The organism is Vibrio sp. B172a, assembly GCF_030248355.1.
Taxonomy (GTDB): Bacteria; Pseudomonadota; Gammaproteobacteria; order Enterobacterales; family Vibrionaceae; genus Vibrio; species Vibrio owensii.
Map to the genome: position 1 here is coordinate 57,672 of NZ_JAHGAC010000003.1, position 57,671 is coordinate 115,342.

Here is a 57,671-nt window from a genome sequence, read left to right on the forward strand (position 1 = left end):
GAAAGCGGGTAAAATCCTAATGCCTCTTCTATTCCTTATCCTGATCGTTGTATCAGTGAAAGGTTTGATGCTACCGGGCGCAATGGCAGGTCTTGAGTTCCTATTCATGCCAGACTTCTCGAAAGTAGACAGCAATGTTGTTCTAGCGGCGCTAGGTCAGGCATTCTTCTCTCTAAGTCTAGGTATGGGTTGTATGATGACTTACGGTTCTTACCTGAAGAAGAAAGAGAACCTAGTTCAAACAACCGGTATGGTTACTGCAATGGACACAGGTGTTGCAATCCTAGCGGGTGTAGCAATGTTCCCAGCAATGTTCGCATTCGGTATGGAGCCAGCAGCAGGTCCAGGTCTGGTATTCGTAGTTGTACCTCAACTGTTTGCTGAAATGGGCGGCGTAATTGGTCTTCTATTTGCTCTGATGTTCTTCATCGGTCTAACAGTAGCAGCATTGACGTCTTCAGTATCTCTACTAGAGGTAGTGGTTTCTTACCTAATCGATGAGAAAGGTCTGAAGCGTTCAACAGCGGTTATCTCTGCAAGTGTTGTAATGGCGACACTGTGTGTGTTCGCATCGCTATCACTTGGTGGTGTTGGTCCAACACTATTCGGTACGGGCGCATTTGATATCTTCGACCTACTAACGGATAAGATCTTCCTAGCAGTTGGCGGTATGTTGGTATGTATCTTCGCAGGTTGGCGTCTAAACCGTGCTGACCTAGAGAAAGAAATCACTAACGACGGCAAAGTATCTTTCCCACTGTTTGGTCTTTGGTACAACCTAGTGAAATACGTAATCCCAGTTGCTATCGCAATCGTAGCCTTCATGGGTATCAAGTCTGGTTTCGACAGCGGTAAAGGCGAAATCATGCTACTAGGTATTGGTATCATCGCAGTCGCTGGTATCTTCTCTAGAAAGCTATAAAAATCTAGATTAAACAAACGATAGAAAGTGGGAGTCCTAACAGGCTCCCGCTTTTTTATATTTATCATTTATAAGAATGAGTTAATTCATATTAATTATGGGTATTAATTGTGAGATCACTCGCAAAGCGATTTAGATCACAAAAAAATGTATTAAAGTTGCAGTTGTTCGTTCCGATAATCCTTACAAAGCATGTGTAAATGTGTGGATAAACCAAGTTAAAAAACAGAAGACAAGGGTAAGGAAGGTTATTAGTGACAATGTCTGTTCGTAAAAAACTGTACGCGAGTTTCGGTGCCATTTTGGCAATCATGCTAGTGATGATAGGGATTATTACATTAGAAGTGTTGAACTCGCACAAAGTAGCTGATGAGGTGAGAACGGACGATGTTCCTGAAACCGTTAACTACTTAATCTTGATTGATGAAGCAGGTGACGTGTACCGCGATGCTTTAGGTAGCATCGTCAATGTTGCGGCTGCTCAAGCGGATTACCAATCCAACAAGCTAGAGTTCGCAGCCGCAATTGAAGAAGTGAAGCGTCTTGAGACGGTTGGTGGGGAAGATTACCGTAACATCGAGAAGATGGAACGTTACATGGCGAACTTCACCCAAGATTTTGAATCTCAGGTGCTAACCAACCTTGGTTTGGAAAACGTTGAAGAGAACGTTGCGCGCCTTCGCTCTCTTTATGACGCTAACCTAGCGCCGATTGAATCTATCCTTGATGCAGCATCAACGGATGGTCGCCAAAGTACCAGTGAAGCGCTACTGGATCTTTCTGATTCATTCAACAGCATTGAGCTGACGATTTATGTACTTGGCTCGATTGCGCTTATTGCAACCGCGGTTATTGCGTACTTGTTGTCTAACTCGATTACTCTTCGTTTGAGTAAGTTGGACGAGTTGGCGCAACGTGTCGCTGAAGGTGATTTAACGGTTGAACCGATTGAAGATAAATCGGGTGACGAGTTGGCTAACTTAGCCACCTCTTTGAATAAGATGCAGGCGTCTTTGACCAGTCTTATCGGTTCGATTTCACTCGTGTCGGAAGAAGTGAAATCGGTTACCGGTGAATTGTCCGTTGTGAGCCAAGATATTGTGTCGGGTGCAAGTAGCCAATCTGATAAAGCAAACTTGATTGCGACTGCGGCAGAAGAGTTGAGCTTGACCATTTCTCAAGTTGCCGAGCAAGGTGCAGCGACGTTTGAAGAAGCACGCAAGTCGGAATCAACTGCTGAACAAGGTCGCACTGTGATTGTAGAGATGGTGGAAAGCATTCAGCAAGTATCACAGCAAATGTCGGATATGTCGGTGCAGATGAATAGCCTAGGCTCTCATGGTGAGAAGATCGGCGCGGTTATCAAAGTGATTGAAGACATTGCCGAGCAGACAAACTTGTTGGCATTGAACGCGGCAATCGAAGCAGCACGTGCAGGTGAGTTTGGTCGTGGCTTTGCTGTGGTTGCCGATGAAGTACGCGCTCTGGCTGAACGCACAACGAAGGCAACACAAGAGGTCGGTGAGATCATTCAAGCGATTCAAGTCGGTACTCAAGAGGCAGTGACTTACACGGAAGATGGCTGTCGTTTGGTTGAGATTGGCGTGAGCCAAAGCTCGGGTGCGGTGAACTCATTGGAAGAAATCGTTTCTGGTGCGGCGCATGTTCAAAGCATGGTGAACTCAATTGCGACGGCAGCGGAAGAGCAAACTGCAGTGACGAAAGAAATTGCTGCTGACATTACCTCGATCAGCGATATCTCAAACCGTTCATTGCAATTGGCGAATGACAGCTCGCAAAGTGTTGAAGGTCTGAACCGTAAAGTTCAAGAATTGGAAGCGCTGGTGGGTAAGTTTAAGCTCGCCTAATTGCTTAGAATCGGTATACTTCTGGCTCCAAACGTGGAGCCAGTTTTTTATGTTCGACATTCTACACACCCATCCAGATTTTCTGATCATCAATAAACATCCCAACGTCTCAGTACATAAGGACGATGGTGATACTATGTTGCTGCAAGAAGTAGCGAAACAGAGTGGTGATGAGCAGTTGTATCTTATCCACCGCCTCGACAAAATGACGTCTGGAATTTTGCTTTTGGGTCGCAATGCGAAAGCCGCAAGTGCGTTATCGCAAGCATTCGCAGATCGTGAAGTCGAGAAGTTCTACCTTGCGATTGGCTCGAAAAAGCCTAAGAAGAAGCAAGGGCTGGTAGTGGGTGACATGGAGCGCTCTCGTCGTTCCTCATGGAAACTGGTCAACAGCAAAACGAATCCCGCGATTACACAATTCTTCTCCCTCGCTGCAGAGCCGGGAGAGCGCCTGTTTTTATGCAAACCGCATACTGGAAAAACACACCAAATTCGCGTGGCATTAAAATCCGTTGGTTCGGGTATTGTTGGCGATCCTATTTATAATGCTGGCAATGAAGCCGACCGTGGCTACTTGCATGCATTTTCGCTGTGTTTCCCATATCAAGATGAGACACATTGCTTTGTTTGCGATCCTCGCGAACACAAAGTGCTTGGCAGTAAATGGCACAATGAAACGGTATCCCAAGGTATCGACACTTGGCTCTCTCCGTGGGAGCTGAACTGGCCTACGATTAAATAACCATCACAAAGAAAACGAATAAGAGAATTCGATGCAAGCATCACAACTTCCGCTGTTTTTTCAGCATCTAGAAGCCGAGCTAACACAAGCTCCCAATGAAATCCGCCGACTGTTTCACGGTCGTGGTCGCCGCTTCGAAGGTTTAGAGCAAATCACGTGTGATTGGTTACAAGGTCAGTTGATCATCAACCTATTTAAAGAAGTGGATGAGACGTTTCTTAGCGAGTTAAAAGCAGGATTGAACGCGTTAGCTGAATCTACTCTGTGGGCAGAGAAACAGGGGCGTACGATCGTAATTCAACATCGCTACGCTGACGGCGCGCCTTCTGAAGTTCTGTTGGGTGAGCTAGATGCTCGACCTGTGGTTGAAGAAAGCGGCTTGAAGTACCAGCTAGACATCGGTCGTAACCAGAACTTCGGTCTGTTCCTTGATATGCGCTACGGTCGTGATTGGGTTCGTGAAAATGCGAAGCACAAAAACGTACTTAACTTGTTTGCTTACACGTGTGGCTTCTCGGTTGCGGCAATTGCTGGTGGCGCAGATAAAGTGGTTAACGTGGATATGGCGAGAGCATCGCTATCTAAAGGCCGTGAGAACCATAAGCTGAATGGTCATAACATCAACCAAGTGAGCTTTATGGGGCACGACATCTTTAAGTCGTGGGGCAAGATCAAGAAGTCAGGTCAGTACGATATGATCATCATTGATCCGCCGTCATTCCAGAAAGGCAGTTTCGCGTTAACCAAAGACTACAAAAAGATTCTACGCCGTTTGCCAGATTTATTGGCAGAAGGTGGTCAGGTGTTAGCGTGTGTTAACTCGCCATCAGTGACCAGTGACTTCTTGATTGGAAGCATGAAGGAAGAAGCGCCAGAGCTAACATTCCGCGAGCGTTTGGATAACCCGCCAGAGTTTATGGATGTAGATAGCGAAGCTGCACTGAAGGTTTTGTTGTTTAGTTAAGGTAAATGGCTTTCCCATTACCGGCTTATTTGATTGAGAAGTTAAATAATGATTTTGACTTCTCAATCTAAATTAAATAACACTTGTCATATATGATTAGAATAATTATGATTTGTGTCTAAGTATTTATATTCACCCAATATTCATACATTTGAAATATTAAATTTAAATATGAGCGTTTCATTGTTATTTTAAAATGAAACGGGAAGCTATTTTCAATTTTATTAGTGACTAATGTTAAGTTGTGGAATTAATCTCTTTTACTTTTATCTCTATTTTTAATTAATAGAAATTGAAGTTTGTTATAAAATTAGAGGTTAATAACATGGTAATAAAAAAACTCCCACTTCAATTGTTGGCTATCACTCTAGCTTGTTCGTTTTCGGCTCCTTCATTAGCAACAAGTTACTCCGCACTTGTTTGTATTGAGAAAGAGCGCATTTCGACACTGAACTTAGGGTGGGTTAATGATGGTCAGCCGGGCGGTGTAGATGGCGGTAATGTTATTATGGTAAAAACGTCGTCAGGTGAAAAAATTCCCGCACATCATGCTTTCAACATGAACAGTTATCCTGGCAAAGGTATCTTAAGTGTATTGAAAGATGCAGCTACGAATCGAAATAAAGTGACGTTCATAGATAACTTAAGTGGAAACTGTAAGACATTTGATGAAGTCATTGTGCATTATAAAGGTGGTTCTTGTAGCCAATGGGATTGTTAATAAATAACTTAGATTAATTATAAAATAGCCTACAAATGTAGGCTATTTTGATTTTTTAAATCTGTACTTCAAGAGCGGATTCAATTGTCGAAGAACAGGCGAGTACATAGCCTTGCTCAATTTCTTCTGGGGTCAATGTCTCTAGGCTGGTTGAAGAAACGCTACCTTTGCGAACCTTACACTTACAAGAGCCACAAATGCCGCTTCGACAAGCGACGATCAACGGTAATCCAGCGCCTTCTAACACATCAGCAAGGACTTGGCCTTTTTGCGCATCAATCGTTTGAGCAAAATCTGGTACTGACACAATGGCCTTTTCATCTGACACTTCAGCTTCTTCGCAGGCAGCAGGAGTAAAGCTTTCTTGGAAGAAGTTCGCCATATCAAAGCCAAGGTCACTCAGGTAGCTTTGGACATCAAGCATAAACTGATTTGGACCGCATAGGTAAACCGTGCGCTGTTTAAAGTCGGGCACCAGTTCTTTTAACCACTCGGTATTCAAACGACCTTCTGGATAAAGCGTTTCACCACGGTTTTTCAGCAGCAATTTCAAATTGAAATCTGGATAAACCGAATGGTAGGTCTCCAGCAAATCAAAGTAGATGGTTTCCGGCTTAGAACGGGCAATGTGTAGGAACTCAATATCAACACCAGCGTCGTTGCCTAGCCATTCTTTTGCCATCGCGAATACAGGCGTAATGCCACAGCCCGCACTAATGAGCAGTGCTTTCTTTCTACCGTTGACCTCGATTGGTGGATGGTCAATGCAGTTGAAATCACCCGTAGGAGGAAGCGCTTGAACTGTATCGCCAATGAGAAGCTTATCGATGATGTAGTTGGAGACTTTGCCGCCTTCGACACGTTTGATCGTCAGTTGCAGGCAATCGTCACCGGAAAGAGAGCTGAGAGAGTAAGCACGAAACTCCATCTTGCCATCGATTTCAACGCCAAGGTTGATGAACTGACCGGCTTTAAATTCAAACAAGAGCGACTCTGACAGGTCTGCCAACTTGAGGCTCACTGCATCAGCAGTTTCATGGTATTTGTCTACACAGCGTAACGTGACAGGTTGACTGCCTTGCCATTCAAAAAACATAACAATCTCTTTGGTTGTCGAGTACTCAATAGATAAAAGCGCCCCCAATTAAGGAGGCGCGTGATAAGCAAGGTGATTACGCTGCTAGGATGGTTTTAAGATCATCCTGAACATTACCAATGCTACGCATATCGAATTTCTCTTGGATAATCGCAATCAAGTTTGGCGTCAGGAATGCAGGCGCTGTTGGACCCGTGTAAATGCCTTTCACACCAAGAGCGAATAGCGTAAGTAGGATCACAATCGCTTTTTGCTCGAACCAAGACAGAACAAGCGTTAGAGGTAGCTCGTTGATGTCGCAATCGAACTCTTTCGCAAGTGCCAGTGCAAGCTGGATTGCTGAGTACGCATCGTTACATTGGCCCACATCCAATAGGCGAGGGATGCCATTGATGTCGCCAAATGTGTTCTTGTTGAAGCGGTATTTACCACAAGCCAGCGTTAGGATTAGCGTATCTTCTGGTGCTTCCGCGGTGAAGTCGGTGTAGTAGCTACGTTCTGCTTTGTCGCCATCACAACCACCAACTAAGAAGAAGTGTTTGATGTTGCCTTGCTTCACTTGGTCGATAACCGCTGGTGCTGCGTTCATTAGTGCGTTGCGACCGAAACCAACCGTGATGTTGTGTTCGATTTCGTCATGCTGGAAGCCTTCTTGCGCTAATGCACATTCAACGACTTGGCTAAAATCATCACCTTCTAGGTGAGCGACACCCGGCCAGCCAACAATGCTACGAGTGAATAGACGGTCTGCGTATTGGCCAACGTTCGGGTTCAATAGGCAGTTTGATGTCATCACAATCGCGCCAGGGAAGTTAGCGAACTCTTTCTGTTGGTTCTGCCAAGCGCTACCGTAGTTACCCACTAGGTGAGGGTATTTCTTCAGCTCTGGGTAACCGTGTGCAGGCAGCATTTCACCGTTGGTGTAAACGTTAATGCCTTTGCCTTCAGTCTGTTGCAGGATTTTTTCTAGGTCGTGAAGGTCATGGCCAGAAACAAGAATACATTTGCCTTTCACTGGCTTAACGTTAACAGTGGTTGGCTCTGGGTGACCGAACGTTGCTGTTTCACCATGATCCAGCATTTCCATCACTTTGTAGTTCATAAGACCGATGCGCATTGAGCAGTCTAATAGCTCGCCTAGATCTTCTGGGTCTGTGCCTAACCAAGCCATGATTTCGTGGTATTCGGCGAAGATGTCATTGTTGGTTTGCTCAAGTACTCGTGCGTGCTCCATGTACGCTGCAGCACCTTTTAGACCGTACAGGCAAAGTAGGCGTAGGCCGATAACGTCTTCGTGTACTTGGTCTTTACCACGGTTTACTGCCACTTGAGGAGCAAATGCTAGGATTTCTTCTGCGCTGTTTGGCAGTTCGAAGTTCGCAACGTTAGGAACGTTCAATACGACTTCGTCAGCAAGTGTTGCGGCAGACATGACTTGGTCTTTTAGCAGTGCTTTGTATGTTGCTGCCTGAGAAGTTAGCTCAAGGATACGCTCAGGATCGAAGTTTACGTTAGTCAACGTAGAGAAGAATGCTCTTGGAGCCCATTGGTTGATTTCATCATTGATGATGTCGAATTCAAGCGCGCGTGCTGCCCAAAAAGAAACCCCTTGCAGAGTGTAAACCAACACGTCTTGTAGATCGGATACCTCTGAAGTTTTGCCACACATACCTTGTGCGAAAGAACAGCCTTTTACAGCTGGGGTTTGGATTGTCTGTTCACATTGAATACAGAACATATTGGGTTCTCCAGTGATTGTAGTAATAGTCGTTTTGTTTTTCCTTTTAGAGCAGAATGCGTGCCAATTATTATCTTATTGATTTTAAATGATTTTATTGCTTTTGAAGTGCGTGGTTGATGTGATTGTGACAACACGAATGATGTGCAAATGACAACGAAAATACAGATGTGATGAGAAAAACAACGCGTAGATAAACGCTTGAACTGTCGAAAGTGGAAGTGCTTGTTAAACAGAAGAAAAGTTAATGCGGTTGTATGGAGGCTAGAGATTCCCGATTGCACTCCTTCGTCGGCTCGCTCTGCTTCGGGCTAGTAGTCATTCCGGACGAGCCTAAGCGAGCCATCCGGAATCTATCTTTTTAAGACGTAAGTTTCTGTCCTTTCAAGAGAAAAGAGCGAAGTAGGGACTTCTATTTGCTAATGCCGAGCTTTTTACCCATGCGATACAAGTTGCCTCGATCCATTTGTAAAAACTCCGCTGCTTTTGCCCAAACACCGCCAGTTTGGCTCAAAGCGTGTTCAATCAAGTCACGTTGGTAGCTCTCAACTAACTCGCGCATTGGCTGACTCTCTTTCGGCAAGTAATGCGATGTGTTTTTTACATCATCCAGTGCCAATGAAGTATCAAAGTGATTGAGCATGATAGTGCTCGCGCCTTGTTGAATGGCATGTAACGCTGCTCGCGTTAAGGTGTGTTCAAGTTCCCGAACGTTACCATGCCAAGGCAGAGATTCTAGTTGAGTCAGTACCTTAGGGTGAACATGAAGGTTTGGTGCGTTAAATTGCTGACGTACTTTTTCTAACAAATACCCCGCAAGAACTGGAATGTCGCCATCACGTGCACGCAGTGGTGGTACTTTGATTGGGAATACGTTTAAACGATGGAACAGATCCGCACGGAATGTGCCATCTTCCACTTCTTTTTCTAACTGTCGGTTGGTGGCGGCGATGATGCGCACGTTAACCATCAAATGCTGATCGCTACCTACACGTTGCAACTCACCTTGTTGGATAACTCGCAGCAGTTTTGCTTGTAAAATCAATGGCAATTCACCGACTTCATCTAAGAAAATTGTACCGCCATCAGCCAGTTCGAACTTACCTGCACGATGACTATTGGCTCCGGTAAAAGCGCCCTTTACGTGGCCAAACAGTTCGCTCTCCGCCAGACCTTCGGGTAGGGCGGCGCAGTTTACGTAAATCATTGGTTTATCATTACGATGAGATTGAGCATGGACAGAGTGAGCAACAAGCTCTTTACCCGTCCCCGTTTCTCCCGTTACCAATACTGCGTAATCCGACTGAGCAACGGTCGCAATGTTGTTTCGTAATTGATTGATTTGTGGGCTTAAGCCAACCATGTCACCGTGTTGTGAGCGTGCCTGTTGGATCAGGGTTTGCGTGACGCTCTTTTGCTTCTGGTTCTGTGCTTTAAGGGCTTTTAATTGCGCAATGTTACGCAGTGTTGCCGCCGTTAGTGCTGCGAATGTTTCGATTGCGACCGGGTCGATATGGTCAAACGCGCCAACTGCAAGTGCATCCATGGTTAATGCGCCGACAAGCTGCCCCTCAACGTACAAGCTAAAGCCCATGCAGTCATGGACGTCAATGCATTGATCTTCGGTTAACAGTGTTCCATCAAATGGATCGGGCAGGGCGCAGTCGGCATCAAAGCGAACAGGCTCGCGACTATGAATGATGGCATCCAAACGCGGGTGAGCTTTAGGAAAGTAACGGCGACCGAGTACTGAGCTCGACAAACCTTTTACTGCGACTGGCGTTAGGAAGCCATCTTCATCAAAGATAAACAGACAGCTCGCATCGCAAGGGAAGACTTGTGCCACTCCGTCAATCAGGTTTTGGTATTGCTGCTCATGAGAGCGATTTGAGCTCAGATTGAGTGCGATATTGAGAAGTACATGGTCGACAGTAGGAGTCATAACAAGCCCGGAGTTATCTTGAATGGGCTCATGCTAGCAACTTGATGTCATTTGAACATCGAAAGGTGTGAGAGATTGATGTTCCATTGACGACGATCAAGTGACACAACAGAACTGTGATACAAACAAGTGCAACTGATTGAGCTTAAGATCTAGGAATGAGGGATTCAGCCTCCGCAAACAATATTATTCGAAATTGAATTTTTTCCGTTGACCTTAAGTTAACTTGAGCTTTTATCCTCCACCTGTAATTCACGTCAGGAGGACAGGTTATGCATAATAACTACATTAAAGAATTGGCCGTAAAGAGCTACCAAGAGGACCTACAAAAAGAGTATTACCGTGCTAAGCAGCGAACGTGGCATTTTCCGAGTTTTGTCTCTGGAATTGTGGTGACGCTGGTGGTGAGTGGGATGTTTTACTGAGGTGGGAATGAAAAGAGATTCCCGACTGCGGTTTTTCGTCGCAATCAGGAATCTCTCTTGAAGTTTTGTTTACGGCTTCAGCGTATGAAACCCAGAGTAAATACGCGTAAATGTAGTAAACCAACACGCTGCACCAAAGATGTACGCAATGATGGCAAAATGTTGTGGGAACAAACAGAACAGCACGAAGCAACCTATGGTCTCTGTGCCTTCTGTCAGGCCGCTCATGTAGTACAGAGATTTGTGCTTGTAGACAGGGTTATCGATACCGCGTTTACCTGCCATGATCGCAAATGCTAAGAAGCTGCTTCCTGTACCAATAAACGAGAAGATCAAGAACGCGCCCGCGACAGCGTTTTGTTCTGGGTTTGCTAGTACAAAGCCAAATGGAATCAGAGAATAGAACAAGAAGTCTAAGCTTATATCAAGGAAGCCACCCGCATCGGTGATGCCTTGAATCCTCGCTAAAGCACCATCCAATCCATCACAGATTCGATTCAGTAGAATAAACGCTAATGCAAGCGTGTATTGCTCTGCCATCAATGCAGGTAAGGCAAAGCAACCAAGGGCGAAGCCAAACAAGGTGGTTTGGTTAGCTGTCACGCCACATTTATCAATAAGTTTTGCGCTCTGTGCCAATGGCCACTTAATGATTTTGATACTCAGGCTATCAAGCATGGCTTGTCTCCCAAGGCCAGTTCAGGCAGCGGCTGCCCTCAGGAATATCATCCTCATCGTGAGTTACCATTAAAGCAGGAATGTTGGCTTGTTGAAGCTGCTCCACAACCCAGTTACGAAATTGCACGCGCAGATCTTTATCGAGCTTGCTGTATGGCTCATCGAGTAGGGCAACTTTCGGTTTTGCCAACAACATTCGAGTGAGAGCAATACGTGCGCGCTGGCCGCCAGAGATTTGATCAGGGAAAGACTCAGCAAGCTTAGTTAGCGAGATGTGCTTCAAAGCCTGCATCGCACGCTCTTTGCGCTCTGCGCCTTTGATTGAATCGGGTAGCGCGAAGGCCAGATTCTCCCACACGGTGAGGTGCGGGAAGAGCAAGTCATCTTGGAATAGGATACCCACCTGACGCTTGTGCGCAGGTAAAGCATCCAGCTTTTCGTTATCGAGCGTGATTGAGCCTGAATAGTCGAACTCGGAAGACAGGTGACCAGCAATCGCATCCAACAAGGTGGATTTTCCGCAGCCGCTTGGGCCCATCAGGGTAACAATTTCACCTTTCTTTACGGTCATGTTGAACGCAGAGAAAAGTGTGTCGCCATTGGTTTTACGGATGGCGAGGTTTTCGAGACAAAGACTCATTCGGTAGTAAACCTTTAATAGACAACCGGCGATACTTAACGTGTAAACGACTAAGTAGAATCGCAAAAGAGAAGAACATTAACGGCAAGAGCGCCTGCCAAATTGCATAAATCGCGGTGACACGACGGTCGAAGCCACTTGAGAGGGCTACCGCTTCTGTTGTTATTGTGCTGATGCGACCTGCACCCAGCACGAGTGTTGGTAGGTATTGCGCCAAGCTCACACTAATTCCCACTGCCCAAGCAAAGGCAATGGCAGGCAGAAGAATCGGCAATTTCACTTTCAACCAAGCTTGCATTGGTGATTTACCAAGGCTTAGAGCGACACGAGTCAAACCGTTGTCGAAGCTGCGCCAAGGCCCATCTAATGACAGGTAAACAAATGGGAAAGCGAAGAAGACATGTGCCCAGCACACCCAGAAGAAATACGCATTGCTGTCGAGATACAGAGTGGCGACCTGCATACCAAACAACACAGAAAGTTGTGGGATCAGCATAGGTACAGCGATGATGTACCCCGGCACCTGCCAACGGTATCGTAGACGGTACTCATGAGCGATCAGCGCCAATACAAGGGCAATAGATGCACTGATAACTGCAATCAACATGCTTTGCTCTAGCGTGCCAAGAATGCTTTGCCACTCGTATTCCCAAAAACGTAAGCTATAACGGCTTGGTAATAAGTCAGGGAAACGCCAACGCTGTGCAAAGCTCCATACCACCATCAAAGGCACCATTAACAGTGCGAGTAGGGCAATCATGGAGAACAAGGTCTTACCCGGTAAGCGGAAGCCGCTACGGCCGGAGTATTGCCAGCGTTTAAAGCCTTTGGTAATGCTCCATTCGACAAGGCGTGCAAAAACAATTAATAGGCTCGCAATGGCAAACAGCACCACCGCACCTGCCGCTGCTCTTGGTAGGAGCGATAAATCAGGATCGTTAAACCACTGCCATACCAACACTGCAAACGTAGGAGGGTTGGTTGGGCCAATAATTAGCGCCACATCCACAACGGATAAGCTGTAAGCCAGAACAGCCAACATTGGGAAACGCAGTTTCGCTAACCATTGTGGGAAAACACATTTCCACCACGCTTGGGCGGAACTGTAACCCATCGAATGACTGACTTTTTCAATCTTCTCAACTTTTAGTTGCTGAAGAATAGGAATGCTCATCAACAATAAAAACGGCACTTCTTTAATGGCAAGCATGACGATCAAACCCAGTGCGTGTGGGTCTTTGATCAACAACGCTAAGTCATTCACTGTTTGCGCATTTGGATCGTAACCAAACAATTGATTGAGCACGCGAACGCCCATACCTGTTGGTGCGAATAGAAAAGCGAAGCCAATAGCAAACGCGACATGCGGCATAGCAAGAAGAGGGGAAAGACTCATTTCAATCTTGCGCCAGAACTTGCTGCCCCATGAAGCTTGAAGAATCGCGAAAGTGATCAAACAAGCAAGGTAGCTGCTGAAAATGGCGGAATAGAAAGTCAGTCCAATCGACGTCCACACACCTTCCCAGTCAAACACAGCATGAAAGCCATCCAGTGAAAAGTGGTGTAAACCGATAGGGGGGACATAGCCGAGCGCAGACACCACCACCCCGAGTAGCCCCGGAATGGTTGGTAATATACAAACTGCGATAATAACTAGATACAGCGCTCTTAACATGGGTGTTTATTAATTTCCGTAGCGTTTCAGCCATTCTTTTTCTAACGCTGCTTGCCAACTTGGGTGTGGCTCCGCGATAGATTTGAACTGTTGAGTATTCTTAGCCGTGCCGGTTAGGTACTGGCTGCTTAGCACTGAAGGATCACCCCAGATGTTGATGTCACCTTTGCGAGATTGTGCTTCAGGGCTTAATAAAAAGTTTATAGCAACTTGCGCGCCTGCACTGGCATTTGCGTTCCAAGGAATCGCTAAGAAGTGGATGTTCGACAATGCGCCAGCGTCCATTGCGTATGCTTTGGTACTTTCTGCTAGGTTACCGCTTGATTGTGCTGAGAAAACCGCGTTCGGGTTGAACGTGACAGCTAGGTCAATCTGACCATCATCTAACAGTTGTACGGTTTCTGCTGTTCCGCCAGGGAACTGTTTACCGCCACGCCATGCAACAGTGTGGAATTCATCTAAGTAAGCCCATAGAGGCTGCGTAACGGTTTTGAATGCTTCGTCGGTCACTGGTTTTTGCAGTGCAGGATCGTTGTTACTTAACTCAATGAGCAGAGATTTAATGAAGCTAGTGCCATGGAACTCTGGTGGGCGAGGGTAAGTAAGGCGGTTAGGAAACGCTTTTGCGTAACTTAGCATTTCTGCGTAAGAACTTGGCGGGTTATTTAGTGTCTCTTCATCGTAGATAAAAACAAGTTGGCCCACACCCCATGGCGCTTCTAGGCCATCAGTCGGTTCTGAAAAATCGACATCTACCGGTAGTGTTTTATCGACATATTGCCAACTTGGTAGACCGTCAACAAAAGGACCAAACAGCAGTTGGTTGTCTTTCATTGATTTAAAGTTTTCACCATTAATCCAAACCATATCCACACTGCCTCCGCTGTTCTTCCCTGCGGCTTTTTCTGCGATAAGACGAGTGGTGGTTTCAGAAATGTCGGTGACTTTTACGTGGTTAAGCGTCACGTTGTAGCGAGATTTAAGCTCTTTGCCTGCCCATTGGATATAGCGGTTGATCTCTTGGCTACCACCCCAAGCATGGAAATAAACAGTCTGACCGTCGGCTTGTTGTTCGATTTTTTGCCATTCTTCGGAGTGAGAAGTGGCATAAGAGGAGGTGGCAAAAGTGGTGGCTAAAATGCCAATGGTGCTAAGTAGCTTTTTCATACGTAATCCGTGTTTCTTTATCTTTGTTTTCATTTTGGAGCTTTGTTCGCCTATGTGATGAAAAACGTCTATTTTCAATACTCAACATAGGGATATAAACAGGCTGAACGCTCCGTTCCCTCTACATGGATAGTAATCTATCTCGCTTTATTATCAACGCGAATTTGATAATAGTTTCATAGAATTATTCGCCTTGTGAGGTCATACCAATTCGCGTCAGTTTTTGGTTTTAAAAGTCGCCAAAAGAGGCACAAACTGTGAGCAAATTAGTAAGAATGAAAAGAGTGCAACTCCCGATAAGTCGCACTCTTTTGGCGTCAATAATGGATAGACCGGATTACTTCGCTAATTCTTCCATGTTGATGCCTTTTTTCTTCGCGATGTATTTTGGAATCAGAGACATGCCAAACAGGATAAGACCCGCAACCGCAAACTTCACTAGTAGCATCGCAGACACACCGTTTGTCGCAATATCACCCGCCATGTAGGCGAAGATGAATGCACCTGGTGCCATTGTTAGTAGAGAAACCAGAGCGTAAGTGCCAAGGTTTAGGCTGGTTAGACCGTAAGCGTAGTTCTGTAGGCTGAATGGGAATACAGGTACTAGACGCGTTAGGATCAAGAAGCTTGTGCCGTTTGCTGCTACGCCATCGTCGATTTTCTTGAAGATTGGGTTATCGCCAAACTTCTTCATGATGGTGTTACGAAGCAGGAAGCGCGCCACGATGAATGCCGCCACCGCGCCAAGCGTTGCAGAGAACAGTGCTAAGATACCGCCTTTGATTGGGCCAAATACAATACCCGCTACGATGGTGAACGCACTGCCCGGTAGTAGGAAAACACACGCAAATACGAATGCAGCTACGAATACTGCGTAACCCCAAACGCCAAAGCTTGCGATCCAATCTTGCAGGCTCTTGATGTCTGTGATGATTTCAAGGATGCCAGTTTGTTTTGCTGCAAATAGAGCGAGAGCGATAACAGCAACAATAAGAGCGATTTTTACGAATTTCATAAGTTCAACTTCACTTAAACCTAATAATTAAAAAGATGTAGCTACGAAAACGTAGCTACAGAGACACAGTTACACAGACATACACTTGATTAGGCCCGCTTTAGATTTGTAGCGGTTGAACCAAGCTTTTACAGGGCTAGCGAGCACGTTTACTGGCGGCTCATCACCTTGCATGATCACAGGGCCGAACATCAGATCCAGAATGTGCCAAGATTTCGTACCTACACCCATCATGGATGCGCGACAAGCCGAGCAGTAAACCACAACGTAGTCTGTCTCAAACTCTTCCACGCGGCGTTTGATTACGCGTGTTGCGACGTCTGGGTTTGCTGGCACTACCATGCCGCCGAAACCACAACAGCGTGTGTTTTCACGTGTGTGTTCTGGTTCTGAGGTTTTGTAGCCAAGCTCGTTCAAGATCCAGCGGATACCGTCTTGCAGCTCTTTTTCGTAGCGAGTAGAGCAAGAGTCGTGAATGGTAAATACCACGTCACTGTTTTTCGCTTTACCGCGTAGCGCTTCTGGCAGACCGATTTCTGGAAGCAGTTTCCACAATGAAACCGGTTTTTGTGTGCCACCAGATTTCTTGATCATGCCGTAGCAGCTTTGACACGCCACAATGACTTCTTGTGCGTCTAGCTTATCGAAGTCCGCTTGAAGCTGGCCGTAACGCTCTTTGAACTTCTCAGTTTGGCCAATAGCAGCGGTTGGTTTACCACAACACTTCTGCACTGCGCCCATGTCTGGGTACACTTCTTTTAAGTAGCTCGCAATTGCTGCTACGCCTTCTGGTGAGTAGGATGGCAAGCTGCATCCTGGCATAAATACTTTATTACTCATTTTGTCGATACCGCTCGTTTTGCCATAGTGAAGATTTTTGAGAAGCCCAGCTTCTGGTGCATGTTGATTGCTTTGTGTCCCGGCATTGGTGATTCACCATTGTTTGCCTTAACAAAGTCCGCACGTGCGCCTAAGAACATTTCCTTCATAGGGAAGTCCTTCGGACATACGATGGTGCACTGGTCACAGGCGTTACATGAGTAAGCCATCAATGGGTCCATTGACTTGTTGTTCAAAAAGTCAGAGAAGATGGTCTTCGGACAGTCACTGAAGTCGTTCATCATGATGCACTCGGTCATACATAGCTTGCAGCTACATTGCAGACAGCGAGAGGCTTCTTGTTTGATTTGTTCTTCAGTAAAGCCTAAATCCACTTGTGCAAAATCTTGCTTACGCTCTTCCGCGTTACGCAATTCACCGTGTAGGCGAGGGGTATCTACCGTACCTTTTGGTAGTGGCACGTCTAGACGAGATGAGTAGCTGTATTCTTGCTCGAAGTCGCGACCTTCAGTCAGTGGGCGAGTCGTTAGGAAACGCTCAACACTCATTGCGGCTTTGCGACCTAATGCCATCGCTTCAATCACTATGTTACCGCCACACGCGTCACCGGCTACGAAGACGTCTTCTAGGCTAGAAGCTAGCGTTTGTTTATCGACAACGTAACGGCCGCCGCGAGTTTGTTCTAGCGCGCCGCCAGTGATGTCAGCCACTACTTGACCCGTAGCGAAAACAACCGTATCCACAGAGATAGTTTTGCTTTCTTCGCTGTACTGAGGTGCAAAGTTGCCTTGCTCATCAAAGATAGACATTACTTTCTTGATAGTGATGCCGGTTACTTTGCCGTTTTCATGTTCGATAGCAACTGGGCCCCAACCTGCGTTGAACTCGACGCCTTCTTCTAGCGACTCGTCGATTTCGATTTGGCTTGCAGGTAGATTCTCTAGGCTCTCAAGCGAACATTGGTAAACGTCGCTTGCACCGATACGCCATGAAGAGCGCGCACAGTCCATCGCAACGTCACCACCGCCGATAACCATCACGCGCTTACCTGCTCGTGGGAATTGGCGAGTTTCAGAAATCTCTTTCAAGTATTCAACTGCAGAGAACACGCCATCGTTGTCGTGACCTGGTAGCGGAATGATAGAGCCTACGTGTGCACCGTGAGCCAGAATCACAGCATCGTGTTCACTACGTAGAGTGTCGAAGCTGATGTCTTTGCCGATTTCAACGCCGAAACGAGTCGTCACACCTAGCATTGCCAAGTAGCTGTATTCGAAGTCGATAACGTCGCGTGGTAGACGGTATTCAGGGATACCGACACGCATCATGCCGCCGTATACGTCTAGCTTTTCGTAAATCGTTACTTCGTGGCCTTGACGACGAAGCTCAATAGCCGCTTGCGCGCCAGCAGGGCCTGCACCCACGATCGCGATGTGCTTGTTGGTTAGGGGCGCGATGTTAAGATCCCAGTGATCTTGGTTATCCAGTTTTTCTGCAACGAAGCGTTTGATGCCAGCAACGCTGATTGGCTGACCGAATTCAGTGTTACGACGACAAGAAGCCTCACAAGGGTGTGCACAGATGCGGCCGAGCGTTTGAGGTAGGAATAGTTTGCTGCGGATCAGATCCAAAGCACCTTGGAAATCACCTTCGCCTGCCATGCGAACGTATTGTTTTACGTCTGTGTGCATTGGACATGCGGTTTGGCATGCCGGATCGGCATCACCCATACAGCCATCGACAATCATTTGCGCGGTGTCGTATAGCTTTTGGCTAAAAATTACATTGTTCATTAACTGCGGTTTCCGTGTTGATTAGCTCTTGCCGTTGATAACGTTCACTTCAGGGTTCTTCTGCTCGTAGTGAGCATGGCTGTACTCGATCCATGAGCCGTCGTAGTTGTAGACGCCTTCTGCACCTAATACTTCAGTAAGAATCATGGTGGTGTGGGCAGAGCGAACACCAGACTGGCAGTAAGCGATAACTTTCTTGCCTTTGATGATGTCGCCGTAAAGGGCTTGCAGTTCTTCTGCTGATTTCAGCGTTGTGTCTTCGTTCAACGCTTTGGTCCAGTTAATGTGAACACTGCTTGGGATAGTGCCCGGACCGTATGCGCCAGACACCGCTACTTCACCGCTAAATTCGTCGTTGCCACGCGTATCTAGGATCACCCAATCAGGGTTGTTTTGCGCTGCGATAACCATGTCTAGCGTTGCTAGTGTGTTGTTGTCTTGTTTCGTGTTCGGAGCTTTGTATTCAACCGCTGCAACGCTTTGGTTTGCAGAGCCAGTTGGGAAACCTGCGCCCATCCAAGCGTTTAAGCCACCATCTAGGTAACGAACGTCTTGGTGACCAAGGTTATGGATTTGCCAGTAAAGACGTGCAGCATCGTGGTGAGAGCCTGCCGCGTAAACGACGATTGTGCTGTCTGTTGTTGCGCCAAAGCTACCTAAGATGGTTTCCATCTCTTCTGTGCTGTTGCTCATACCGCCGAAATCGTAAACGCCTTCCGCCGCAGAGTAATCGTTACGCCACATAGTGTAAGAACCAGAGATAGGGCTGTCTGGTTTGATAGGGTTTAGCGCGCCGATCACAACCACGTCTTTATCACCGTCCATCAGCGATTTCAGTTGTTGTGCAGAGATGAAGTGCTCTGGGTGAGCGTATTCAGTGAACTTTTGCTCTTGTGCTGCGGCATCCACTGTTACTGCTTCAGCTGAGAACATCGTATTGTAAGCTGAGTAGCCAACAGCTGCGACAGCCGCCAACACACCCAACGCAATCGTCGATTTTTTCATGAGTTGCTTCCATATTTTAATTTAAAGTTTTCCTGACGAGTCATTTCGCTCGGCAGTTAGAATTTTTTGCAGCTAGGAAGAAGAAGCATGAACTTTGTAATTTTTCATAAGTGTTCATGGTGTATTAACACTCTTAAAGAGTGCATTTGCATCTAGCCCTTTGTTGGTAGGCATTTTGAGGAAATCGATACTTAGGGGGTATTGTGGTTTCCCACAATAATGAATCCGAATTGATCTAAAGCAACAAACTGATAGGGGGATGTGATGGTAAAATGTGCTACAAACAAATTTTCATATTATTTATTAAGTGATTAATAACCATTCTCATAAATTCGTCCGGTTGATACTCCTTGTTTCCCTTTTCTTCTCTTCTTTTAGTTTTTCGGACGAGCAAAAAACGCAAAGAATGATTTATGACGTCGGTGTATTAGCACTGCGTGGGCACGCACATGCGCGAGAAGCATGGCAACCGACTTTGGATTGGTTAGAGGCTCAAAATCCCGGTTATAAATTCAACTTACATACTTACGACTTTGACCAACTTGAAGACGCGTTTTTACACGGTTGGCTCGATTTCATCCTGACCAGTCCGGGGCAGGCGACCAAGCTTGCTCGTGAATACCCAATCAACTGGTTAGCAACGCAGAAAACTGCCTACAGTAACTTGCCGAACAAATCGATCGCATCTGTTGTGGTGGTTCGTGAAGCTTCACCGTACAAAACGCTACGTGACATCAATAAAGCGAACGTTGCGGCAGTATCAGAAAAAGCGTTTGGTGGATTCTTAGCCCTGCGTTACGAGCTCGACAAATTGGGTTACTTCAACTCTTCTTTCTTCGAAAAGATCCACTTTACTGGCCCGCCGACTGATCAACTGATTTTGGACGTGATCAAGAATGATCTCGATGTCGCGATCGTACCTGCTTGTACTTTGGAGAACATGGCGAAAGAGGGGCGTATTCAACTGCATAACCTGCGCGTTCTAAATGAAAAGCGTCCTGCCGATTCTGTTTGTGCGGTGAGTACACCTTTGTACCCAAACTGGACGATGGCAATGACAGAGCGAGCGCCTGCGGATGTGGGACAAATGGTAGCGCAAACCTTGTTCGCAATGCCTGAAGAACACCCTGCAGCGATTGCGGCGAATAACGTGGGGTGGATGTTGCCAGCGCCAAGCATCAATGTCGATAAAGTCTACAAGCACTTAGACATGCACCCATTACAAAAATCTTGGGGACAAAAAGCGCAAGAATGGCTACATAAGAACCAAGCGATTGCGATGGCCTCTTTGCTGACTTTGTTGCTCTTAACGGGCTATCACTTTTGGTTAGAATGGAAGTTCAAACGCAGCCGAGAAGAGCTGCAAGCAACGATGAACGATCTGCGTCGCAAGAGCTCGATGCTTGAGCATGCTCAGCGAATTACCATTGTTGGTGAGTTAGGAAGTAGCCTCGCGCACGAAATCAATCAACCGCTTGCAGCCATCAAGAATTACAGTCAGGGCGCGAAAGTGCGAATGGAGCGGGGCGCGACAGCTGAAGAAATGTCGCCAATCCTAGATAAAATTCAGCAGCAAGTTACGTCCGCGAGCGATATCATCCAACGCCTTCGTAGCTTGATACACAAAACGCCGATTGAAAAGAGCTGGGTAGACTTACCTTTCTTAATCGAAGAAGCGATGAAGCTGGTGGATTACGAATTCCAACGCCATCGTATCCAACTTGGCGTGCTGTACTCCGGCGAACCGCAAAAAGTGTTTGCCGACGTTACCGGTTTGCAGCAAGTCATTCTTAATGTTCTGAACAATGCCAAAGATGCCTGTTTGAGCCATTCACCGAAACGAAAAGATTTGTACGTGGACCTGCACGTCAGTTTTTGTGATGAGATGGTCATCATTGATGTGACCGATAACGGCATTGGTATTGAAGAAGAGAGCACGCCACTTGATCAAGCCTTCTACACCACCAAAGAGAATGGGCTGGGGTTAGGTTTGGCGATTTGTCGTGATGTGCTTGATTCCCACCAAGGCAGCATTCAATTTAGGTCAATTGAGCCAACGGGGTGTCAGGTGACCATTGTATTACCGTATCAGGAGGCTTGTCATGAGTCGTAACCTTTGTCCGCTCTATATCGTTGATGATGAAGAGCCAGTATTGGAATCCATGGCGTTTATGTTGGAAAGCTATGGTTATGAGGTTGAGACTTTCTCTAGCGGGATGGCGTTTCTCGATGGTGCCGATTTATCATCACCCGGTTGTGTTTTGCTTGATAGCCGCATGCCAGAGATGCGAGGCCAAGACGTTCACCACTTCATGAACGAGAAGTTCAGTCCAATTAGTGTAATTTACCTGACAGGGCATGGTGACATCCCGATGGCGGTAGATGCGCTCAAAGATGGAGCGTTAGATTTCTTCCAAAAGCCGGTTGATGGCAACGCTCTGGTGGTTGCCGTAGACGATGCGATGGCACAGTCGATCAAAAACTGTGAAAAGCTCGGAGCAAAACAAGTTCTACAGAATCTGACTAAGCGTGAAAGAGAAGTGCTTGGCTTGGTGGTGAAAGGAATGAAAAACCAAGAGATGGCGGATTTGTTGTGTGTCTCTCTGCGAACGATTGAAGTACACCGTTCCAACGTGATGAAGAAACTCGAAGCGGAAAGCCTTGCTGTACTGATTCGTAAAGTTGGACATTTAATCTAACAAAGCCGTATTCGGTGAACAAAGCGCATAATTGTGGGTCAATGAATCTATCTCGGTCGAAGTAACTACGGTAACTTAATGATAATTAGGGAAAGGTTTGCTCATTTAGTATCTGGAAGATAACATCAGTAACCAGAATAAACCTTACTCTTAATTAGAATCCTACTATGTTTGTCGATACCGTTAAAAGCGCTTTCTCTTCATTGAGTGCAAATAAACAGGCTATTGCGAAAGCAACGGCGTTACCCATTCTCCTTTCTTTGATGCTGGATCTTGTACTGAACTCAGCGAAAGGGGATGTCGCTCCTATTCTTGTACAGATCTTGATGGCTCTTTTATCTGCAATCGTTGCAATCAACGTTCACAGCATCATTTTGAAAGGTCCTCAGTCTGTGCCACAGTGGGGACGTTTCACGTTTGGAAAAATCGAAATGTGGTTTATCGGCCACTACTTGGCCATGACCGTGGCGGTGGTCGCTGTGGCTGCGGTTTGCGCGATGATTAATCTTGTCCTAGCAGCTATCGCGCTATTAGCGTTAAGCGTTGTGTGTTGTCGATTAGTCTTGGTTTTTCCTGCCATCGCGATTGGTAAAGGTGTTTCTTTTCCTTACGCATGGAATCTTACTAAAGGCCATACCTGGTACATGATGAGCGTTGTGATTATTGTGCCGCTTCTGTTTGGTTTGGCTATGTCTCCACTTGCGTTTTTACAGCTTCCTTTCCTGATGAGTCTTTTAAGCTTCTTTGTTACGATTGTTGGTATTGCCATTCTTTCCAAAGCTTATGAGCAATTAAGTGGCTTTGATGGAGAGGGTTACTCTCAGCAGTCATTCTAAAAACGGTTTTCGCGATAATCCCTTATCCTGTAAGGCATAGAGATGATAAGAACGCTTCCTTTGTGAGGCGTTTTTTTGTGGCTTTCTGTAGGATTATTGACTTCGTTTTGTAAGAATTGATTACAATTTACATTTTTATAGTGATATAAAGCACACTTCTTTTGAGGGGAGCACTCGCTGTTTGTCCTCATTTTTCGGCTCATCAACAGGAAAAGGAAGGTGCTTTTTGCTCATTAGTCCGCCTTAGAACGATCTCTCAGATGCGTTTGCATCACTCCCTTCACCGTGCGCAATGCACCAACTAAGGCAATACGTTTATGAGAGATTTATGTTTAAATTTACAAAAGATACTTGGTTCAACAATGTTAAAGGAGATTGTTTATCAGGAGTTGTTGTAGCGCTGGCACTTATACCAGAAGCTATCGCATTCTCTATTATCGCCGGATTAGACCCTAAAGTTGGTCTATACGCCTCGTTTTCAATATGCGTCGTTATTGCGTTCACAGGCTCAAGGTCCGGAATGATTTCCGCGGCGACAGGAGCGATGGCGCTATTAATGACCACCTTAGTCAAAGATCATGGTTTGCAGTATCTGTTAGCAGCTTCTTTTTTCGCTGGCGTGCTTCAATTATTGATTGGGTATTTGAGACTAGGGGACCTCATGCGTTTTGTATCCAAGTCGATTATGACGGGATTCGTTAACGCTTTGGCTATTTTGATCTTTATCGCTCAACTGCCTGAACTGACGAATGTTTCTTGGCCAGTTTATGTATTGACGGCATTAGGATTAGCCATTATTTATCTGTTTCCATACTTACCTAAAATCGGAAAAATGCTGCCTTCTCCATTGGTGTGCATTATCTCGGTGACGGTGATTGCGTTGATGTTTGATATCGATATCCGAACAGTTGGAGATATGGGGGATTTGCCCGATTCGCTCCCTGTGTTCATGATTCCCGATATTCCCTTCAACCTTGAAACGCTCCAAATAATTTTCCCGTATTCGTTAGCACTCGCCATTGTTGGTGTGCTGGAGTCTCTTATGACGGCATCGATCGTTGATGAGCTCACTGATACGGAAAGCGAAAAGAATGATGAGTGTAAAGGGCAGGGCATTGCGAATATGGTGGCGTCACTGTTTGGTGGCATGGCCGGATGCGCGATGATTGGTCAATCGATGATCAACATTCAATCTGGTGGTAGAACACGTTTGTCTACGCTTTGTGCGGGTGTGTTTTTGCTGATTATGGTGGTGTTCTTAGGAGATTACCTTAAGCAAATACCGATGGCTGCTTTGGTTGCTGTGATGATCATGGTTTCTATCAGCACGTTTTCTTGGCGCTCTCTTGCTGAGATGCGTAAGCACAGTTTACCAACTAACGTGATCATGGTGTCCACCGTCATTGCTGTTGTTGCGACTCATAACCTCGCAATTGGCGTCTTAGTCGGTGTTTTGCTTGCGTGTGTGTTTTACGTGAATCAAAGTCGCACCTTAATGAAGGTGTCGGATGAGGTCATTATTGATAATGACCATACGATTCACAAAGTACACGGCCAAATCTTTTTCGCTTCTGCTTACAGCTTTACCGATATGTTTGATTTCGAGAATGCGACTAAGTACATCACGATAGATTTATCCGATGCGCACTTTTGGGATATCACGGCAATATCTGCATTAGATAAAGCGATCATCAAGTTCCGAAAAGGTGGCTCTATTGTCGCTGTGAGAGGAATGAATGAAGCAACGCTGGATATGATTGACCGCCATGCGATTTATGATGATCCGGAAAAGCTTGCTAAACAAGGTATGGGACACTAGAAACAAAAAAGCAGCCAAAAGGCTGCTTTTTTAGGAACTTATGTATTTAGAGGCGATTGGTTTACACACTAAGGTTTTAAAACCGCTCTAAAACTCAAGTTATGATTAGTTTACCCACTCACGCAGTGTGAACGTTAGTTCGTGATCTGCGTTTTTAAGTACTAGACCTTGGTCAGTCAGAGTAACGTCGCTCCAATCAGAAAGCGTTTCAGACATTACTTTTTCAATCTTCATTTGATCGCCTACACACATCATCATGGTCATGCCCATTTTTTCAATGCGTAGTTGGTTGTCTTTCAGTTCAGCTTGACCGAAGAAGTTGTTACAACCTGCGTTGCCGTTCGCCGTTAGGTTTTCACCGATTTCCAGACGAGGGGCTTTTTGTTGTTCTTCCAATGCGATGTTTTTGCCATCGATTTGAACCAGCTCCCAGTTATGGTGCTGTAGATCCTGAGCCGTAATTTCTTTCACATTATCACCGTTGCTAGCGCATGCAGTCATTAGAACTGGAAGAGAGATTGCTGCTACTAACGTTTTTAGGCTAAGCTTCATTTTATTGACTCCGTTTTTAGAAAACGTGGTAAGTATAGGTAATAAAACACTGTTTTTGTCAGCATACGGTTATGGTTTCGTATGTTTTTAAACACAGCGTATTTTATAACAGAGATCCCATTCCCGGTATTGAAATTCACAGAAAACTTCGAAATTTCTTACAGTTATTCGACTATAAGCGAATCGGGTCTTGATGAGATAACCAAAGAACGGGTTGAGCATGGAGCAACTGGAGTTTTTTACCGTCCCGAGTCCTTGTGTCGGAGTATGTACCTCAGACGAAAAGGGCTATTGCAAAGGATGTATGCGTAAAAGAGAAGAGCGGTTTAATTGGCTGAGCTTTACCCCAGCACAGCAATTGCACGTGATTAAGTTGTGTCGTCAGCGTTATAGAAGAAAAGTACTGGCAGGGAAGGGGAAAGCAGAACTGCCTAAAGATGATTTGTCACCGCAACAAGATTTGTTCTGATGGTCGGCTTTGGTTTTCGCTATCTAAACTGTCATATCAATTCGTTGGCTGAGCACCTATTCTATCGGCTTAGCTAACCAATTTATCGACGTTACCCAGTTTATCGACTTATTTACCTATTGATTGTCCAGTTCAACAACTATTCCCGGCCCAGTCTGAGAGGCTCATCCATAAGAGCCGGGAAGTTCCTATCCATTTTCTCGCCCAAAAGAGTGAGCGTTTGGCGTTATTTTAAAGACCATTGGTCGCTTACCCAGCCTCCTGCTTGTTCGTCGAAGTGACTCCCGGCAAAGCGGTGGTTTTGTTCAACCTCTAGTTTACTCGCGGGCATTTCATCCATCAGTCGGTGGATATAGTTTGCCATTGGATCAGTACACGATTCGCGCTCTCTACGAGTAACCACTTCTTTAATTAATTGCAGTCTATAGCTGTTGCTGGCTCGTTTCATTTTTGACCTCCAGAACTCGATGGCAGCAGTTTGAACACATTGGCGTTCATATCGCTGCTCATTGGCGTGAGCGTAGAAGCCCATCGCCTTCGTTTGAAGTCTGAGAGACAAATTGTTTGAGAGCAGTGTTTGTAACGCCATTCACGTCTTTCTCAGAATCATTGGCTGCATGAATCAAAAATGACTCCAAAAACTCAGTTAATGAATCTGCATATTTGAAAGACCTTATCAAACATAGAAGCCGCACACAGGGGCGTCAATAACACAAATGAACATTTTTTGAACGATTTGTGAAGGTGGCGTTTTATCAGAGATTTAGCGCCAATAAAAAAACCGGAGCCACTTGGGCTCCGGTTGGTCTTAGAGTCAGTCTGACACGTTTTTAATTACTCAGTTGCAATTTCACAACCGAGTGTGCTGTTAGAGTTAGTGTAGACGATTTCGCCTTGTGGCTCATAGTTGCTAACTTGAACATTCCCTAGTGTTTCTAGATAGCTATACATAACTTCTGCGTCAACGTTACCAGTATTAATGACTTCTAATTCAGGGTAACCATCACCACCTGCTGCGTTGAAGCTTGGAACTGTAAACTTATATGTAGCAGAAGCGTCGAAATCTTTACCATTTATCTTATTGATTTCTACTTGCTTGGATGTACAGTCGACAGTCATATTTAAACCTGCTAGCTGTGCGTATGCTCCAGAACCACGTTGCATTGTTGCAACCACGTTTAAGTATTCGATAACCTCGGAACCTGTCATTTCAGCAACCGTGACTGTGTTCCCGAATGGCTGTACGGTAAGAACATCACGGTATGCAATTGGGCCAGCATCGATGGAAGCTCGAACACCACCTGAGTTCATCACAGCAAAATCTGCCTTCTGATTATCTTGATGTGCAGCTGCAATGAGTCTACCAAGGTTGGTTTGTTGACCACGAACTACTTCTCGGTCACCTTCCAACTTGCCATCAGAATTTGCAATCACCTTGTCTAGTTCACTTTGACCTTTATCTTGATATTCTTGAAGGAATGTTTTCAGACCAGCATGAGGCTCGATACGGTTACCAAGCACATTGCCATCTTCGTCAAGCAAGTTTACAGGGATAAGCTCGTATTTTGCCAAGTGTAGTTTATTGTCAAAGTATTCAAAGTCAGCACGACCAACGTATTTACCCCATTCGTGAGCTTGCATGATCCAAGTACCATTTTGGCGGTCTGGCATACATTCATCACCGGGTTCGAAGCTAGCGTATTTGTTAGAGCCTGGCTCCATACATACAGGGTTTTGCGAGTGACCGCCAATTATTGCTGCAAGCTGTCCATCGGCCATTGCTTTAGCTAAGGCTACATCCCCAGGAGCATTTGAACCATGCTGGCCATTTGCGTAGTGCCCCATATGCGTAGTTGCAAAAACTAAGTCCGCTTCGTTTTTATCTTTGATCTCCTGAATGACTTTCTTCATTTCCTCTTTCGGGTCTGTGAAGGTTAGCTCAGAGATATATTCGGGGTTACCGATTTTTGCTGTATCTTCAGTTGTTAAGCCAACCACTGCAACGCGAAGATCGCCTAATGTAAATACTTGGTATGGTTGGAAATAGCGAGTTCCATCTTTCTTGTAAATGTTTGCTGCTAGCATTGGGAAGTCAGCCCACTCGCGCTGTTTTTCTAGCACTTCAAGTGGATTATCGAACTCATGGTTACCTACAGCCATCGCGTCGTAACCAATATCAGTCATGCCTAAAAAGTCAGGTTCAGCATCTTGAAGATCCGACTCTGGTACACCAGTGTTTATATCACCACCAGAAAGTAGCAGTGAATAACCACCATTTGCTTCTACTTCTGATCGAATTGAATCAATTAGAGTTTTACGAGCAGCCATACCATACTCGCCGTCTTTGTTCTCCCAGAAGCGACCGTGGTTATCGTTGGTATGTAAAATTGTAAATTGTGTACATGATTCGGCAGTGAAACATGTGTTTGTTTCACCAGGAGGAGCTTCTACAATAATGGTCTCATCATCAGAACAACCAGCCATGGCAATACCGACCGAAAGTACCAAAAGGGATTTGGAAAACTTCATAAGGGATCCTTTCTTTGTGATTTTGTTATTGTTACGGCGTGAAATATACGGAAATAATGTGAAACTTTAGTGATCTACATCTTATTTATAGTTTTGTTGAATAAGGGAAATTACGGCGCTGCAAAGCATGTCGATAAATAAACAGAAATCGTGTTTAGGAAAGGTTTAATCCATTATCGGGTTAAAAGTGTGAGCGGCTTAATTGAATGCATTTTGTTTATGTGAATCAATACGCGTTTTGGTGAGATATAAAGCAAACTTTGGTGATTATTTTGCCAAATTCATGTCTTCTTAATGCCAAAGAAACAAATAGTTATACTTTTCTGTACGCTGTGTTGAGAGGAAGGGATGCTCAAAAAAACAACCGCGCTTGCCGCAGAAATCGATTGCTCATGGCAGAAACTGTTCAACGTGAACGGTAATTTGTACAACGGCTATTCTTATGACCCACATTATTGGCAAAAGTTCTCCGATCTTTGTGCTGTATTTTTATACCAATCTGATGCCTGTACGTATATATCCTGTCCTCCAAGTTTATGGGAAAGAATTAAACATTTTCAGACCAATGAGCTGGAGAGAAAATTAAATAACAAGCAATTGTTCTGTGAATACGACGATGTCGACTACTATTTATTTAATGACGATAACGTCAACAAAGACGACGAAGTGATTTCTCTTTCTATTGAGTCGGATCGTGAGTTGCTCGAATCCTTTTTAAGTCGTGAGAGTGAAGAAGATATTTTAAAGGCGGATTTTGACCTCGATAGCCATTTTTTCTATGGCATCTTCGACAACAAAGAACTGGTCGCTGTGCTTGCTTCATACTGTTATCAAGGAAAAGAACCATTCGAGTCTTTGTCCATATTAGTTTCCCCAAATTCGAGAGGGAAAGGTTATGGGAAACGGCTGCTTGGCCACTTAATTAATGAAGTGAAGACTAGGCAGCGCACAATTAGGTATCGAGTAAATATTGAAAATACTATCTCAATAAAGCTGTGCCAGTCATTAGGTTTTGAAGCGTACAGCCGTCAGAGGGTGTTTACTCAGGAATAACGAGAAAGGCGAGCAATGGGATATACAGTTAGAAATGCAGTGAGAGACGAAGCGAGTTATATCGCCAAGATACACGTTGATTCCTGGCAAGTTGCTTACAGAGGGTTGATGCCGCAAAGCTACATTGACCAGTTCACCCGAGAGCGTCGAGAACGCATGTGGACGCGAGTGATGACGGAACAACTGGCAAACCTCATCGTTGTCGAAAAGCAAAAAGAGATTGTCGGTTTTCTGAGTTATGAACTGCCTAATCATTCAAGTGAAGACAAAACGGCGATTGTAACCTGTTGCTATGTTTCCCCTTTATATTACGGACAGGGTGCAGGCAGTGCATTGATTGATGAGTTAGAAACAAGATTGCTCTCAACGCCTGTGATGCAAATTAGCCTTAAGGCATTAGATACCAATAAGCAGGGGCTGAATTTCTATAAGAAGTGCGGTTTTGTGCGCTCTGGAGAGGAAGAGGCCGAGGTTATTGATGATATGACGCTAAACGACGTTACATTGGTGAAGTATATAGCGCGAACCTAGTGCTCAAACTGACATTTCTCTGAATTGAAATGCCCAATGCAAAGCTTGGTTGAATAGAGAGTCGTTTATCAGACTCTAAGTGTAGGGGATATTGACGTTTTCCCTAAATAGTAAAACCCCGGAGGTGGTAAGTCTCCGGGGTTTTGAAATTTTTTAGATATCTCGGTTGGTAAGTCCGATAATCTTTATGCAAAAGGTTTGGATTTTATCCGTTAATTCCTTGGTAGGGAATTAGATACGGATGAAGTCCATGTGCTCAACTTTTGGCTTGTAAGCGTGACGTTGAACGTCTTGTGGCTTAACTTTAACTTCAGCGCCGTCGATCACTAGAACGATACCTTCGTAGAACTCAGGCTTGTCCATTTGGTTAACGATGTCGTCGTGGTTAAGAACGATAGCAACTGCTGCTGCTTCACCGCCGTATACAACTGCAGGGAATTTGCCAGCGTGACGTAGGCGGCGGCTCGCACCTTTACCTAGTTCAGTACGTACTACTGCTTCGAATTTCATAGTATTTACTCTCAAATTAGTAAAAAATAAAACTTTACAAACACAATGCGACCTTGTGTTCGTAGTAAAGCTTGAAACAGGAACTGTTCAAGCGAGCGCGGATACTATCATCCTGCTCTACATTCAGCAACCAAAATTGTACCTAAATCACCAAAAAGCCAGTAATTCTTCGTCAAGAAGAGTGTCTGTTTTGTGGTGTCGGCAAAACTTTGTCCGCATTGCGCTGATTTTAACCTATTTGGCTCTTTGTCAGCACGTTTCTATTTGCCTAGGACTCAATCCTCTTCTCAAGTTAATTCATTCATTAACGACATCTGTTATTCACAAAATGAACGCAAAATGAATGTTGACCTCAGTAACCGTTAAGTCAGTCGGTTCTATTCTCCATCGTACATAAACGGACAACCTCAATGGAGCACATTATGAATCCTATCAGTATCGTGATAATTACCCTCAATGAAGAAAAACGTATTGGTCGACTACTTGAAGACTTAACCAAACAAACTCACCAGAACTTTGAAGTGATCGTGGTGGACTCGAACAGCGAAGATTCGACACGTGAAGTTGCACAAGCTTACGAAAGCTCATTACCAGAACTTACCGTTCATCAAATGGAGACTCGTGGTGTCAGCTTAGGACGCAACACGGGGGCAGAGTTGGCGAAATACGAACGCATTCTTTTCTTGGATGCAGACGTACGTTTGCCAAGCGATTTTCTAAGTCGTGCAATGAGCAAGTTAGAAGACGTCAAGTTAGAAGTGGCCGGCGTCTATATGGGCGCAAAAGACTTACCAATGGCCCACAAGCTAGGCTATGGCATGTTTAACGCGGGTTTGTTTATTACTCAGTACACATTCCCAACTGCGGTAGGTGCTTGCATTTTCTCTACCAAGCGTGCGCACAAAGAGATCAACGGCTTTGATGAGTCTATTACGCTTTGCGAAGATTGTGATTACGTGAAACGCGCTTCAAAAACATGGCGATTCCGCTTTTTACCAATGACGTTCGAATTCGATCCGCGTCGTTTGGAGCAAGATGGTTTCTTTAAAATGGGCATGACCTATTTCAAAGCCAATGTGCGCCGATTCTTCTTTGGGGAAATGCGCAACAACGAAATGGAGTACAAATTCGGTCACTATAAAGATCAACACTCATAATCGTCGGAGGCTGTATGCTGGAAGCGATCAGTCTGTTCTTCGGGGCATTTCTGGATGCGACGATTGGACCAAATCTCTTTGTCCCGGGCGAGCCGTTTCTGCTCGCTGCGGGCTATCAATTACACCAAGGCATCATCTGGGGCGTAATCGCTGTCCTCGTTGGTGGTTGGCTTGGTGATCAACTCAGTTACTTTATTGGTAAACGTTCGGGCTCTAAAGCTCAGAGAAAACTGATTCGTTGGCAAGCTAAGACGAAACGCCCAATTGCCCGTTGTCGCTTGCTGATGAAAAAGCGTGGTAACGCCATTTTGATCTTTGCACGCCTATTAGGCCCAGTCGCTTGGGTCGTGCCATTTATGGCGGGTTCAGTGAACGTGAGTTGGAAGCGCTTTACCATCTGTTCATCAATCGGTTTGATACTCGGTGTTGGGCAATTTGTTGTTGCTGGATATTTGCTTGCTGCAGGTCTGCAAACTTGGTTGCCATTGGATTCCTTAAAGTTAATCTTAATTGAACATAAACTTCTTATTGCTTCGGTATTGGTGGCTGTGACATTTACCGTTGTTGCGTGGAAAAAGAATTGGTCACGCAAGTGGACCAAATCACTGACGGCATTAGTGCTGTGTTTGGTTGCTGCAAACTATGGTCATTTTTTCTATCTTGCTGACGATAATGTTCAGCAAGTCGAGTCCACTGAGATTCAACCAATCGCGTTTAACGATCTTGGTTTTAAAGTGTATCCAGGACGTTCAAATGTATTTGACGCTCAGGCCGTAAATTTGGTCTATGTCGGTGAATCACCGAGAACCTTAATGCAAGAACTCGGTTGGCTGGAAAATCAAACATTCTCAAGAAACGACATTGAGCTGTCTGATTATGTGAGTTTGTTGAAGCAAAAGCTGCCTCCTGTGTCGGATTTGTTTTGGAATGGCAAACCACAAGCGATGGCATTTCAAGAACCCGGAAGCTTACTTAAACGTTCTCATATACGCTGGTGGCAAGCAGGACACGAGGCAAGCTCAAATCAGTCGGTTTGGGTAGGGGCGATAAGCTATGATGATGGACTCAAATTAGCGCATTACTCCGGTATTGTGACTGTGCTGCATCGGATTGATCCAAACGTAGACAGTGAAAGAGACCGTCTGGCGAATCAAATCGAGATGAGTCACCTAGCCTTAGTAGGGGAATTGCATTCGTTAGCGCAACCTGTCGCAATGGACAATAAGCATGACTATTACTCAGATGGGAATGTATTGCTGATTAGCGAGCCTTCACTTGCTTTAAATGTGCTTAATCAGAGCTCGGATACAAAAATGGCACCTAACGATGAAGCATCGATAAGTGCCATTTCAGAGTTATCACCGGATGTGATTTAAGCTCGACTCTTTTGCAAAATAAGGGTGGCTTTTAAACCGCCCATTTTACTTTCTGAGAGTTCAAGTTGGCCTCGGTAACTGTGTGCCATTTCATTCACGATGTTCAAACCCAAACCAGAACCCGGAGTGGTTTCATCCAGTCGATAACCTCGCTTAATCACTTGGCATAGTTGCTCAGCAGGAATCCCCGGGCCATCGTCTTCAATAATGATGTGAATGTTGTCTTTGTCCAAGGTTGAATGAACACGAATGATGCTGTTTGCCCACTTGTAGCCGTTTTCTAGCAAGTTACCCACCATCTCATCAAGGTCAGTTTTCTCTACTGCCACATTCAGTTCAGAATCGAGCTCGTTAATCAATGTGACATCACGATGTGCATAGACTTTATCAAACGCCATCGAAATGGCATCAACTCGCTCTGAAGGGTTCGATTTCACCGAAAGGATGTTCATTGAACCAGCCATACGAGCACGACCTAAGTGATAGTCGATGTGCTGTTGAATCTGCGTGATTGGCGCGTTCAAGCGATCTTGCTCTTCGGGCTTTAAGGTTTGCACTTCGTTTTTCAGAACAGAAAGCGGCGTTTTCAGCGCGTGGGACAAGTTCCCTGCATGGTTACGAGCACGCTCAAGCAGTTCTTGATAATGGAATAACAGGGCGTTGAGGTCTGAGATTAGCGGCGAAATTTCTTTCGGGTACTCTTCTTCCAAGCCTTTTTTATTGCCAGATTTCAGTTCGGCCAACTCTCTTTGTAGCTTGGTCAACGGGCTCAGAGACCACGCAATTTGCAGCAAAATAACGGCGAGTACGCCAGCAAACAGCAATCCCAAGATAATCCAAAGTTGCCCGGTTAAAGATTGAATCGTGCCTTCAATTGGGTCTTCGTCGATACCAATGATGACATCAATAGGGCCATCATAATCAGGAAGGTAAAGGGTCTTCTTCAACGTGATGAGCTTTTCATCGCGCGCGCCAAAAGCATCTTTATCCAATCCTTTGTATTCGATTTTTTTGTCCCACAGAGAGCGAGATCGTTCTAAGCTCGTCTCGGTAGAAGCGCTCCAGTATAAGCCACTGTATGGGCGGCTAAATCTTGGGTCTGAAAGTTGGGTAGGGAGGGTGAGTTTGCCTTTGCTGTCGACTTCAAGCTGGGCGGCGATTTCGTCCATATAAACGTTAAGCTGTGAACGCGTATCGTCCACCATGTAGCTATAAACTTGAGTAGGGATTGTTACGCCAGCAGCAAGGATCATTGCGGTCAGCCAAACGACCGCAGCTAAAACTAAGCGACTTTTGATACTGAGCCGCTTAAGTACATGTATGGAAGGCCTTGCTTTATTCGGCATTCAGTTGATACCCCAAGCCACGAACGGTCTTGATGATTTTCGGTGCGATTTTCTTACGAATACGACCGATGAACACTTCAATGGTGTTTGAGTCGCGGTCGAAATCTTGCTTATAGATGTGCTCGACCAACTCGGTACGGGAAATGACTTTTTCAGGGTTGTGCATGAAATACGCCACCACTTTGTACTCCAGCGCGGTTAAGCTGACAGCTTGGCCTTGCCATAGAACTTTTGATGAGCGCGTATCTAAGCTTAGATCACCAATCTGCATGACAGGTGATGCGTTACCTGAAGCGCGACGCAGTTGAGCGCGGAGACGTGCAGTAAGTTCCACCATTTCAAATGGCTTAGTTAGATAGTCGTCGGCACCTGCATTCAAACCTTCAACACGTTGAGATAGAGTGTCACGCGCACTCAAAATCACCACGGGTGTATTAATGTTTTCGTCTCGAATGCCTTTTAGAACCGTCAAACCATCGAGTTTTGGTAAACCAAGGTCGAGTACGATCGCATCCCATTCTTCAGAAGTAGCGCGATACAAAGCATCGATGCCATCTTGAGAAAGCTCTGGCACCCAGCCATTGTTTTCTAACGTTTCTAAAATCTGTTCGCCTAAGCGAGGTTCATCTTCGACAACAAGTATTTTCATATTCTTTCTTCTTATTATGCTTAGTGACTATTTATGATTGATCAGATTATGAATGATCAGGTTATGAGTAATCAGTGGTTGTGATTGATTACTGTGGCTTGAGTGCTTTATTAAAGTTACGGCCTTTGATTTCGAGCATTTCCAGCGTTGCTGCGTCGTATTCCACTTTGATTACGCTGTCATTGAACAGGATTTTCAGCTCGTATACCCACTCATCATCGTCTTCTTCAAGTTCTACTTTAATAATACGCCCATACAGATCATTCTCCACTGCTTCATACATATCAGAGAAAGGGCGGATATAGCCTTTCTGAACGGCGCGGTAGACTTCATCCTGATCTTCATCGAACTCGATTCGTGTTCCTGGTTTTTCGACGTCACGAACAATGGCATGACCGTCTTTGTCATCATGATGATCATGGTGAGACGCAAAGCTTGGTGCAGACAATAAAAGCGGTACTAAACCTAGCAGCACAGGCAGCTTGCGTGGTGTGAAGGATGTAGACATAGCAAAGCCTTTTTCGGAGAGTTAGCAAAATTATATCGGCTCGTACATGAATGGAAAGTGAATACGAAATCGAGTTCAAATTTTTCTACCTTCATTACGATAAAAAAATAATTTCTGTAATTTAAATAGCTTATAGAGAGATTTAACAGTAATTAGGCACTGGTCGGATTTGCATTTCGCAATATGCCTATAAACAAAAACCTAACAAATGTATATTTTTCGCGCTATACGCTGCTGATATAAATATTACATATAATTGGTCTGGACAAATGATAGGGCATTTTAATTGGATGGCTCGGTGCAGTTCCTAGTGTATGCATGGAGTTCTTAGGGTAGAGAATGCTTCTGTTTAAACTGTCGAAAAATCCTCTGGTCATTTCGTTACTGGTCTATGTTGCTGTCGTTTCTTCGATGAGCTTTTGGGCGATCAATCGCAGTGAAAAAGAGTTTGCTTCTATCGCCAATTATCTGGAGCTCTACAAAAGCACTGCGGTCCTAACTGGATTGAGAATTCAATCTGACCTAAAACACGATGCTCCAGTTTCCCTTACATCAGATCATATAAACCAATCGCAACGAGTTAAATCGCTAAACGATGACGAGCTCAATCACAGCGAAAGGATTGCGTTCACCGTATTAGAAGACCTTTATCAGTACAACCGCGAGCTTGCGGAAAGACCCAACGTTCACATTTATTATCGCTCTTACACAGGGCAAAAGCTTATCTTCTCGAAAGCAGGGGACAACCTTGCTATTGAGCCTTCAATGTTCGATCCCGCTTTATGCAGTCAAACTCGCGATTGCACCTTGAATATGCATGACTCTGATTTAGCCGACCGAGTTGTCTTTTCTGAAAACTTTAATAATACCGAGACAGGAGAAACGACATTTAGCATCTCAAGCCCCGTTTATAGTGACGGGAGCATCGTTGGTGATGTGGTCGTTGAAGTTCACGTTAACTATGAGTTTTTGGAAGGGCAGAGCTTATCGACGGAGAAAGTGAACGGGCACTATTACGTCACTATCGGGCATACAAATTACCCGTTTTATGATCTCGCTGGAGGGCTAATATTGCCGCTTGATAACGTCAGTGTGGTCATTTATCAATTGCCTGTCGTGAAGGTGATCATCGATAACCTTTGGGTGTTGCTGGTGACTTGGGTTTTGGTTCGAACTTATCACCGCCTTTATTCTTCCAATATCAAGCACAGGGATCACTTGGCGCATGCGATTAAAAGTGCTAGTCGGGATGAGCTGACCGAGTTGTACAATCGCAAGGTATTTGAGGATCAGGACTTTGAAGACGCACTGAAAGATGGGCACTATTCGGTGATTCTTATTGATGGCAAAAAGTTTAAGCAAATCAATGATACCTATGGACATAAAGCGGGTGACCTAGCGCTTATTCATATTGCAAGAATGATGAAGTCGACCTTTAGGCAGAGTGATTGGTTGATTCGCCTTGGTGGTGATGAGTTTGTGGTTGTTATGCCACATTGCCCGCTAGAGTCTGCAGAGGAGCTTGCTGCCAATTTGCGAGATAGCATCGCTGCACGACCTTTAGTGCGTTATGGTATAGAGGTTGGTGTGACGACAGGGGTGGCTAAAGGAACGAGTGACGAGTCTTTGCTTGATGTGATTGAACTCGCCGATCAAGACATGTATCAGTACAAGGGCATTTGAGTCTAAGTCTTAAAGTGAAACAGCGCCGAAGTGGGCGCTGTTTGTCATTTTATAGCTGGACGATACTTGAATTTTTACTGCTTGAGTTCGTCTTCGAAGATCTTATCACGAAGCTTCCAGAAACGACCTGATTTACGAGCAATCACAAATTGAGGTAAACGGAAACGATGTTGGTTTGCCACCACTTTCGTTGGTGATGCTTCTTCAAATGGGCGATGTTTGTCGGCAAGGTGAGGGCGCACAAACTGGTCTTTGAAGGTTTGCTTTTGTTTCTTGGTATTCAGTGACCAGAACTCATGCACCAATGCATTGCCTTCGCCTTGATAGGTTTCACCAGAGTACGTCACTTTTAGTTGTGACTTACCGTCACTGGACTTAAATACCGACAAATCCATTTCTGTACATTCGAAGATCAGCGCATCTTTCAGGTTTAATGCTTCTTTGAGTTTTTTGTCTGGATCGACAAGGGTGGCGTCGCATTCATGACAAATACGCGCCGCAATGTCGTTATCAGCGCCACATTCACCACAATATTTGGCTCTAAAGCGATAACCACAGTGTTCGCGCTCTCCGGTTTCATCATCTTCAAAATATCCTTGGCAGCGACGACCAAAGTGCTCAAGCAAAAAGCCATTGCTGTCTAACTTGCCCCAGAAGTTGTTGTTAAAGCCGCAAGCAGGACAAGGAATGGTGATAATTTCGCTGGTGGAATCAGGCTTAGGGTCGCCCACTTCAGGTTGATATAAGTCATAGCTGTTGCCAGCGTAATCCAATACTAAACATTCCGATTTGCCTTCCGAGAGACGCAAACCACGACCAACAATTTGTTGATACAAACTGACCGACTCGGTTGGGCGAAGAATCGCGATTAAATCCACATGTGGCGCGTCGAAGCCTGTGGTTAAAACGGACACGTTAACCAAGTACTTTATCTCACGATTCTTGAACGACTGAATAATGGCATCGCGCTCAGGTGTTGGCGTGTCACCAATCACTATCGCGGTTTCACCTTCAGGCAGTAATCCATGGATTTCTTGCGCATGGCGAACCGTGGCAGCAAACACCATCACACCTTTACGTTCGTTGGCGTATTGTATGATTTGCTCTACGATTTGCGGCGTCGCTCGTTTGGCTTTGTCGATCACCATGTCCATTTCCGCTTCTTTGTATCGACCCGTGTTCGCTGGTTTTAGCTGCGAGAAGTCATAAGACAAGACGGGTGCATCCATCATGCGTGCAGGCGTTAAGAAGTTTTCATCCAGCAAGTAACGGATAGGAAGCTCGAAGATACAGTCACGGAAAAAGCGGGGCTCTTCCGTGCGAACCTGTCCACGGGTGTGATATTGGTAAATCCAACCCATACCTAAGCGATATGGTGTTGCAGTTAAGCCCAAAACTTTAATGCCTGGGTTAAGCTCTCTCAGGTGAGTAATGACTTTTTGATAGCTACTGGTTTTTTCATCGGGTACACGGTGGCATTCATCAATAACGAGCAAAGAAAACTGGTTCTTGAAGGAATCCAGATTACGCACCACAGATTGCACCGACGCAAACACCACTTGTTGATCGGTTTCTTTTCGCCCAAGCCCCGCTGAAAATATTGAGCCTTTTAGTCCATAGCCTTCGTACTTGGCGTGGTTCTGTTCCACCAATTCTTTTACGTGAGCAAGCACCAGTACTCGACCTTTGGCAAGCCTTGCTAACTCTGCAATGACCAAGCTTTTCCCCGCACCTGTAGGCAGCACAATGACCGCTGGTGTGGAGTGTTTACGAAAATAGTGAATCACCGCTTTTACAGAGTCGGCTTGGTATGGTCGAAGGGTGTACATGAAAATCTGTGAAATTGCTCAACTATTCGAATTAGGATCGCTATAATACCCGACCTTAAACATTAGAGGTATTCATGCGTTTAGATAAATATTTGTGTGATGCACTGGGCGCGACTCGCAAGCAGGCAACGAAGATCATCAAAAGTGGTGAAGTAACGGTTGATGGTGAAGTACAAAAGAGTGGCGCTTTCAAAGTGCCAGAAGGTGGTGTGGTTGAGTGGGAAGGGCGCGAAGTTGGTGCTCCTGGTCCTCGTTACATCATGCTGTACAAACCTGCGGACTTTGTGTGTTCACATGAAGATGGGCACAACCCAACTGCATTCGTGTTACTTGATGAGCCAAAGGTAGAGAACCTTCACTTTGCTGGTCGTCTGGATGTGGACACAACCGGTCTTGTGTTGATCACAGACGACGGTCAGTGGTCGCACCGTATTACGTCACCAAAACACAAATGTGAAAAGACGTACCGTGTATGGCTAGTGGATGCGATTCAACCTGATTATGTTGAGAAGTTTGCTGAAGGTATTGAGCTACGTAACGAGCGTGAAGCGACACTGCCAGCACACCTAGAAATCGTCAACGAAGCAGAAAACGAAGTACTTCTAACGATAGTGGAAGGGAAATACCACCAAGTGAAACGCATGTTTGCTGCACTCGGCAATAAAGTAGAGCACTTACATCGTGAGCGTATTGGTTCTATCGTGCTTGATGAAGCATTGGAGCCGGGTGATTACCGATTCTTAACCGAAGAAGAAGTCGAATCAGTTTGGAAGTAATCCATTCTATTCGGAAATAATTGCTGTTCTGGGAAATTGTTTAATTCCCGATAGGAACTAGTGTTTTGGTAGGAAATCGCTCAAAATGAGGGTTCCTACCAAATATGTCTTAGTGTCTGAACAAGACGCACATTCGCCGCTCGTAAACGCAGGCAGAACTGTATTTAATCTGAGAAAAGTCTTTTCTCTTGTTGGTCCTTACTGACGATAAGTACAGACGGTGTTAACGTCACCGCCTCTTCGTTTTAGCTCGGTTATTTTGTCGTTCTGCATACTGATCATGCAGGTTATAGCGTCGAGTTAGTCAAGACCGTCTTGGTATACTTTCGTCTTTTATGATCTTCTCATTAGTAAGGAAACTATGCTCTGTATCCGTAACTATTACGAATTCAGGGTAGGAGAAGCGTCAATCATCTATCTCAATCAATGTGGAATGTTGATGGGAGGACACAACAAGAGGTAAAGCAATGACAGAAAAAGCCCAAAGTGCTCCCCAGTCACAAATCAGTTTTTTATTGTTTCTTGTACTCGGTGCTATTGGTGCATTAACACCACTTGCTATCGATATGTATCTGCCAGCGATGCCAACCATCGCTAAAGATCTTGGCGTAACCCCAGGCGCGGTACAAATTACGTTAACTGCTTATACGGCAGGTTTTGCGATAGGTCAGTTAATTCACGGTCCTTTAGCAGACAGCTACGGTCGCCGACCAGTACTCATTTTAGGTGTGCTCTTTTTTGGTTTGGCAGCGGTAGTTAGTGCGACCACTAACGGTATCGATGCACTGACTTATGTGCGTACTGCACAAGGTTTTGCTGGCGCTGCGGCTGCTGTGATCATTCAAGCGGTCGTGCGTGATATGTTTGACCGTGAAGATTTCGCGCGTGCAATGTCATTCGTGACCTTGGTGATCACGATTGCGCCTTTGGTAGCGCCGATGATTGGTGGTCACCTTGCTATCTGGTTCGGTTGGCGCTCGATCTTCTGGGTGCTTGCTATCTTCGCCGTTGTGGTGATTTTGCTGGTTCTATGGATGATCCCAGAAACGCTGAAACCAGAAAATCGTCAGCCGCTAAGATTCAGAACGACGATTCGCAACTATGCGCGTCTGTGTTCTAACCCTGAGGCATTAGGTTTAATGCTTTCAGGTGCGTTTTCGTTCTCGGGGATGTTTGCATTCCTGACTGCGGGTTCGTTTGTTTATATTGATTTATATGGTGTTCGACCGGACCAATTCGGTTACCTGTTTGGTTTGAACATCATTGCGATGATCATCATGACCAGCCTGAACGGTCGTTTGGTGAAGAAAGTTGGTTCACACGCCATGCTTCGCTTTGGTTTAACGATTCAGTTGATTGCGGGTATTGGTCTGTTTGTTGGCTGGATGCTTGATCTCGGTTTATGGGGAATCGTGCCATTCGTTGTGCTGTTTATCGGTACGTTGTCTACGATTGGTAGTAACTCGATGGCATTGCTACTTAGCGGCTACCCAACAATGGCGGGTACAGCATCTTCGCTTGCGGGTACACTGCGCTTCGGCACGGGCTCATTGATTGGTGCACTCGTTGCTGCAATGCCGGGTGGCGTGTCGTGGCCGATGATCATCGTTATGTTTGCTTGTTCAGTGCTGTCTGCACTGTTTTATTGGACTTTAGGAAGAAAGGCGTAATGTCTAATTACACCAAAGAAATTCAAAACTTAGTTAACGCTGCTCTGGCGGATTTAGACCAAGAGCATCGCTCAGGTAAATTGGCGAACGCGCCAGTAGCGAACAACCATTACTTGGTTCGTTGGGTAACCAAGGCGCTAAAATCACAACGTTTTGGTCGCACTGTGGGTGATGACTTAACGCGTTGGCAAAAAGCTGGTCGCTCAAAAGGTAATGATGCGGGTTTGCTATTCATCTTCAAACGCATCTCTGGCTTTTACGCGCAGTTTTTCCCAGAAGGTGAAGAGCCTAAAGTGATCAAAGATTCTGACATTGAAGCGTTTCTTGATGCGATGGAGCAAGCGGGTTGGGAAGTGTCTACGTCTGAGCAACTGGTTGGCTGTGGCAAAGTGCAAATCTTCACTGAAGGTCAAAACTCACTAGCCTTATGTGCTGACCAGTGCGAAAGCTGTTTTGATGGTGAGCTACTCGTTAAACCAATGAGTTGGTTTGTTCGTGGCAACCACGCTGAGTTTGTCGAAAAAGCATCACAAGCGGGTTATATGGTTCATAAAGTGACGGATTACAAATCCATGGTGAAATACCACGGTGAATACCTGATCTTCCCTGCAAACGAAGGCAATCAGCTGGCAGAGATCCCGCTGTCATTCAAAGCAGACTAGACCGTATTAAGCATCTCAATAAGTAACCGAGCTTCACCTTCCGGTGAGTTAAGAATGTTATTTATCGGAGATTACGGCTCTTTAAAGCGTACATACTGTGGTGTGTACGCTTTTTTGTTTTTGAGGGCCAGGCATTCACTTCTATCAAGCGACTAAACAAACTTATGGCTGTGGTCGTAAAAGTTCATGATTCGCTTCAGGGCCCAATCTCGATATCGGTCGGATTCAATTAAAATGTCATGCCTTGCATGAGGAATGCTTAAAAGCCTTGAACTAGCACAATGCTCATTGAATAAGTCTTGGGCAGGCAACGACACAACGTTATCCCCCTCTGGTTGCACGATTAAAATCGGCGTTTTAATGTCTTTGGCTTGAGCTAAACAATTTTTACCCGCAGCAACGGCTTCGCTAATCCACTTAGGGCTAACACCACCGAGTCTCAGGTTGGGGTGGTTGCTTAACAAATCACTGTAGGCTTTGAAGCGATTAGGGCTACTTGTATGGTCATTACCTTCAAAGGTTTTGGTCACAAATGCCGTTTGGGTAGGGGCGAAATTCGGTGTTTTCTGAAGTTGACTGATGAGTTTAATCGTTGCCGTTTGAATGCCGCCCACCACTTTGGGTAATTTGATACCAAACATTGGGCTTGTTAGGGCGCACGCTTTAACGTTGTGATCATAGCTCGCGAGGTATTGAGTTGCGACAGCACCTCCCATCGAGTGGGCGAGCATCATAACTTCGTCTTTATGTTGGCTCTCTACAACCTCTTCAAGAAACTGAGCTAAGTCTTCAACATAATGCTCAAATTGGTCCACGTGTCCAAGCTCGCTGTGTTCTGCCAAGCGTTGCGACTCTCCCTGACCTCGATGATCAAAGGAATAGATATTGAAGTATTGGCTGAGTTCGTAAATGACTTCTTTGTACTTCCAAAACGATTCATTTCGTCCCTGAACAATGACTAACGTTCTTGTATGGTTTTGAGGGTTCACGTTGATCCAAGCGATATCATTATTCATCGCGCCTTTAAAGTAACCGCTCTTTCTGTTTTGCCATACGTCATCTATTTGTTGGTGATAATCATGGTTATGATGACTCAATTCCGAGGTAATGGGGTGATAGCGTTTATAGGGCTTGTGAGGAATATTGAGTTTTCTTCCTATGCTTGTCACAAACAAGCGGCCTAGTTGAGCACCGTGCAAGTAATCCGCATCGAGTTGCTTTTTCGTACTCTCAACAACCGAAGATTGTAAGTTCCGCGCTGGAGAGATTTCGTAAATGTTCACATCATCAGGAGGAGAGGCGAGAAAGCGTCGAGTTTGTCGATAAGTTTCTTCGTGTTTGAGCAAAATAGCTGATAGCTCACTCATCGTTTTGGATGGCGCGCGCTTTAGCACGGCTTCTATTAACGGATGATGCTCGTCAAAGTCGATGGGCATCGTTCGGATTACCACTATGTGTTTGTAACCTCGACGGTAAGCTTCTTCAACTGGGATTGGTGCAGAAACTCCGCCGTCTAACCAACGCGCGCCGTTAAACACAACGGGCTTTTTGTGTAGAGCGGGAATCGCACAAGATGCTCTAAGTACATCCTTCCAATTATCAACGGTGACATCAAAACACTCTGTCGTTAGGTTTCGTGCATGTGTCGCGACGGCGACGACTTGCTTTGTTTTGAGTAAATCAGAACCTTTTTCCCAATTTAACGGGATGCTTATCTCGGCATTGTCTACTAAAAAATCTAAGTCAAATCCTTCCCCATTGAGCAAGTATTTCGTGAGCTTAAAGAACTCAGGGCGTCGTGTTGTTTCTGTGATGATTTTGTAGGCATGTCCTTGATGTCCACAGATGTACGAGGCGAGGTTGAGAGAGCCAGCAGAAGTACCAATCAGTAAGTCAAAAGGATTGAAATCAGCATGTAGGAAGGCATCTAACACGCCTGCAGTAAAAATGCCTCGTTGGCCGCCTCCCTCTGTCACCAACGCGATCTTATCGACGTGTTGCTGACGAAGCATAAAGTTATCGTGGTGTTTACTGCTAATGATGTATCGATTGCCCATTGTGATTCCAAAATCTGCTTAACGTTATAGTCACTAAGTTCAGAACAAAGCCGGTCTAAATAAGGTATGAGCTAAGAATAATATGGGGATTGCACTGAAATAAATTCAATTAAATTTACACAGTGTTAATCAATATAGAACCTTTTCAATAGCACTCTCAAATCGTCTTTATTTGCTTTGTTTGAAAGTGCTATAAGCGGCCAAGTGCAATGGGGCGTTATTCCTGCTCTAGATGCTCTGCTTCTTTGGCGATCGCTTTTACCATACCTTTGAAGATGAATAGGTGTGCTGGCATCATCGCAAACCAATAAAGCAACCCGGGGAAGCCTTGCGGATGCCACCATGCGGTGATATCAAATTCGCGCTCTTCACCATCGTCTTTGATTGTAATTTCTAAACGACCAAGCCCCGGACCTTTCATCCCAAAAAACAGTGAGAGGAACTGATTCTCTTCGCAGCGAATCACCTTCCATGAATCAATGAAATCACCCACCTTGAGCTCTGGCCCCGGTGGCGAAACTCGAATAGGTTTTCCTCCACCAAAGAAGATATCGAGCCACTCTCGGGTGCGCCAAAGGATGTTGGCAAAGTAATAGCCTTTTTCAGGGCTCCCGATCTTTTGTGCGACCTTCCAAAGTGATTCTGCAGAGGCTTTTGTCTTAATGCTGGCTCCTGCCTGTTTTGGGTAATACCCGTAGCCCGGTTGCCAACGTTTGAGTGCTGCTGGTTCAAAACCCCATACGTTGCTGCGCACAAAAGTTCCTTCCGTAGCGATCGTGTCCGCTACGGATTGTTCATAGCTGATTAGCTCTTGTGGAAATCGTTCGTGAATGGCTTTGGTATCAGCAATGTAATCGTGCTCTAAACCAGCAAGTAGCGCTTTACCGATACTTGCAGGAACTGACGTCACAATGGCTAACCAATACGATGCCATCTTTGGTGTCAGCAGTGGGGTTGACCAAAGGCGGTAAGGTTTTTTCGTGATTTTACAAATGACTTCAAATTGCTCGCGATAACTTAATGTGTCCGGCCCACCGACTTCATAGATTTCACTTTCTGTTGGTTTGGTTTCTGCCAGTTTAAGCAAGTAGTGATTGAGGTTGGGTAGGGCGATTGGGTTGGCTTTGGAGTCGACCCACTTAGGCGCAATCAGAATTGGCAGGTTGTAGACGAAGTCACGCATGATCTCGAATGCCGCAGACCCCGGGCCAATAATCACGCCTGCACGAAGCTCGGTGACAGGAACACCGGCTTGACGAATGATCTTCCCCGTCGCTTTGCGTGCTGCTAAGTGTTGAGAGTTGCCGGTTTGAGGCTGAATTGCACTCAAGTAGATCACATGTTCTACGCGACTTTTCTCAAGCGCGTTTTTGAAGTTCTCTGCGAGGTTTAATTCGTACTCAACAAAGTCGTGACCTTGCGCCATACCGTGCACAAGGAAGAACACCAAATCAAAATCATTCACGACTTCGAGCGTCGCTTCTGCGTCTGCAAGGTCTAAATAAGTGAGAGTGAGATTAGGGTGTGGCTGGGTTCGAGACTCTAAATAGTCTATATGACGCGCGGCTGCCGTGACAATGTAACCTTTATCGAGCAGTTGTGGAAGAAGCTGTGAGCCAATATATCCGGAAGCCCCAAGTACCAACACCTTTTTCATTCTGAGTCCTTTTTATTGCTGGTGGATTAGTCACCACTGGGTATAATCATGAGACACTTTTCTCGTTCTATCAATAAGTTGTCGTCGGAGCGTGCATGACTTTTTTCTCACAATTGGTTACTCATGCCGATAAGTCGTTTTTACGTCGACTATTTGCCATCGCATTACCCATCACTTTACAGAGCATGATGTTCTCTAGCCGAAGCCTCGTGGACGTACTGATGCTTGGTCAATTGGGCGAGGCGGAAATTGCAGCTGTAGGTGTTGCGGCAAGAGCGACATTCGTTACGACCATCATGCTCCTTGGCGTAACAACCGGTGGTGCGTTGTTAACAGCGCAGTACTGGGGAGCGGGAAACAAAGTAGGTGTAAGGCAAAGCACATCGCTGACGTGGATGATTTCCATGGTATTCGCTGCCCTTACGGTGGTGTTGTTCGTTCTGTTCCCAGAACCAATCATGCGCTTGACGACGGATTCGGAAGAGGTGATTCGCCTTGGTGCTGATTATCTCGTTATTTCATCGGTTAGCATGTTTGCTGTTGCCTGTGTCGCAAGTATGGCTGTTGGTCTGCGTGCTATGCATCAACCGGGTCTAAGTACGTTTTTTAGCGGCATCGGCATTCTGTCCAACATCTTCCTTAACTGGGTGCTTATTTTTGGGCAATTTGGCTTTCCTGCGATGGGGATTAAAGGGGCCGCGATTGCCACTGTCATCAGTGGTGCTATTGAGGTAACCTGTTTATTCAGTTACCTGTGGTTTAAAAAGCACATCATCGCTTTTGGTTTGGACGACATTCGTGCCAGCTTAGTGTTGGATAAAATCACCCGTTTCTTAAAACTTTCTCTTCCGACAACATTTAACTTCCTAGCATGGGCGGGCGGCTTGTTTGCTTATCACGCGATTATGGGACAAGCAGGCGTGCAGGGTTTAGCGGCATTGTCAGTAATGACGCCGGTAGAGTCGATTGCTCTTGCTATGATGATCGGTTCATCCAACGCTGCTGCGGTATTGGTGGGTAATCAATTAGGCGCGAAGAACTTTGGTCCGGTTTACTACCAAGCGTGGGCAACCGTAATTCTCAATGTGTTGATAGCCGTCGTTGTCGCGATTTTACTTCTGCTCTCAAACCAACTTATTCTCGATGCCTTTAGTGCTCTTACGCCAGAAACGCGCCACCTAGCCGAACAGTTTATGGTGATTCTTGCCGTCGGGGTGGTACTTCGTTCTGTTCCTATGATGGCTATTGTCGGCGTGCTTCGTGCGGGTGGGGATGTGAAGTTCTGCTTGTACCAAGATCTGATCGCGCAATGGGTAATAAGTATTCCATTAGCCGCCTTTGGTGCCATCTATCTAGGCTTTGAGCCACAGTGGGTTTATTTACTGTTTTTGACCGAAGAAGTCGTGAAGTGGGGGACATGCCTACACCGCATGGCGAGCAAGAAATGGATGAAAAATTTGATCGATGCTTAGGAAGGGTCGCGAGACAAGTTGCATTTGTACTCTGATAGTGTGATCAACTATTCAAAATACTTCCTACCAACAGGATTTTAGTGTAGATTCTGATTCCAATTTTTAAACACCATTTGAGCGGCAAAATCAATGTTAAAACTGTCAGACCTATGTAAAGGCTATGTAGACGGGGGAGAGTTTCATCCTGTACTACAAGGGGCAGAATTAACATTACAACAAGGTGAACAAGTCGCATTAATGGGTGAAAGTGGATCGGGGAAAAGTACGCTCCTTAACCTTATCGCAGGTCTTGATACTGCCGATTCGGGCGAGATCCAATACCCGAGCTTTGCAATGCACAGCGCACCTGAGCATCTAAGAACACTCTACCGCCGCAACAACATTGGTAATATCTTCCAGCAGTTCAATCTGCTTCCTACCTTGAATATCGCTGACAACATCCGTTTCTGCCGCCAATTAAAAGGCTTACCAGAAGACAAAGGTCTGTGGCGTCAAATTCTTTCTGCTCTCGATCTTATGCCGCTTTTAGGTCGTTACCCTGAAGAAGTGTCTGGTGGTCAGCAACAACGTGCTGCGATTGCTCGTGCTTTGTATATGGAGCCGAAAATCTTGCTTGCCGATGAGCCGACAGGTAGCTTGGATGAGCGTAATGCTGAAGCGGTAATGCGCCTGCTAACTAGCCTTGCACGCCAATTAGAATGTACGCTGCTGTTGGTTACGCACAGTGAGAAAGTCGCAGAGCACATGGAAGGTAGAATTCGTCTTCAAGGAGGACAGCTGCATGTTATGGCCCGTAGTTAAGGCACTACTCGGTCATTACCGTCGCTATCCACTTCAAATTATCCTTGTTTGGCTTGGTTTAACCTTAGGTGTGTCACTTCTTGTTGGTGTGACATCGATTAACCAACACGCCAAGCAGAGCTACGAAACTGGTGAGAAACTTTTTTCAAACCCTTTGCCTTACCGTATTCGTACCAAGCATTCAGCTAATAAAATTCCTCAAGGTTTTTATATTCAATTGCGTCGCGCTGGTTTTAATCAGTGCGCGCCATTCGATGTTCTTCATCTCGATACCAAAGCCGACTTAAGCCTGATGTTGGTTGGGGTAGACCCTGTTGCATTACTGCCTTTGCAGCAAGGAAAGTCGTTAAAAGACCTACCTATGCTGACGTTGATGACGCCGCCTTACCCAATTTTAGTGAGCCAAGACTTAGCGTCTCACATGTCATGGAATGATGGTGATTTTATTACCCTTAACGATGGCAGCAGATTAGGGCCGTTGAAAGTCGACTGCGACAACTTACTTTCAGGCACGCGCTTAGTGACGGACATTTCGCTTCTTCGAATGTTAAAGCGCAGCTCTGGCTTGTCCGCGATTGCTTGTGGCGAAATGCCAGAAGAGAAGGTTCTTGCGCTGAAAAATATGCTGCCAAATGGCATGACGCTGGTACGGAATAGCCGCTCAGAATTGGAATCTTTGACGAAAGCCTTCCACATGAACCTGACAGCAATGGGCATGCTATCGTTCCTAGTTGGCTTGTTCATCTTCTACCAAGCGATGTCTTTGTCTTTCATTCAACGTCAACGTTTGGTGGGGATTCTTCGTCAAACCGGTGTGAATGGTATGCAGTTGGCACAAGCTCTGATGCTGGAGCTGACCATACTTGTTCTTGTCGCTTGGGCATGTGGTAACTTCTTCGGTTTGATTCTCGCAAACGAGCTTATTCCTGCCGTTTCATCAAGCTTGAGCGATTTATACGATGCCAACGTAGGACTGACGATTGGTTGGTCTTGGGAATCCAGCCTATACAGTTTGGCTATGTCGGCCTTAGGTGCCTTGATTTCCTGTCTGTGGCCGTTGATCCGCTTATTAAAATCACAACCTATTCGCTTATCTTCTCGCTTGTCCCTAATGCGATTTGCCGGGCGTGAGTTCTCTTGGCAAGCATTTGCAGCTTGTGGGTTCTGTGTGGCTGCTGTTGCGGTTTATCAGGCACCAAAAACGCAAGAGTCAGGTTTTGCGATTATCGCGCTAATGCTGATCAGTGTGGCGTTGTTTATGCCGTTCCTGATGTGGCACATGTTCCAAAGCTTCTCTTATTCATTACGATGGGTTCGTGTACGTTGGTTCTTTGCTGACGCGGCGGCAAGTATGAGTTACCGAGGTGTAGCGACCATGGCCTTTATGCTTGCACTTGCGGCAAACATTGGTGTTGAAACCATGGTGGGTAGCTTCCGAGATACGACGGACAAATGGCTGAGCCAACGCTTAGCGGCCGATCTCTATATTTATCCAACCAACAACTCTGCTGCGCGTATGAGTTCTTGGTTAAAAGAGCAACCAGAGGTTGATTCGGTTTGGTGGCGTTGGGAAAAAGACGTACCGACTGAACGTGGTGCCTTGCAGGTTGTGAGTACAGGCTCTTCCGAGGGCGAGTTGGACTCTCTAACAGTGAAGCTTGGTGTGCCTAACTATTGGTATCATTTACATCACTCCAAGAGCTTGATGGTAAGTGAATCCATGGCTTTGAAGCTCGACATTCGTCCTGGTGATTACATAGACCTGCAACCTCCATTAGGGGGAGGGTGGCAAGTCGTCGGTGTCTACTACGACTATGGTAACCCATACAATCAAGTCATGATGTCGCATCGAAATTGGCTGTATGCGTTCGCAGGTTCAGGTAACGTTGGGCTTGGCGTCTTGCTCGAAGACAACGTGAATGGCGAAGGCTTAAAGCGTCGTCTAGAGAACGTATTCCGTCTGTCGCAAGATCGAGTGTTTGACAATAACAATATCTATAACCAAGCCATGCGCGTGTTTGACCATACCTTTGCAATCGCGGGTACGCTGGGCAATATTACCCTGATTATCGCTGTATTTGGTTTGTTCTTTGCGACGTTAGCGGGTGAGCTTTCTCGTCAACGACACTTCTCTTTGTTGCGGTGTATGGGCGTTTCAGGCAAAGAACTCGTCTTGTTAGGCGGTTTGCAGTTGTTCGCCTTCGGTATGATTTCTGCGATTATCGCGGTTCCGCTGGGCTTAGCGTTGGCGCACTTGATTGTGGATATCATCATTAAGCAGTCCTTTGGCTGGTCGTTAGAGCTTCAAACCATTCCTTGGGAATACGTTCAGACGATTGCTTGGGCGATGTTGGCTATCATGATCGCAGGGGCTCTGCCTGTGATAAGAATGATCAAGAGTACGCCGATGAAATCGTTAAGGGATGCGCTGTAATGAAAAAGATGACCCCAAAAAAGACGTTTTCTATTTCTGCGCTGGTGTTTATTGTGTTCATCGCATTAGCGGGTGTGACTTTGTATGTTACGCATTGGGCAGAAGCGACGGCAACAGAACAAAGTGAAATCAGCGATGTTCTAAAACGCGAGAGCAAAACCATCTTTGAGCCGGTGCTACCCGATCAACATGTTTCACTACCGCAGGATTTTCGTTTCCACCCTGACTATCAACATGAATGGTGGAACTACTTTGCCAAAGTTCAAGACAAGAACGGCAAAGTATATAACGTTCAATGGAGCTACTTCCGAGTTGCTACGGACGAACGCGATACTCGTGGTTGGCAGAACCCACAATTGTTTATCTCCCATATCGTTGTGAGCTCTGGCTCTCATGTGTGGAAAGAGCAGAGAGTTGCACGAGGCGGCATTGGACAGGCTGGTATGACGAATCGACCGTTCCGCTTGTGGATTGATAACTGGAACTGGCGAGCACTAGGCTCTACTCCATTTCCGGGTAACCTAGACGTATCGACCGACACGTTTGCGCTTGATTTGAACACCACAACCAATGGTCCATTTGTAGTAAATGGTGATCAGGGCTTCCAAGTTAAACACGCACTTCAATCTATTGCTTCTTTCAGCTTCAGTGCGCCGTTCCTTAATGTAAAAGGTACACTGACCTTAAATGGTCGTGAAATCCCAGTCTCTGGCTCTGGATGGACGCAGAAAGAGTGGGGAAGCGGCCTGATTGGTGAAGGGCAGCAAGGTTGGGATTGGTTTGTATTTAATCTTGATGATGGCCGCGCATTGACAGTAAGCCGCTATCGACACAATGGGCAGGTGCCTCACCTATTTGGCACACTATCAACACGTTCTGGCAAGGTGATTAACCTTACTGAAAAAGATTTAACCATGACGCCACTACAGGTGACCAACTTGTCTAATGGACGACGTTTACCGCTGCAGTGGATCATTAATGTCCCCGAGCAGAAGATTAATTTGACGACGAGGATCATAAAGTCGGACATGTGGCTGCCCTTTGTGATTCCATATTGGGAAGGCCCGATACTCGCATCGGGGTCCAATGAAGCCTGGGGATTTATGCAACTCACCGGTTACTAGGATACGAAAAAAGCCATCCAGAAGGGTGGCTTTTTTGTTAATGAAACACGCAGTTTTCGACGCAAAACCGCACGTTAATCACGAAAATTCATCAGATATTATACTAACTTAATAGTAGTCTATGTTAATAGATTGAGCTTATAAGGAGATAGGCAGGTCTTGTAAATAATTATGTTCTTGTTGAAAAATACGATGTTTCGTAAATGAAACATCGGAAAAATCGAAGTTTAAACTCTAAACAAGCGATTATTCTAAAATTTTCAGCAGCTATACACTCTCATCATTCTTTGTTAATCGTTTATTAAGATAATAAATATAAGGGCGAAATCATGAACGATGTCATTCGTGACTTTTTCAAAATGGAATCCGCTGGTGGTATTCTTCTGGTAATTGCTGCGGCAATTGCGATGACCATTGCTAACACCCCACTTGGCGAAACTTATCAAGCTATGCTGCATACTTATGTATTTGGTATGTCAGTTTCTCACTGGATCAACGATGGCCTGATGGCTGTGTTCTTCCTACTAATCGGTCTTGAAGTAAAGCGCGAGCTACTTGAAGGCGCACTAAAATCGAAAGAAACCGCAATCTTCCCTGCTATTGCAGCGGTAGGCGGTATGTTGGCTCCGGCACTTGTTTATGTTGCATTTAACGCTGGTGACCCAGAGGCGATTTCTGGTTGGGCAATCCCAGCTGCAACAGACATTGCTTTCGCTCTAGGTATCATGGCGCTTCTTGGTAAGCGTGTGCCAATTAGCCTGAAGGTTTTCCTACTGGCATTGGCTATTATCGATGACCTTGGTGTTGTTGTTATCATCGCGCTTTTCTACACAGGCGATCTATCGACAATGGCATTGGTGATTGGCTTTATCATGACGGGCGTGCTCTTTATGCTGAACGCGAAAAACGTCACCAAGTTAACGCCGTATATGATAGTTGGTGCGATCCTTTGGTTTGCCGTACTGAAATCTGGTGTACACGCAACACTAGCGGGTGTAGTAATCGGTTTTGCTATCCCACTTAAAGGTAAGAAGGGTGAGCACTCTCCACTGAAACACATGGAGCACGCACTGCACCCATACGTAGCATTCGGTATCTTGCCTCTGTTTGCCTTCGCAAACGCTGGTATCTCACTAGAAGGCGTGTCGATGTCCGGTCTGACTTCTATGCTACCTCTAGGTATTGCACTGGGTCTGTTGGTTGGTAAGCCACTTGGTATCTTCACATTCAGCTGGGCTGCTGTGAAAATGGGTATTGCTAAGTTGCCAGAGGGCGTGAACTTTATGCACATCTTCGCTGTATCAGTGCTGTGTGGTATCGGCTTTACGATGTCGATCTTCATCTCATCACTGGCATTCGGTAACGTAAGTCCTGAGTTCGATACTTATGCTCGACTAGGTATCTTGATGGGCTCAACAACGGCAGCAGTGCTAGGTTATGCGCTATTGCACTTCTCTCTACCTAAGAAAGCGGCAGAAGAAGTAGCGGTAGAAAAAGCGTAAGAAAAGACGATTACACTTTAAAAGCCTCCCAAATCGGGAGGCTTTTTTGTATCCAGAAGAAAGTCATTTGACAAAGCCTCAAACGACAGACGAAAAAAAGCCCAGACGAAAAAGTGTCTGGGCGGATACAAACATAGGAGTTAATAAGAAAAAGCAGCAATGTAGCAACTAGATAGAAACAAGTTTGACGGCCAGTAAAACTTTAAATGCCCTAGTTGTTACAGTAATTCAGACCGGAACAATTCCAAACAGTTCCATTTTTTTTAGAAGTTTTTTTCACAAAACAAGAACCGCTTTAAATTCATCTCGTTAACTGCACACTTTCTTCGTCTGGTCAGACCAATGAGTGAAAATGTGATGTTAATCATTTGTTAATCTCAGGTTTCAGGAGTATATTTCAAACAGTTGTTTAATACGAGTGATTGAAATGGCCCCGAGAAGTACAACAAAAGAAAAAATACTCGATGTAGCAGAAGGACTATTTGCAGAATACGGCTTCAATGACACATCACTAAGAACCATTACTGGCAAGGCGAACGTGAACCTAGCTTCGGTCAACTACCACTTTGGCGACAAGAAAACGCTTGTAAGGGCAGTACTAGACCGATATCTAGAGGCGCTAATGCCGAGCATCAAAACGTCTTTGATCGAGTTAAACACACGCGACGATTACAACATGGATGAAGTGTTTGAATCGCTACGTTTACCTCTGCGTGCACTGAATGACGTGAGACCGAACGGCACAGCATTGTTTATGTTGCTGATTGGTAGAGGATACACCGATGTTCAAGGCCATTTACGCTGGTTTATCAGTACAAGATATGAAGAAGTGTTGAACCTGTTTATGTTCTCCATCATGAAGGCAAACCCTGAAATGAGCGAAGAACAACTTTTCTGGAGATTGCATTTCACACTTGGCACTTGTGTTTTCACTATGGCATCGAGCCAAGCGTTAACCGAGATTGCAGAAAGCAAATTTGAAAAAGAGGTGGACGTGAAGTCCGTCGTTGACCTACTGATTCCTTACTTGTCGGCCGGTATGTCCGCTAAGTAAAAAACATTAAATCAATAAAAAAGATAAGTGAAAGCCGCGAGCGGTGACGTGAACAAAAGGATCTGAACTATGAGCTCTCTACGAAGAAAATGGATTAGTGACCCAGCATTCAAAATGTTTAAGAAAGTATTGCCTCCATTGTCGAGCACTGAAAAAGAAGCAATGGAAGCGGGTAGCGTTTGGTGGGATGCAGAGTTATTCTCTGGCAAGCCTAACTTTACAACGTTACATCATTATCCGAAGCCTGCATTGTCTTCTGAAGAGCAAGCTTTCATGGATAATGAACTTGAAACACTGCTTGAAATGCTTAATGACCAACAAATTGTGAAAGATGATCGAGATCTTCCGCCAGAGGTTTGGGATTTCTTACGCAAAGAGCGTTTCTTTTCACTGATCATTTCAAAAGAGTATGGTGGCCGCGAGTTCTCTGCTCTGGCTAACTCAACCATCGTATCTCGCATTGCAACACGAAGCATCAGTGCGGCAGTGTCTGTGATGGTTCCAAACTCTCTTGGCCCGGGTGAGCTGCTTTCTCACTACGGTACTCAAGAACAGAAAGATTACTGGCTACCACGTCTAGCGGACGGTACTGATATTCCTTGTTTCGCATTGACTGGCCCTGAAGCTGGCTCAGATGCGGGCGGCATTCCTGACCAAGGCGTGGTGTGTTACGGCATGCATGAGGGTGAGGAAGTGCTTGGTATTCGTGTTAGCTGGAACAAGCGTTACATCACTCTAGCTCCTGTAGCAACGGTACTTGGCTTGGCGTTCAAGCTTCAAGACCCTGACGGTCTGCTTGGCGACAAGAAAGACGTGGGTATCACCTGTGCATTGATTCCAGCCGACCATGAAGGCGTGGAGATTGGTGAGCGTCACGACCCGCTAGGTTCTGCGTTTATGAACGGTCCTACTCGTGGTAACGACGTGTTCATTCCTATGGAATGGCTGATTGGTGGTTCAGAATATGCAGGTAAAGGCTGGCGTATGCTGGTTGAGTGTCTATCGGCCGGTCGCGGTATTTCCCTTCCTGCATTAGGTACCGCGATTGGTCACCTTACTACGCGTACTACTGGCGCTTATGCATACGTTCGTAAGCAGTTTGGTATGTCGATTGGTAAGTTTGAAGGTGTGGCAGAAGCAATGGGCCGTATTGGCGGTTTGACTTACCTGCTTGAGGCAACACGTACGCTGACGACGACTTCTCTAGATATGAAAGAGAAACCGGGCATCGTGACCGCAATTGCCAAATACCATATGACAGAAATGGCTCGTACTATCCTGAACGATTCTTTCGATATTCACGCGGGTCGAGCGATTCAAGATGGCCCTATGAACTACCTAGCGAAACACTATCTAGGTATTCCAGTCGCGATTACGGTTGAAGGGGCAAACATCCTAACTCGTAACCTAATGATCTTCGGTCAAGGTGCGACACGTTGTCATCCGTACGTGTTGAAAGAGATGGAAGCTGCTGCGAACCCAGATTCGAAAGAAGGCGCAAAAGAGTTTGATGATCTGCTGTTCAAACACATCAAACACGCAATGGGTAATACCTTTGGTGCGTTGGGTGCGGCACTGACCGGTTCTCGCTTCGTGAAAGCGCACATGAGTGGCCCTACACAGCAATACTACAAAGACATCACTCGCCTAAGTCGCGCACTGGCAGTGAGTGCAGACTTTGCAATGCTAACGTTGGGCGGTGACCTGAAACGTAAAGAGATGATCTCTGCACGTCTTGGTGATGGCCTAAGCTATCTATACATGGCGTCAGCGGCGCTTAAGAAATACGAAGATGAAGGCCGACAACAAGGTGATTTGAACTTTGTACACTATGCCGTTCAGCATTGTTTGTACAACGCTTCGAAGTCGCTAAATGAAGCGTACTCAAACTTCCCTGTGAAATACGTGGGTGGCGTTCTAAAAGGCTTGTTGTTCCCATTAGGTAATCACTTCAAAGCGCCAAGCGACGAGCTGTGTGTAAGCCTAGCAGAAGCAATGATGACACCAGGAGCACAACGTGACCGCATGACGAGCTTGTGTTACATCGGTAAAGCAGAGGACGACAGTGTTGGTCTGATGGAGCGTGCGTTCTTAGCGATGTACGATGTGAAGCCTCTAGAACGTAAACTGATGAAAGCGGCGAAAGATGGCAAAGTAGCTCGTAAAGGCCTACTGCATGACCGCCTACAGCAAGCGTTTGAAGCAGAGGTGTTGACAGAGCAAGAAATCGATCAAATCATGGCGGCAGATAAGTTGCGCTACAAAGCGATTCAAGTCGACCACTTTAGCCACGATTTCTCAGAAGTTCGTACCAATGTGACAACCAAAAAATCGCATTTGAACTCAGCAGCATGAAGCGCTTGAGTATAACATGAGAGAAGCACCTCAATTGAGGTGCTTTTTTGTGTTTAAGGCTTTTGCTTTTCGGCTGAGTGCTCCAACCACTTGCATTTTCGCAGCATTTTTACAGAAATTAGGTGCGAAGTAGGGCTGAACCTTTTATCCTAGCAACGTTTTTTAAAGGAAGTTGAATATGATCATCAAACCTAGAATTCGTGGATTTATCTGTACTACTACGCACCCAGTGGGTTGTGAAGCTAACGTAAAAGAACAAATTGCTTACACTAAAGCACAAGGCCCAATTAAAAACGCACCAAAACGCGTTCTTGTTGTGGGTGCATCAAGTGGCTACGGCCTATCTTCTCGTATCGCTGCGGCATTTGGTGGCGGCGCTTCAACTATCGGTGTTTTCTTCGAAAAAGAAGGCACAGAGAAGAAGCCAGGTACAGCAGGTTTTTACAACTCTGTTGCATTTGAAAAGCTAGCTCGTGAAGAGGGTCTATACGCGAAAAGCCTAAACGGTGACGCGTTCTCAAATGAAGCAAAACAGAAAACAATCGATCTGATCAAAGAAGACCTTGGTCAGGTAGATATGGTGGTTTACTCACTGGCTTCTCCAGTACGTAAAATGCCAGAAACGGGCGAACTGATCCGTTCAGCGCTTAAGCCTATCGGTGAAACTTACACGTCGACTGCTGTTGATACCAACAAAGACGTCATCATCGAAGCAAGCGTAGAGCCTGCTACTGAGCAAGAAATCCAAGACACAGTAACCGTAATGGGCGGTGAAGACTGGGAACTATGGATTAACGCACTATCAGAAGCTGGCGTTCTAGCAGATGGTTGTAAAACAGTGGCATACAGCTACATCGGTACTGAGCTAACTTGGCCGATCTACTGGGATGGTGCGCTAGGTAAAGCGAAAATGGACCTAGACCGCGCAGCTGCAGCACTTAACGAGAAACTGTCTACAACTGGCGGTAGCGCAAACGTAGCGGTACTTAAGTCTGTTGTGACTCAAGCAAGTTCTGCAATTCCTGTAATGCCTTTATACATCGCTATGGTATTCAAGAAAATGCGTGAAGAAGGCGTACACGAAGGTTGTATGGAGCAGATCTTCCGTATGTTCAGCCAACGTCTATACAAAGAAGACGGCAGCGCAGCAGAAGTAGATGAAGTGAACCGTCTACGTCTGGATGACTGGGAACTACGTGAAGATATCCAGCAACACTGTCGTGACCTATGGCCACAAATCACTTCTGAAAACCTAAAAGAACTGACTGACTACGTTGAGTACAAAGAAGAGTTCTTGAAGCTATTTGGCTTCGGTGTTGACGGTGTGGAT

General features: G+C 45.5%; 48 protein-coding genes (2 of these 48 cut by a window edge). 27 read left to right on the plus strand and 21 right to left on the minus strand.

Translation table 11 applies throughout. From position 1 onward, the window contains the following. The 5 genes from KIT90_RS03885 to KIT90_RS03905 form a co-directional block, all read left to right on the plus strand. Positions 1-922, plus strand: partial view of a sodium-dependent transporter gene (locus KIT90_RS03885; RefSeq protein ID WP_005442319.1) — the 3' portion only. It extends 506 nt beyond the left edge of the window; only the last 922 of its 1,428 coding nucleotides appear in the window; the start codon falls outside the window, past its left edge; its stop codon occupies positions 920-922. Between the two features lie 254 nt (positions 923-1,176). Beyond that, positions 1,177-2,790 (plus strand): methyl-accepting chemotaxis protein, encoded by a 1,614-nt coding sequence (locus tag KIT90_RS03890; protein ID WP_285375427.1) that lies wholly within the window; start codon positions 1,177-1,179, stop codon positions 2,788-2,790. 49 nt (positions 2,791-2,839) lie between these two features. After that, a complete protein-coding gene (locus tag KIT90_RS03895; protein WP_285375430.1) occupies positions 2,840-3,532 on the plus strand; it encodes a TIGR01621 family pseudouridine synthase in 693 nt (230 codons plus the stop codon). A 31-nt stretch (positions 3,533-3,563) separates the two neighbouring features. Beyond that, positions 3,564-4,496: a class I SAM-dependent methyltransferase gene (locus tag KIT90_RS03900; protein WP_285375432.1), complete on the plus strand. Its 933-nt coding sequence runs from the start codon at positions 3,564-3,566 to the stop codon at positions 4,494-4,496. Between the two features lie 325 nt (positions 4,497-4,821). Then, entirely contained in the window at positions 4,822-5,217 is a 396-nt protein-coding gene (locus KIT90_RS03905) for a hypothetical protein (RefSeq protein WP_285375434.1), read from the plus strand. A gap of 55 nt (positions 5,218-5,272) precedes the next feature. Here KIT90_RS03905 and KIT90_RS03910 read toward each other — a convergent pair whose 3' ends face one another. From KIT90_RS03910 to norR, 3 genes are all read right to left on the minus strand, one after another. Continuing rightward, a complete protein-coding gene (locus KIT90_RS03910) occupies positions 5,273-6,313 on the minus strand; it encodes a hybrid-cluster NAD(P)-dependent oxidoreductase (RefSeq protein ID WP_285375436.1) in 1,041 nt (346 codons plus the stop codon). Positions 6,314-6,389: 76 nt separating this feature from the next. Continuing rightward, a complete protein-coding gene (hcp, locus tag KIT90_RS03915) occupies positions 6,390-8,051 on the minus strand; it encodes a hydroxylamine reductase (RefSeq protein WP_285375438.1) in 1,662 nt (553 codons plus the stop codon). A gap of 412 nt (positions 8,052-8,463) precedes the next feature. Beyond that, the gene (norR, locus tag KIT90_RS03920; RefSeq protein ID WP_285375440.1) at positions 8,464-9,993 is read right to left on the minus strand and encodes a nitric oxide reductase transcriptional regulator NorR; all 1,530 of its coding nucleotides are present in this window, start codon (positions 9,991-9,993) and stop codon (positions 8,464-8,466) included. A gap of 272 nt (positions 9,994-10,265) precedes the next feature. Between norR and KIT90_RS03925 the strand changes: the two genes are divergently transcribed. Next, positions 10,266-10,418: a hypothetical protein gene (locus tag KIT90_RS03925; protein ID WP_163000592.1), complete on the plus strand. Its 153-nt coding sequence runs from the start codon at positions 10,266-10,268 to the stop codon at positions 10,416-10,418. A gap of 69 nt (positions 10,419-10,487) precedes the next feature. On the opposite strand, the gene KIT90_RS03930 is transcribed toward KIT90_RS03925, so the two are convergent. The 8 genes from KIT90_RS03930 to KIT90_RS03965 form a co-directional block, all read right to left on the minus strand. After that, complete coding sequence (locus tag KIT90_RS03930) at positions 10,488-11,096, minus strand: CDP-alcohol phosphatidyltransferase family protein (protein WP_005442311.1); 609 nt, start codon at positions 11,094-11,096, stop codon at positions 10,488-10,490. After that, complete coding sequence (locus tag KIT90_RS03935) at positions 11,089-11,736, minus strand: ATP-binding cassette domain-containing protein (protein ID WP_009705796.1); 648 nt, start codon at positions 11,734-11,736, stop codon at positions 11,089-11,091. Before KIT90_RS03935 ends, KIT90_RS03930 begins: the two co-directional genes overlap by 8 nt. Further along, positions 11,702-13,411, minus strand: coding sequence for an ABC transporter permease (locus tag KIT90_RS03940; protein WP_285375450.1), 1,710 nt, complete (start codon positions 13,409-13,411; stop codon positions 11,702-11,704). The genes KIT90_RS03935 and KIT90_RS03940 overlap by 35 nt, the downstream gene beginning before the upstream one ends. A gap of 9 nt (positions 13,412-13,420) precedes the next feature. Beyond that, positions 13,421-14,578 (minus strand): ABC transporter substrate-binding protein, encoded by a 1,158-nt coding sequence (locus KIT90_RS03945; protein WP_038894783.1) that lies wholly within the window; start codon positions 14,576-14,578, stop codon positions 13,421-13,423. A gap of 337 nt (positions 14,579-14,915) precedes the next feature. After that, positions 14,916-15,593 (minus strand): TVP38/TMEM64 family protein, encoded by a 678-nt coding sequence (locus KIT90_RS03950; protein WP_005442307.1) that lies wholly within the window; start codon positions 15,591-15,593, stop codon positions 14,916-14,918. Positions 15,594-15,662: 69 nt separating this feature from the next. After that, positions 15,663-16,433: a (Fe-S)-binding protein gene (locus KIT90_RS03955; RefSeq protein WP_005442306.1), complete on the minus strand. Its 771-nt coding sequence runs from the start codon at positions 16,431-16,433 to the stop codon at positions 15,663-15,665. Continuing rightward, positions 16,430-18,226: an FAD-dependent oxidoreductase gene (locus tag KIT90_RS03960; protein WP_285375451.1), complete on the minus strand. Its 1,797-nt coding sequence runs from the start codon at positions 18,224-18,226 to the stop codon at positions 16,430-16,432. The genes KIT90_RS03955 and KIT90_RS03960 overlap by 4 nt, the downstream gene beginning before the upstream one ends. 21 nt (positions 18,227-18,247) lie before the next feature. Beyond that, on the minus strand, positions 18,248-19,231 hold the full coding sequence (locus KIT90_RS03965; RefSeq protein WP_005442302.1) for a sulfurtransferase: 984 nt from the start codon (positions 19,229-19,231) through the stop codon (positions 18,248-18,250). A gap of 307 nt (positions 19,232-19,538) precedes the next feature. Here KIT90_RS03965 and KIT90_RS03970 point away from each other — a divergent pair, with 307 nt between their 5' ends. The 4 genes from KIT90_RS03970 (at position 19,539) to KIT90_RS03985 (ending at position 24,585) form a co-directional block, all read left to right on the plus strand. Then, positions 19,539-21,344, plus strand: coding sequence for a sensor histidine kinase (locus tag KIT90_RS03970; protein ID WP_285375452.1), 1,806 nt, complete (start codon positions 19,539-19,541; stop codon positions 21,342-21,344). Further along, positions 21,334-21,930: a response regulator transcription factor gene (locus KIT90_RS03975; protein WP_045413695.1), complete on the plus strand. Its 597-nt coding sequence runs from the start codon at positions 21,334-21,336 to the stop codon at positions 21,928-21,930. The genes KIT90_RS03970 and KIT90_RS03975 overlap by 11 nt, the downstream gene beginning before the upstream one ends. 167 nt (positions 21,931-22,097) lie before the next feature. Beyond that, the gene (locus KIT90_RS03980) at positions 22,098-22,766 is read left to right on the plus strand and encodes a hypothetical protein (RefSeq protein WP_285375454.1); all 669 of its coding nucleotides are present in this window, start codon (positions 22,098-22,100) and stop codon (positions 22,764-22,766) included. A gap of 328 nt (positions 22,767-23,094) precedes the next feature. Further along, the gene (locus KIT90_RS03985; RefSeq protein ID WP_285375455.1) at positions 23,095-24,585 is read left to right on the plus strand and encodes a SulP family inorganic anion transporter; all 1,491 of its coding nucleotides are present in this window, start codon (positions 23,095-23,097) and stop codon (positions 24,583-24,585) included. 105 nt (positions 24,586-24,690) lie between these two features. Here KIT90_RS03985 and KIT90_RS03990 read toward each other — a convergent pair whose 3' ends face one another. After that, positions 24,691-25,137 carry an META domain-containing protein gene (locus KIT90_RS03990; protein WP_020194913.1) on the minus strand — a complete coding sequence of 149 codons (447 nt, stop codon included), beginning with the start codon at positions 25,135-25,137 and terminating at the stop codon, positions 24,691-24,693. A 220-nt stretch (positions 25,138-25,357) separates the two neighbouring features. Between KIT90_RS03990 and KIT90_RS03995 the strand changes: the two genes are divergently transcribed. Continuing rightward, a complete protein-coding gene (locus KIT90_RS03995; protein WP_020194912.1) occupies positions 25,358-25,606 on the plus strand; it encodes a DUF1289 domain-containing protein in 249 nt (82 codons plus the stop codon). A gap of 226 nt (positions 25,607-25,832) precedes the next feature. On the opposite strand, the gene KIT90_RS04000 is transcribed toward KIT90_RS03995, so the two are convergent. Together KIT90_RS04000 and ushA are read right to left on the minus strand one after the other, a co-directional pair. Beyond that, complete coding sequence (locus tag KIT90_RS04000) at positions 25,833-26,054, minus strand: hypothetical protein (protein ID WP_009705808.1); 222 nt, start codon at positions 26,052-26,054, stop codon at positions 25,833-25,835. 386 nt (positions 26,055-26,440) lie between these two features. Next, entirely contained in the window at positions 26,441-28,135 is a 1,695-nt protein-coding gene (gene ushA / locus KIT90_RS04005) for a bifunctional UDP-sugar hydrolase/5'-nucleotidase UshA (RefSeq protein ID WP_285375457.1), read from the minus strand. A gap of 348 nt (positions 28,136-28,483) precedes the next feature. Between ushA and KIT90_RS04010 the strand changes: the two genes are divergently transcribed. After that, positions 28,484-29,188 (plus strand): GNAT family N-acetyltransferase, encoded by a 705-nt coding sequence (locus KIT90_RS04010; RefSeq protein ID WP_009705811.1) that lies wholly within the window; start codon positions 28,484-28,486, stop codon positions 29,186-29,188. A gap of 15 nt (positions 29,189-29,203) precedes the next feature. Continuing rightward, positions 29,204-29,719: a GNAT family N-acetyltransferase gene (locus tag KIT90_RS04015; protein ID WP_032802687.1), complete on the plus strand. Its 516-nt coding sequence runs from the start codon at positions 29,204-29,206 to the stop codon at positions 29,717-29,719. Between the two features lie 231 nt (positions 29,720-29,950). On the opposite strand, the gene rplY is transcribed toward KIT90_RS04015, so the two are convergent. After that, positions 29,951-30,229: a 50S ribosomal protein L25 gene (gene rplY, locus KIT90_RS04020; RefSeq protein WP_005442281.1), complete on the minus strand. Its 279-nt coding sequence runs from the start codon at positions 30,227-30,229 to the stop codon at positions 29,951-29,953. Positions 30,230-30,651: 422 nt separating this feature from the next. On the opposite strand from rplY, the gene KIT90_RS04025 reads away from it, so the two are divergent. Further along, entirely contained in the window at positions 30,652-31,386 is a 735-nt protein-coding gene (locus KIT90_RS04025; protein WP_038894797.1) for a glycosyltransferase, read from the plus strand. A gap of 14 nt (positions 31,387-31,400) precedes the next feature. Further along, positions 31,401-32,762 carry an LssY C-terminal domain-containing protein gene (locus tag KIT90_RS04030; protein WP_039842561.1) on the plus strand — a complete coding sequence of 454 codons (1,362 nt, stop codon included), beginning with the start codon at positions 31,401-31,403 and terminating at the stop codon, positions 32,760-32,762. Here KIT90_RS04030 and KIT90_RS04035 read toward each other — a convergent pair. From KIT90_RS04035 to KIT90_RS04045, 3 genes are all read right to left on the minus strand, one after another. Continuing rightward, a complete protein-coding gene (locus tag KIT90_RS04035) occupies positions 32,759-34,108 on the minus strand; it encodes an ATP-binding protein (RefSeq protein WP_285375461.1) in 1,350 nt (449 codons plus the stop codon). The genes KIT90_RS04030 and KIT90_RS04035 overlap by 4 nt on opposite strands. Continuing rightward, positions 34,098-34,757, minus strand: coding sequence for a response regulator transcription factor (locus tag KIT90_RS04040; RefSeq protein ID WP_005442273.1), 660 nt, complete (start codon positions 34,755-34,757; stop codon positions 34,098-34,100). Before KIT90_RS04040 ends, KIT90_RS04035 begins: the two co-directional genes overlap by 11 nt. 88 nt (positions 34,758-34,845) lie before the next feature. Then, positions 34,846-35,265, minus strand: coding sequence for a PepSY domain-containing protein (locus KIT90_RS04045; RefSeq protein ID WP_005442271.1), 420 nt, complete (start codon positions 35,263-35,265; stop codon positions 34,846-34,848). A gap of 339 nt (positions 35,266-35,604) precedes the next feature. On the opposite strand from KIT90_RS04045, the gene KIT90_RS04050 reads away from it, so the two are divergent. After that, positions 35,605-36,948, plus strand: a complete 1,344-nt coding sequence (locus KIT90_RS04050) for a GGDEF domain-containing protein (RefSeq protein ID WP_285375463.1) — start codon at positions 35,605-35,607, stop codon at positions 36,946-36,948. Positions 36,949-37,022: 74 nt separating this feature from the next. On the opposite strand, the gene KIT90_RS04055 is transcribed toward KIT90_RS04050, so the two are convergent. Continuing rightward, positions 37,023-38,777 (minus strand): DEAD/DEAH box helicase, encoded by a 1,755-nt coding sequence (locus tag KIT90_RS04055; protein WP_285375465.1) that lies wholly within the window; start codon positions 38,775-38,777, stop codon positions 37,023-37,025. A gap of 74 nt (positions 38,778-38,851) precedes the next feature. Here KIT90_RS04055 and rsuA point away from each other — a divergent pair, with 74 nt between their 5' ends. The 3 genes from rsuA (at position 38,852) to KIT90_RS04070 (ending at position 41,885) form a co-directional block, all read left to right on the plus strand. Beyond that, positions 38,852-39,553 carry a 16S rRNA pseudouridine(516) synthase RsuA gene (rsuA, locus tag KIT90_RS04060; RefSeq protein WP_009705818.1) on the plus strand — a complete coding sequence of 234 codons (702 nt, stop codon included), beginning with the start codon at positions 38,852-38,854 and terminating at the stop codon, positions 39,551-39,553. A gap of 467 nt (positions 39,554-40,020) precedes the next feature. Continuing rightward, positions 40,021-41,223, plus strand: a complete 1,203-nt coding sequence (locus KIT90_RS04065) for a Bcr/CflA family multidrug efflux MFS transporter (RefSeq protein WP_005442264.1) — start codon at positions 40,021-40,023, stop codon at positions 41,221-41,223. After that, positions 41,223-41,885 (plus strand): DUF2913 family protein, encoded by a 663-nt coding sequence (locus tag KIT90_RS04070; protein WP_005442263.1) that lies wholly within the window; start codon positions 41,223-41,225, stop codon positions 41,883-41,885. The genes KIT90_RS04065 and KIT90_RS04070 overlap by 1 nt, the downstream gene beginning before the upstream one ends. Positions 41,886-42,037: 152 nt before the next feature. On the opposite strand, the gene KIT90_RS04075 is transcribed toward KIT90_RS04070, so the two are convergent. Both KIT90_RS04075 and KIT90_RS04080 read right to left on the minus strand, forming a co-directional pair. Continuing rightward, positions 42,038-43,942 (minus strand): alpha/beta fold hydrolase, encoded by a 1,905-nt coding sequence (locus tag KIT90_RS04075; RefSeq protein WP_264404953.1) that lies wholly within the window; start codon positions 43,940-43,942, stop codon positions 42,038-42,040. 217 nt (positions 43,943-44,159) lie between these two features. Then, a complete protein-coding gene (locus KIT90_RS04080) occupies positions 44,160-45,599 on the minus strand; it encodes a DUF2867 domain-containing protein (RefSeq protein ID WP_045413671.1) in 1,440 nt (479 codons plus the stop codon). 95 nt (positions 45,600-45,694) lie between these two features. Between KIT90_RS04080 and KIT90_RS04085 the strand changes: the two genes are divergently transcribed. From KIT90_RS04085 to fabV, 8 genes are all read left to right on the plus strand, one after another. Beyond that, positions 45,695-47,071 (plus strand): MATE family efflux transporter, encoded by a 1,377-nt coding sequence (locus KIT90_RS04085; protein ID WP_039842568.1) that lies wholly within the window; start codon positions 45,695-45,697, stop codon positions 47,069-47,071. 129 nt (positions 47,072-47,200) lie between these two features. Continuing rightward, on the plus strand, positions 47,201-47,872 hold the full coding sequence (locus KIT90_RS04090; RefSeq protein ID WP_005428554.1) for an ABC transporter ATP-binding protein: 672 nt from the start codon (positions 47,201-47,203) through the stop codon (positions 47,870-47,872). Then, positions 47,853-50,306: an ABC transporter permease gene (locus KIT90_RS04095; RefSeq protein ID WP_285375478.1), complete on the plus strand. Its 2,454-nt coding sequence runs from the start codon at positions 47,853-47,855 to the stop codon at positions 50,304-50,306. The genes KIT90_RS04090 and KIT90_RS04095 overlap by 20 nt, the downstream gene beginning before the upstream one ends. Then, on the plus strand, positions 50,306-51,430 hold the full coding sequence (locus KIT90_RS04100) for a lipocalin-like domain-containing protein (protein WP_078607408.1): 1,125 nt from the start codon (positions 50,306-50,308) through the stop codon (positions 51,428-51,430). Before KIT90_RS04095 ends, KIT90_RS04100 begins: the two co-directional genes overlap by 1 nt. Before the next feature lie 329 nt (positions 51,431-51,759). Beyond that, positions 51,760-52,932, plus strand: coding sequence for a Na+/H+ antiporter NhaA (nhaA, locus tag KIT90_RS04105; protein ID WP_285375484.1), 1,173 nt, complete (start codon positions 51,760-51,762; stop codon positions 52,930-52,932). A gap of 427 nt (positions 52,933-53,359) precedes the next feature. Continuing rightward, the gene (locus tag KIT90_RS04110; RefSeq protein ID WP_009705826.1) at positions 53,360-53,986 is read left to right on the plus strand and encodes a TetR/AcrR family transcriptional regulator; all 627 of its coding nucleotides are present in this window, start codon (positions 53,360-53,362) and stop codon (positions 53,984-53,986) included. A gap of 69 nt (positions 53,987-54,055) precedes the next feature. Continuing rightward, positions 54,056-56,341, plus strand: coding sequence for an acyl-CoA dehydrogenase (locus KIT90_RS04115; RefSeq protein ID WP_005442252.1), 2,286 nt, complete (start codon positions 54,056-54,058; stop codon positions 56,339-56,341). Positions 56,342-56,519: 178 nt separating this feature from the next. Continuing rightward, on the plus strand, positions 56,520-57,671 hold the 5' portion of the coding sequence (gene fabV / locus KIT90_RS04120; protein WP_285375489.1) for an enoyl-ACP reductase FabV. Its footprint extends 51 nt past the window's final position; only the first 1,152 of its 1,203 coding nucleotides appear in the window; it begins with the start codon at positions 56,520-56,522; the stop codon falls past the right edge of the window.

Coding starts and splice junctions, on each gene's coding strand:
- KIT90_RS03895 (WP_285375430.1), top strand. CDS start 2,840: ATGTTCGACATTCTACACACCCATCCAGATTTTCTGATCATCAATAAA.
- KIT90_RS03900 (WP_285375432.1), top strand. CDS start 3,564: ATGCAAGCATCACAACTTCCGCTGTTTTTTCAGCATCTAGAAGCCGAG.
- KIT90_RS03905 (WP_285375434.1), top strand. CDS start 4,822: ATGGTAATAAAAAAACTCCCACTTCAATTGTTGGCTATCACTCTAGCT.
- KIT90_RS03910 (WP_285375436.1), bottom strand. CDS start 6,313: ATGTTTTTTGAATGGCAAGGCAGTCAACCTGTCACGTTACGCTGTGTA.
- hcp (WP_285375438.1), bottom strand. CDS start 8,051: ATGTTCTGTATTCAATGTGAACAGACAATCCAAACCCCAGCTGTAAAA.
- norR (WP_285375440.1), bottom strand. CDS start 9,993: ATGACTCCTACTGTCGACCATGTACTTCTCAATATCGCACTCAATCTG.
- KIT90_RS03925 (WP_163000592.1), top strand. CDS start 10,266: ATGCATAATAACTACATTAAAGAATTGGCCGTAAAGAGCTACCAAGAG.
- KIT90_RS03930 (WP_005442311.1), bottom strand. CDS start 11,096: ATGCTTGATAGCCTGAGTATCAAAATCATTAAGTGGCCATTGGCACAG.
- KIT90_RS03935 (WP_009705796.1), bottom strand. CDS start 11,736: ATGAGTCTTTGTCTCGAAAACCTCGCCATCCGTAAAACCAATGGCGAC.
- KIT90_RS03940 (WP_285375450.1), bottom strand. CDS start 13,411: ATGTTAAGAGCGCTGTATCTAGTTATTATCGCAGTTTGTATATTACCA.
- KIT90_RS03945 (WP_038894783.1), bottom strand. CDS start 14,578: ATGAAAAAGCTACTTAGCACCATTGGCATTTTAGCCACCACTTTTGCC.
- KIT90_RS03950 (WP_005442307.1), bottom strand. CDS start 15,593: ATGAAATTCGTAAAAATCGCTCTTATTGTTGCTGTTATCGCTCTCGCT.
- KIT90_RS03955 (WP_005442306.1), bottom strand. CDS start 16,433: ATGAGTAATAAAGTATTTATGCCAGGATGCAGCTTGCCATCCTACTCA.
- KIT90_RS03960 (WP_285375451.1), bottom strand. CDS start 18,226: ATGAACAATGTAATTTTTAGCCAAAAGCTATACGACACCGCGCAAATG.
- KIT90_RS03965 (WP_005442302.1), bottom strand. CDS start 19,231: ATGAAAAAATCGACGATTGCGTTGGGTGTGTTGGCGGCTGTCGCAGCT.
- KIT90_RS03975 (WP_045413695.1), top strand. CDS start 21,334: ATGAGTCGTAACCTTTGTCCGCTCTATATCGTTGATGATGAAGAGCCA.
- KIT90_RS03980 (WP_285375454.1), top strand. CDS start 22,098: ATGTTTGTCGATACCGTTAAAAGCGCTTTCTCTTCATTGAGTGCAAAT.
- KIT90_RS03985 (WP_285375455.1), top strand. CDS start 23,095: ATGTTTAAATTTACAAAAGATACTTGGTTCAACAATGTTAAAGGAGAT.
- KIT90_RS03990 (WP_020194913.1), bottom strand. CDS start 25,137: ATGAAGCTTAGCCTAAAAACGTTAGTAGCAGCAATCTCTCTTCCAGTT.
- KIT90_RS03995 (WP_020194912.1), top strand. CDS start 25,358: ATGGAGCAACTGGAGTTTTTTACCGTCCCGAGTCCTTGTGTCGGAGTA.
- KIT90_RS04000 (WP_009705808.1), bottom strand. CDS start 26,054: ATGAAACGAGCCAGCAACAGCTATAGACTGCAATTAATTAAAGAAGTG.
- ushA (WP_285375457.1), bottom strand. CDS start 28,135: ATGAAGTTTTCCAAATCCCTTTTGGTACTTTCGGTCGGTATTGCCATG.
- KIT90_RS04010 (WP_009705811.1), top strand. CDS start 28,484: ATGCTCAAAAAAACAACCGCGCTTGCCGCAGAAATCGATTGCTCATGG.
- KIT90_RS04015 (WP_032802687.1), top strand. CDS start 29,204: ATGGGATATACAGTTAGAAATGCAGTGAGAGACGAAGCGAGTTATATC.
- rplY (WP_005442281.1), bottom strand. CDS start 30,229: ATGAAATTCGAAGCAGTAGTACGTACTGAACTAGGTAAAGGTGCGAGC.
- KIT90_RS04025 (WP_038894797.1), top strand. CDS start 30,652: ATGAATCCTATCAGTATCGTGATAATTACCCTCAATGAAGAAAAACGT.
- KIT90_RS04030 (WP_039842561.1), top strand. CDS start 31,401: ATGCTGGAAGCGATCAGTCTGTTCTTCGGGGCATTTCTGGATGCGACG.
- KIT90_RS04035 (WP_285375461.1), bottom strand. CDS start 34,108: ATGCCGAATAAAGCAAGGCCTTCCATACATGTACTTAAGCGGCTCAGT.
- KIT90_RS04040 (WP_005442273.1), bottom strand. CDS start 34,757: ATGAAAATACTTGTTGTCGAAGATGAACCTCGCTTAGGCGAACAGATT.
- KIT90_RS04045 (WP_005442271.1), bottom strand. CDS start 35,265: ATGTCTACATCCTTCACACCACGCAAGCTGCCTGTGCTGCTAGGTTTA.
- KIT90_RS04050 (WP_285375463.1), top strand. CDS start 35,605: ATGCTTCTGTTTAAACTGTCGAAAAATCCTCTGGTCATTTCGTTACTG.
- KIT90_RS04055 (WP_285375465.1), bottom strand. CDS start 38,777: ATGTACACCCTTCGACCATACCAAGCCGACTCTGTAAAAGCGGTGATT.
- rsuA (WP_009705818.1), top strand. CDS start 38,852: ATGCGTTTAGATAAATATTTGTGTGATGCACTGGGCGCGACTCGCAAG.
- KIT90_RS04065 (WP_005442264.1), top strand. CDS start 40,021: ATGACAGAAAAAGCCCAAAGTGCTCCCCAGTCACAAATCAGTTTTTTA.
- KIT90_RS04070 (WP_005442263.1), top strand. CDS start 41,223: ATGTCTAATTACACCAAAGAAATTCAAAACTTAGTTAACGCTGCTCTG.
- KIT90_RS04075 (WP_264404953.1), bottom strand. CDS start 43,942: ATGGGCAATCGATACATCATTAGCAGTAAACACCACGATAACTTTATG.
- KIT90_RS04080 (WP_045413671.1), bottom strand. CDS start 45,599: ATGAAAAAGGTGTTGGTACTTGGGGCTTCCGGATATATTGGCTCACAG.
- KIT90_RS04085 (WP_039842568.1), top strand. CDS start 45,695: ATGACTTTTTTCTCACAATTGGTTACTCATGCCGATAAGTCGTTTTTA.
- KIT90_RS04090 (WP_005428554.1), top strand. CDS start 47,201: ATGTTAAAACTGTCAGACCTATGTAAAGGCTATGTAGACGGGGGAGAG.
- KIT90_RS04095 (WP_285375478.1), top strand. CDS start 47,853: ATGTTATGGCCCGTAGTTAAGGCACTACTCGGTCATTACCGTCGCTAT.
- KIT90_RS04100 (WP_078607408.1), top strand. CDS start 50,306: ATGAAAAAGATGACCCCAAAAAAGACGTTTTCTATTTCTGCGCTGGTG.
- nhaA (WP_285375484.1), top strand. CDS start 51,760: ATGAACGATGTCATTCGTGACTTTTTCAAAATGGAATCCGCTGGTGGT.
- KIT90_RS04110 (WP_009705826.1), top strand. CDS start 53,360: ATGGCCCCGAGAAGTACAACAAAAGAAAAAATACTCGATGTAGCAGAA.
- KIT90_RS04115 (WP_005442252.1), top strand. CDS start 54,056: ATGAGCTCTCTACGAAGAAAATGGATTAGTGACCCAGCATTCAAAATG.